We start from the raw sequence: 57239 nt of genomic DNA, 5'->3' as shown, positions 1-57239 counted from the left end.
CTACAATCTCACTCGGGTGCTGAACATCCTGGGTATTCAGCCGCTGATGGCCGCCCTCAGGACTTAGGGGCGGGTTCTGCCCGCGTCATCACGCCTGTGACACGCCGGATCCTCGCTTCAGAGGCGATGGGAGCTTCATTCCATCGACGATAAGCCAATCCGCGCTCGCCCATGATGGTGAAGGGCCTTGGAGCGGGGAAAGCCGCAATCCGTCTTTTGCGAAAGCGTTTTGACACGACCAAGACCCGAAGCTGACATTCGCCGGTTCGGGACCGTATGCCTTGCGCGCAACACAGGCTCCATGACAGTCCTGGCGTTCAACGACAAAGCCTGTTCCCGACGCGGAGGCGGAAACCATTCCTCTGGCGGGGAGCGTCGGACCGCCCTAGATCAATCACGGATCCGATATCTCGCTGAGCCAAGCAATGCCAGAGAACACCAAGCTTCGATCTCCGATGGCCGTGCGGGAAGGAACTGGGTTTGTCCGCGTCCGCGGGGCTCGCGAGCACAATCTCAAGAACATCGATCTCGACATTCCTCGCGACGCCCTCGTGGTGTTTACAGGCGTGTCCGGTTCTGGAAAATCTTCGCTGGCCTTCGGAACCCTTTATGCCGAGGCACAACGGCGGTATCTCGAGTCAGTATCACCCTATGCGAGGCGGCTGTTCCATCAGATGCCGGTTCCCGATGTGGACGACATCGATGGTCTGCCGCCCGCCGTCGCGCTTCAGCAGCAGCGCGGTTCGCCGACCACGCGCTCCTCGGTGGGCAGCGTCACAACGTTGTCCAACCTGCTGCGCATGCTTTACTCCCGGGCCGGCGACTATCCGCGCGGCCAATCGATCCTCTATGCGGAATCGTTCTCACCAAATACCCCCGAGGGAGCCTGTCCCCGATGCCATGGCCTGGGCCGGGTCTATGAGGTCACCGAGCAATCGATGGTACCTGACAACTCGCTGACCATCCGCGAGCGGGCGATTGCCGCTTGGCCGACCGCCTGGCATGGCCAGAACCTGCGCGACATCGCGACCACGCTCGGCTTCGACGTGGATCGTCCGTGGCGGGATCTGCCCAAGAAGGATCGCAACTGGCTGCTTTTCACCGATGAGCAACCGACCGTTCCCGTCTATCCCGGATATACGCAGCCGGAGGTTCGGCGCGCGCTCAAGCGCAAGGAGGAACCGGCCTATCAGGGTACGTTCACGAGCGCCAAGCGCCATGTGCTGCACACCTTCGCCAATACGCAGAGCCCGCTGATGAAGCGGCGGGTGTCACAATACATGGTGAGCACGGAATGCCCGCTCTGCCACGGGAAGCGCCTGCGCCCCGAGTCCCTATCCGTCAAGTTTGCAGGACTGGACATCGCCGACATCTCCAGTCTGCCGCTCATCCGTCTTGCCGACATCTTCCGCCCCTACGCGGACTCGACGGCCCCGCGGATGGCAAAGATCGAGGCGGAGCATCCGGAAAAGGCGGTGGTCGCGCAGCGCATCGCGCAGGATCTCGTCGCCCGGCTGAGCGTCATGCTCGATCTCGGGCTCGGCTATCTTGCCGTCGATCGCAGCACCCCGACGCTTTCGCCCGGCGAGCTCCAACGGCTGCGGCTTGCCACGCAGGTGCGCTCCAATCTCTTCGGCGTGGTCTATGTGCTCGACGAGCCGTCGGCCGGGCTTCATCCGGCGGATACGGAGGCGCTGCTGAAGGCGCTCGGGCAACTGAAGGCGTCCGGGAATTCTCAGTTCGTGGTCGAGCACAATCTCGATGTCATCCGTCATGCCGACTGGATCGTCGATGTTGGCCCTGGCGCGGGGGAGCACGGAGGCTTCGTGATCTATAGCGGTCCGCCGGACGGGCTCAGGCAGGTCGAAGCCTCGCAGACCCGGCGCTTCCTGTTTGGCGAAAGCTCCCTCCCATCTCGGGAAGCGCGTCCACCGAATGGCTGGCTGCGCCTTTCCGGGGTTACACGCAACAACCTGGACGGGCTCGACGTCGCATTTCCCTTGGGCGTGTTCACGACCGTGACAGGCGTATCCGGCTCGGGCAAGTCGAGCTTGGTCAGCCAGGCGCTGGTCGAATTGGTAGCGGAGCATCTGGGGCACGATATCCCTGCGCAGGAGGAAGAGGGCGAGGAGCTTGAGCGGGCAGAGGCAATGACCAGCGAAGGCCGGATCATCAGTGGCATGGAAGGGATCAAGCGCTTGGTGCGCGTTGATCAGAAGCCGATCGGGCGCACGCCGCGTTCGAACCTTGCAACCTATACCGGCCTTTTCGATCATGTCCGCAAGCTGTTTGCCGCAACCAAACAGGCCCGCGCCCGCCGCTACGATGCGGGACGCTTTTCCTTTAACGTCGCCAAGGGCCGCTGCCCGCATTGCGAGGGCGAAGGCTTCGTGATGGTCGAGCTGCTGTTCCTGCCGAGCGTCTATGCACCCTGCCCGACCTGTCATGGAGCGCGGTACAATGCCGACACGCTGAAGATCAAGTACCGCGACAAATCCATCGCCGACGTGCTCGCAATGACAGTCGATGCGGCCTGGGAGTTTTTCGCCGACGAGCCGCCTTTGCATCGGTCCCTCACGATCGTGCGCGAGGTGGGTCTGGGCTATCTGCGGCTGGGCCAACCTGCGACCGAGTTATCCGGAGGGGAGGCGCAGAGGATCAAGCTTGCGACCGAGCTGCAACGGATCCAGCGCGGCGATACGCTCTACGTCCTCGACGAACCGACGACCGGATTGCATCCCGCCGATGTGGAAAGGCTCATCTCCCAGCTCGATGGGCTCGTCGAAGCCGGCAACACTGTCATCGTGGTCGAGCACGATATGCGTGTAGCGGCGAGAAGCGACTGGGTCATCGATCTCGGTCCGGGAGCTGGCGACGAGGGTGGGCAGGTGGTTGTATCGGGGTCGCCAGTCGAAGTGGCAAGAACATCGGGCAGCCGCACGGCGCCCTATTTGGCGTATGCACTTGCGTGATCCGGAGCTGCCTTTAGCAGATCTGAGGGTGTTGTCACATTAACTCGGGAGCGAGGGCAAGGTGTGTAGATGGGATGGCGTGATCGAGCCCATCAGCTACCAACGCCACCGATTCCCATTCCAGATCATTGCCCATGCGCTCTGGCCCACCGCCAGATCATGCAGGCGGTCGAGCATCGCTCGCATAAAGGGCGGCAGGCGCTGCTGCTTTACCAGCTAGGCAACTCCATATACCTGAATGCACCCGGCGTTAGTTGACGTGACAACACCCCTGTGGAGCCGCGCCGTTGTAGACTAGGAAAGGCTGCGAATGGTACATTGGTCTGCATCAGTCTGATCGCGGAAAGCCGTGATCGGCAATGTGTTTTCCGGGACCTGCGCGTGATGTGGCCAGCCTGACTTGGTTCAGGGCGTCCGGCGTTAAGCGAGCCTATCGATCACGGGCGGACCTGTCGCAGCAATTGCCCGCCGTTACTGTAGATTGCACCGCCTCTTGCTCGCACGGAAACTGCATGAGAGGGACGAAGACCATGCCGCTTTATGGATATCTCTGTGACGCATGCGGACCGTTCACGGTATTGCGGCCGATGGCGGAATTCAGCGACTCGTCCCTGTGTCCGATCTGCGGCGCTGCGGCGCCGCGCGCGATCCTGAAAGCACCGACGATCGCCGGCACCGCTTCCGTCCGGAATCGCACCTTCGTCGCGGACGACCCTGGACGCAGCCTAATGCGCCATCCCGCAGGCTGCGCGTGCTGCTTCGGACGGTAGCAGTTGCAGTCCAGCAGCCGAAAAATGGGCCCACTCAACAATGGGCCCATTTATTGGATGCATCGGTCGCGACTCTGACACACAGAGTACTGCCGCTATGAAGCTTTCGGCACGCTGCCGTGCGGATCGATGACGTACTTCACGGGCGCGCCCTGATCGAACTGCTGATAAGCCTCGACTGCCTCATCGAGGGAGATGAACTGGGTGTTCAGGAGCGGGGTCAGGTATGGCATCCGGTCATTCAGGATCGCCATCATCAGTTCGCGATGATAGTGCATCACAGGGCACTGGCCGGCCGTCAGGTGAGGCGACTTGATCCACGCTTGTCCGAACGCGATGGGATATTTGCCCTGCTTCTCCTCCTCATTCCGGGCTTGGGAGTCGCCATACGTATAGATGCCCGGAATGCCCATGGCGCCGTTGGCGCGCACTACTTGGAAGAGGGTGTTGAGAACCGCGGTCGGGTCCTCGGGAGCATCGGGGCCGTAGCCGTGGCATTCCCAGCCCACCGCATCGACGCCGGCATCAACCTCCCGCTCCCCGAGAATCGCTTCGATCTGGTCCGCTACGGGTTCGGGTTTCGACGTGTCGACGGTCTCGTAGCCGGCGTTCTTCACCAGCGCGAGGCGCTCCTTGTTGTTGTCGCCGACAATGATCACTGCCGCCCCGAGCAGCTGGGCTGAAGCAGCAGCGCAGCGGCCGACCGGGCCCGCACCGGCGATATAGACTGTGTGCCCTGGCCTGACGCCCGCCGTGAAGCAGCCGTGAAAGCCGGTCGGCAGGATGTCGGAGAGGAGCGTCAGATCCCTGATCTTCTCCATCGCCTGGTCCTTGTCGGGGAACGCCAGGAGCTGGAAGTCGGCCCAAGGGACCATCATGAAATCGGCCTGGCCGCCCTGCCAGCCGCCGAGATTGAAGCCATAGGCTCCGCAGTCCACCTCGTCGTTCGCATTCATGCAGGTGTCGGTGTGGCCGTTCTTGCAGTTGCGGCACTTCCCGCACGCGACATTGAACGGGACCGATACGATGTCGCCCTTCTTGATGAACTCCACATGAGAGCCGACCTCGACGACTTCGCCGGTGTTCTCGTGCCCGAGGATCATGCCGCTGGGAGCCGGGAAACGCCCGCGATAGATGTGGAGATCGCTGCCGCAGATGTTGGTCGTGATGAGCTTGACAATGACGCCGTGCTCGCACTTCTGCCCCTTGGGGCCGACCAGCTTCGGATAATCGTAGCTTTTCACCTCAAGCTTGCGAGGCGCGATATATGTGACCGCTCGATTGCCTGCCATTACATGATCTCCTCTCATGTGATCCCGTCGCCAAAGGTAATCCCCGCACGCAATACTGCTCTTGGTGCCAGTCCGATCGGATTGGGTCGGCTTCAGACCTATTGCCGGGCTCGGCCACTGCGGCCTCCTACTCGGCAGCCGTGCGTCCCCCGTTGCCCGTTCCGCGCTGTGCTTTCCGCTCGACTTCGACGGCGCTGCGAGGCTCGTCCTTCGTGCCGCCCCGAGCCGGCTCCGCAGCTTGCGTTTCTGCGGGTTGCGGCTCCAGCACTACCTTCTGCTGGTTTCCGTCCCAGCGCGCGAGCACCCGGTCACCCTCCTGAACCTCGTTTGCCAGCATCGCGCGGGCAAGCTGGGTCTCCAGCTCGGAGCGAATGAGGCGCCGCAGTTCGCGGGCTCCGAACTCCGGCCGGAAGCCGGCGGCCGCCAAGTGGTCGACAAGGCTGCCGTCGATGTCAAGCTCGACGCCTTGGCCATGGGCGGTGCGTTTCACCCGCTCCAGCTGGAGGTCGACGATGGAGCGGATCTCGCTGCGGGCAAGGGCGTGGAAGACGATGATCTCGTCGATGCGGTTGATGAATTCCGGCCTGAAATGGCCGCGCAACACGTCCATCAGCTCGCGCTTGAGACGGGCCTGGTCGTCTTCGGCCGTGCCGCGCAGGTTGAGGTGGCGCTGGATGATGTCTGAGCCCAGGTTCGACGTGGCGATCAGGATTGTGTTGGTGAAGTCCACAACGCGACCCTTGCCGTCGGTGAGCCGCCCGTCGTCGAACACCTGCAGCAGCACGTTGTAGACATCCGGGTGGGCCTTTTCGATCTCATCCAGCAGCACGACGGAGTAGGGGCGCCGGCGTACGCGCTCGGTAAGCTGTCCGCCTTCCTCATAGCCGACATAGCCGGGAGGCGCGCCGATAAGGCGGGCGACCGCGTGGCGCTCCATGTACTCCGACATGTCGAGGCGGATCATCGCGTCCTCCTCGCCGAAGACTGTCTCGGCGAGAGCTTTCGCCAGCTCCGTCTTGCCGACGCCGGTGGGGCCGAGGAACAGGAAGGTCGCGATGGGACGGCGCCCCTCCCGCAGGCCAGCGCGCGCCAGACGCACGGCGTCGCTGACCGCGCTGACCGCCTCCTCCTGACCGATCACGCGCTTGTGCAGGCGCTCTTCCATCTTCACGAGGCGCTGGCGCTCCTCGGTCGTGAGTTCGTTGACCGGCACGCCGGTGAGCTTGGACACCACCTGTGCGATATGCTCCGTGCGCACTTCGGTCGAGGCCGAGCCGCGTTCACGCCGCCACCGTTCGTTTGCGCCCTGCAGATCCTTGTTGCGGGCATCGTGCCGGGCCTGGATTTCCGAGGCGCGGTCGAAGTGCTTGCGGGAGGAGGCGTAATCCTGCTCGCGCTTGAGCTGGCGCACCTCGGCTTCCATTTCCTGCACGTCCACGGGCCGGGCGGTGGCCGAGATCTTCACCCGGGCGGCGGCCTGGTCGATCAGATCAATGGCCTTGTCGGGCAGGAAGCGTCCGGTGATGTAGCGGTCGGACAGTTCCGCTGCCGCGATGACGGCCTCGTCCGTGATCGTGACCTTGTGGTGTGCCTCGAGGGTATCGCGCAGGCCGCGCAGGATCATGATGGTCTGGGCGACCGTCGGCTCGGGCACGAAGACCGGCTGGAAACGGCGCTCCAGGGCGGCATCCTTCTCGATATATTTCTGGTACTCGTTGAGCGTCGTCGCGCCGATCAGGTTGAGCTCGCCGCGGGCGAGCGCCGGCTTGAACACGTTGGCGATGTCGAGCCCGCCTTCGCCGCCGCCCTGGCCTGCGCCCACGATGGTGTGGATCTCGTCGATGAACAGGACCAGCTCATCCTCACGCTCGGTAACCTCCTTGAGGATCTGCTGGACGCGCTCCTCGAACTCGCCCCGATACTTGGAGCCGGCCACCATGGAGTTGATCGAGAGTTCAACGAGGCGCTTGTCGCGCAGGCTCTCCGGCACCTCGCCCCCAACGATGCGCTGGGCGAGGCCTTCGACGATGGCGGTCTTGCCGACACCCGGCTCGCCGATGAGGACCGGGTTGTTCTTCTTGCGTCGGGCCAGCACCTCGATGGTGGTCTCGATCTCCTTGGCGCGGCCGATCACCGGATCGAGCTTGCCCTCGCGGGCGAGCTTGGTGAGATCGCGTGAATATTTGTCGAGATTGGGAGTGTTGGTGGGCGTGTCGACCCGCCCTTCCTCGGCCCCGCGGCCGACCACCTTGGTGACCTGTTGGCGGATGGCCTGAGGGGTGAGGCCATAGCGGTTCAGGACATCGGGTGCGATGCCTTCCCCCTCCTCGGCCAAGCCGATGAGCAGGTGCTCGGGGCCGACATAGGAGTGGCCGAACTCGCCGGAGACCGCGAAGGCGCGCGAGAGGGCGCTCTTCACCCGGGGCGAGACGCCGATTTCACCGCCTTCCTCCGGATTGAAATCGCCCCGGGGGCTTTCCTGGACGATCTGGTTGCGCAGGTCATCGAGCGAGACCTTGAACTGGTCGAGGATGGTGCGGACGACGTCACTTTCGGTCAGAGCGAGCAGGAGATGTTCGGTGTCAACCTCGCGGCGGCCGAATTCGCCGGCACGCCGGGCGGCCGATTGAAGGATCTCCTCAGCATGCTCGCTCAGACGGTCCGCCACGCCTGCTGCCGCGCCGCGGCCGCGGGTGCGTCCACGCCCGGACCTGATTGGGACTGACGAGGATTTATCTCTAATGTCAGGAGCCGCCTCAGACTCATTGCGCGTGTCTGCCAATGGGTTGCCGCCGAAGAAATCATCGGAGAAAAAGTCATCGAACAGGCCGCCCCGTCCACCGAAGAGGGACTCCAGCGGTGAGCTTGACCGCTGCTGCCGCGCCAAACGCCGGTAATCGACGTCGCAGAGCTCCATGGTCTGGCGCTGGCCGTTGCTGACCACCTGCGCTCGAACGGTCGCAGGCCGGACACCACAAATGTCACACAATCCGTCTGCCATGGCATGCCTCCATGCTGGCTATCCCGCGCCCTGGACGGGCGTTCTGTCATTTCAGCAGACGCTCGCCGCAGCACATTGCTACAGCGCGATTCATGGAGGGTAGCAGTTGCGAGGGCTTATACGCATACCGGTCGATTCCTGAGGAAAGGTACGTGGCTTCGAACCAAACGCGCGGGCCGACCTCCATCAGCCCACCCTTACATCACAGAGCAGGTGTGGGCAGGATTGGCCGGGAAAGACGCGTAGCCGCAGTCCCGTTTGGCAAGCCGCCCTAACAACCGTAAAGTTCTGTCGGAAGGCCCCTCATGATGTGTTTCCAAGAGGAATGAAATGAGCACGGCGGAAGGCTTTCCCAACGGCGGCATCATGAGTGAATGCGTGCGGACCCACGACTGGGCTGCCACGCCCCTCGGATCAGCAGAGACTTGGCCGCAGTCGCTCCGCACCGCCTTGAGCATCATGCTGAGCTCCGCCTTCCCCACCTACTTGGCCTGGGGACCGGAACTGACGAGCTTCTACAATGACGCCTACATTCCGATCATGGGTGACAAACCGAACGGCCTCGGGCAGCCGTTCCCCGAGGTCTGGTCGGAGGTATGGGACACCATCGGTCCGATCACCAAGCGGGCCATGCAAGGCCAGGCCAGCTACTTCGAGGACCTGCCGCTGACGCTTATGCGCCGCGGCTATCCCGAGGCAACATGGTTCTCGTTCTCCTACAGCCCCATTCGTGATGAGACGGGCGGGGTTGGCGGGGTGCTGTGTACGATCCACGAGACCACCGAGCGCGTCCGGGTCGAGTCAGCCCTGCGCGAAAGCGAGAACAAGCTTGCAGCCATTCTGGAGCAATTGCCGGTTGGTGTGGGTCTCGTCGACCCGGAGGGAAACATCGTCCTGAGCAACCAGATCCTCAAGCAGTACGCCCTTGATAAAATCCCCTCCAGAGATCCCCTGCAAGGCGAGCGCTGGCGGGGCTACACCCCTGAGGGCCAGCGTCTCAGCCCCTCCGACTATCCGAGCGCGCGGGCGCTGCGGGGTGAGACCGTTGTTCCAGGTGTCGACTTCCTCGTCACACTCCCCAATGGTCAGGAGATCTGGACGCGGGTGAGCGCTGCGCCCTTCCGCAAGACCGCTCAGGAGAGTCTGGGCGCAGTCTTCGTGGTGCAGGTCGTCGAGCGGGAGAAGCGGACGGAGCAGGCGTTGCGCGAAAGCCAGGCGCTGATCCAGGCTGCCATCGAGCTTGTCGGCCTGTCGCCATACACCTGGAATCCGGTCACGGGAGCACTGAACTGGGATGCCCGGCTCAAGGCGATGTGGGGGCTGCCGCCTGATGCTCATGTCGACGAGGAGGTATTTCTATCCGGCATGCATCCCGAGGATCGCGCTCAGGTTGAAGTCGCGCTCGCCCATTGCGTCGATCCCACAGGTGATGGTGTCTACCACATCGACTATCGCGTCATCGGGATCGGGGATGGGGTCGAGCGCTGGGTTTCCACCCAGGGCCGAACCACTTTCGAGAATGGCTGTCCCGTTGCGTTCATTGGAGCCGCCCTGGACATCACGGAACGCAAGCGGGCCGAAACCGCTCTGCGTGAGAGCGAAGAGCGCTTCCGGCAGTTCGCCGAGAACTCGAGCAACACACTTTGGATCCTGAACTTCGAGACGATGAACCTCGAATACCTGAGCCCCGCTTTCGAAGCCGTTTGGGGCGAGCCGCAGGAGGGAGTGCTCGGCGATCCCAGCCGTTGGAGCCGCTTCCTCCATCCGGATGACCGAGAACGCGCGCGAGGCGCGCTTGAACGCGTCAGACTGGGCGAAATCGGCACCGAGGAGTTTCGCATCATCCGGCAGGATGGGGTCGTGCGTTGGATGCGCAACACCTTTTTCCCCATTCGCGACGCGCAGGGCCAGATCCGCCGAGCCGGCGGCATTGCACAGGACATCACGCGCCATGATGGGCGTTTTGTGTATGTTGTCGATGCCGAAGAGACCACCCACCGAGGTCTGTCCCATTTACTTCGCGACGCCGGCTACAGGGTCAGAGTGTTTTCGTCTGGCAAATCCTTCCTGGAGGCGGCCCCGGCTCTCGCAGCCGGGTGCGTGGTTCTCGACATTTGCCGGTCTGGCGCTGGTGGTCTGGTTATTCCGAGGGAGCTCAAGGCCCGGCGCATCGGTCTGCCGGTCATTGTTCTGGGCGACGCCAAAGGCGACGTGACCTTTGGGGTGCAGGTGATGAAAGCTGGAGCCGTGGACTTCCTGCCGGTCCCGTATGACTCGAACCAGCTTCTGGCCGCAGTGGCGTCGGCCGCAGCCAGCACCCATGAGGAGGATGAGCAAAACCAGGAGGCAGGCCGGGCGCGGCTTCGGGTTGCCGAGATGTCGGAACGGGAGCGCGAAGTCCTGGCAGGTTTATTGGCCGGCAAGACCAACAAGGAAATTGGACGGGACATCGGTCTCAGCCCTCGAACGGTAGAGACACATCGGGCCCATGTTATGCAGCGGCTTGGCGCACAGACCCTGTCACAAGCCGTGCTGGTCGCAACCTCCGCGGGGTTCCAGTCGCCCAGCCCAGGGCTGAAGATGCCTCAGGGGTCAGACACGCACGAAACCTAATCGCCCAGCAGGAATATCCCGCTCAATTGCTGTTCTGGCTATAGGTCGGCAGAGCGGACTACCGCGCTGCATCAAAATAAAGCGGAATGTCCCTCAGGATTTATCCGCAGCACTTTCCGAAAGCGCAGACGTTCAAAAGCCACGAGCCCTGACGACCATCCCCGCAGAGATCTGCCCCCTGCCATAACGATTTCCGGACGCAGGAGCCTCTGCATCTTCGTTGGACAAGAGGAGGAGGAAGGCATGCGAGCCCTCGTTTGGCACGGCAAGGAAGACATCCGGTGCGATACCGTCACTGACCCCGAACTCGAGCAGCCGCGCGACGCCATTATTAAGGTGACGAGCTGCGCTATCTGTGGCTCGGATCTTCATCTGTTCCATAATTTCATTCCAGCCATGCTGCCCGGCGATGTCATGGGGCACGAGATGATGGGAGAGGTCGTTGAGGTCGGGCCCGAAGCGAGGAGCAAGCTCAAAAAGGGGGACCGCATCGTTGTCCCGTTCACGATCATCTGCGGCGAGTGCGATCAGTGCAAACGCGGCAATTTCTCGGTGTGCCAGACCACCAACCGCAAGAAGGATCTCGCTGACAAGGTATTCGGTCACGCGACCGCAGGTTTGTTCGGCTACACGCATCTGACCGGCGGCTATCCTGGCGGTCAGGCCGAATATCTCCGCGTTCCCTTTGCCGATGCGACCCACATCAAGGTGCCGGATGGTATCCCCGACGAGAAGGTTCTCTTCCTCGGTGACATCTTCCCGACCGGCTGGCAGGCCGCCGTCCAGTGCGACATCCAGCCGACGGACACGGTGGCGATCTGGGGCTGCGGTCCCGTCGGTCAGATGGCGATCCGCAGCGCCGTCCTCCTCGGCGCCAAGCAGGTGATCGCCATCGATCATTTGCCGGAGCGCCTGGAAATGGCGGAAGCCGGCGGTGCCATCACCATCAACTTCGACGAGGAGAGCGTGGTCGAGCGTCTGAACGAGCTCACCGGCGGCGAGGGCCCGGAGAAGTGCATCGACGCCGTCGGGTTGGAATCCCATGTCTCGCCCTCCATGCCGGATACGGTCTACGACCGCGCCAAGCAGATGCTGGGAGCCGAAAGCGACCGGCCGCACATCCTCCGCGAGATGATCTACGTCTGCCGCCCGGCCGGGGTGATTTCGATCCCGGGTGTCTATGGCGGGTTGGTCGACAAGATCCCGATGGGTCAGCTGATGAATAAGGGTCTGACCATCCGGGCGGGCCAGACGCATGTCAACCGTTGGACCGATGACCTTCTGCGCCGCATCGAGGAGGGGCAGATCGACCCATCGTTTGTCATCACCCACACGGTCAGCCTCGATGAGGGGCCCGAGATGTACAAGGTGTTCCGCGACAAGCAGGACAGCTGCATCAAGGTGGTTTTGAAGCCCTAAAGACCTGGGAGAGAAAACATGACTTACTACATCTCGAACATCGCCCGGTCCAAGGGCGACCCGAAGGTTCTCCACTCCGGTCCCAGCTCGCTGGGGGCCGCTGACCGCATGGCCAAAGCGTTGGGTTGGTACAGCATCGGTCTGGGCGTAGCGGAGCTGGTCGCGCCGGAGCGCTTCACCCGGGCGCTTGGCATGGAGGGCAAGGAAGCCCTTGTGCGGGCCTATGGCGTCCGCGAACTCGGGCACGGCATCGTCTCGCTCTCCCCCGACAAGCACCTTGGATTGTGGAGCCGGGTGGCTGGAGACGGGCTCGACATCGCCACCCTGATGACGGCCATGCGGCATGACAATCCGAAGCGCGACAATGTTGGGATTGCTCTTGCGGTGGTGCTGGGGGTGACGTTGCTCGACATCATTGGTGCGCAGGGGGTCACGGCCCGCCACAGCCGCCCCCGTGGCCGGCCACGCTCCTACAGGAATCGGGCAGGCTTCCCGCAGGGTGTCCAGGCGGCGCGAGGCGCTGCCAAGGACTTCCAGGTGCCGCCGGACATGCGGGCCGCACCTGCCCTTGCAGCGGTGTCCGATCGTGCACCGCAAGAGAGGGCACGTCCTCACTGACTGAGCGACGATACGGCTGCGCTCGAGCGGCGTTCACGCTGTGAAGGGCAGCCGTATCCCACACGATCATTACTATGCGATGGAGGTGAACATGCTCAGGCGCACAACAGTGACCCTGCTTTTCGGAACGCTCCTGGCCACCACATCCATGGCACAGCAGAGTGCAGCACCATCGCAGGGTACAGCGCAACTGCAGCAGGTCGCCAGTTTTGAACACCAAGTGACCGGAGTGACCGTTTCGAAGGATGGACGCGTCTTCGTCAACTTCCCGCGGTGGACGGAGGATGCACCGATCTCGGTTGCCGAGGTGACGCGCGACGGCCAGATCAAACCTTACCCGGATGACGAGTGGAATTCCTGGCGCAATGCCAGGAAGAACCAGATGTCAGCCGGGGATCACTTCGTGTGCGTCCAGAGCGTTGTGGCCGATGCGCATGGCAATCTCTGGGTCGTCGATCCGGCCGCGCCAGCCACGGCACCCGTTGTGCAGGGTGGGCCCAAGCTCGTCAGGATCGACCTGAAGGCGAACAAAGTCGTGCAGGTGATCCGCTTCGACGAGACGGTCGCACCTCAGGGCAGCTACCTGAACGATGTACGGTTTTCGCCGGATGGGCGACATGCCTACCTGACCGATGCCGGGGCCAAGGGTGCTCTCGTTGTTGTGGATCTACAGAACGGCAAGGCTCGACGCGTCCTTGACGGCCACCCGAGCACCCAGCCGGAAAAGGATGTGGTGGTGAAGACGGACGGGCAGGAGTTGCGCCGGCCCGACGGGCGCGGGGTCGAATTTGCCGCCGACAGCATTGCGCTCTCTCCCGATGGGCGCACGCTCTATTGGAAAGCCCTGACCGGCCGGACCCTCTATCGCATCGCGACGGATGCCTTGGAGAACCCGCGTTTGTCTCAGAAGGACCTCGAAGCTCGTGTGGAGCGTGTCGCCGAAGCCGAGCCGACGGACGGTCTTTGGATCGACGGGCGCGGGCGGCTTTATCTGAGCGCGATTGAGCAGGATGCAGTGAAGGTCCGTGAGGGGGATCGCATCACCACCCTCGTACAGGACAAGCGGCTGCGCTGGCCCGATACATTCTCGGAGGGACCCGACGGAACCATCTACGTCACCAGTTCCCGCATCCAGGACATGAGCTGGTTCAAGCCTGAGAGCGGCCCGCGCCTTGAGACGCAGCTGTGGCGCATCGAGCCTGGACAGAACGGGGAGGCAACCGGCTCGGCCGGGCAGCCCCAACGACCCTGACGGATCAGCTTGGATGACAGGAGACTGCCATGATGGGGCGACTGGAGCAGGGCCTTGGAATACTGCTGATCCTGATCATCTTGCTCGATATCTTTCTGACCGTGCTCTACGCCCGGATCGGCACAAGCATCATCGGATCCAGGGTCGGGCGGCTGGTCTGGGCCTCCTTCGTCACAGCCTCAAAGGTTCTTGGCACCAGACAAGGCGCCGTTCTGTCCTTCTGCGGTCCGGTCATCCTCGTGCTGCTGGTTGGGGTCTGGGCTCTCGGGCTGACGCTCGGGGCAGCTTTGATCATGCACTCGGAACTCGGCACGTCCATCCGCGCCACCAATGGCGAGACGCCCACTGACTTCGTCACCGCGATGTATGCCGGGGGGACCAGCATGGCGATTGTCGGGGCGAGCGACTTCACCCCGCACACGAGCCCCACGCGGCTGCTCTTCCTGTTCAACTCGCTGATCGGCATGTCGGTGATGTCGCTGACGCTGACCTACCTGATGCAGGTCTATACAGCGCTCCAGCGGCGCAACGTGCTGGCCATGAATATCCATTTCCTTTCAGGGTGCACAGGCGATGCCGCCGAATTGCTGGCACGTCTCGGACCTGAGGGGCAGTTCAGTGGCGGCTACACGAACCTGTCGGAACTTGGCGTTGAGATGACCCAGGCCAAGGAAGCACACCATTTCTATCCAGTGCTGTTCTATTTCCGCTTCAGCGATCCATACCACTCGGTATCCCGATCCACGCTGGTCGCGTTGGACACGGTGAGCCTGATCAAGAGCGCCCTGGATGATCAGAAGTACCGCTGGCTGAAGGAGGCAGGAGCCGTCACACAGCTATGGGAAGCGTCAATGATGCTGGTCACTACCCTGGAGAACACCTTTCTCCCCCATGGCGCGTCGGACCGGGAGACCCAACCGGACCTGCAGACCCGAGACCGCTGGCGAGCACGCTACCGCGCTGCCCTGCTTCGGCTTCGGCAGGCGGGGATCGAGATCACGGCTGACGGGCAGGCCGGTGCCGAGGCCTACATCTCCTGCCGAATGCAATGGGACCATCACATCACGAACCTTGCACCCTCCATGGCCTACAGCATGGAGGAGATCGATGCTGCAATGAGCGGTTTAGGATCGAAGAACAGCCCGAACGATCCCCGGTCCCGCCTACACGTGGCCGAATAGCAGGAGCTGATCCGACGGAGGCGAGAATGCAGCTCAGCGAGATGGCCTGCGAGATCCTCAAGTTCTTTCGTGAGACACACCGAAAACCCGGCGCTCGCATAACAATGGCAACATTGGATGCGCACTTCGGCACGGATCCTGCTGTCGCCGTGGCTGTGTCCGAATTGACCCATCTCGGGTATGTGACCACGCCCGACGCGTCGACGATCGAACTGACCGACCTTGGCTTCGACGCAATCCATCGTGGCGTTGCATGAACGTCTTCAGTCCTGCTTCGAGCGTCTGCGGAACTCACTTGGGAGAATACCATAGGCTGCCTTGAAGCGGCGGCTGAAATGGGTCATGTCCACGAAGCCCCACGCGGACGCGATCTCGCTGACACTGCGATGAAACTGGAGCGGGTCGTTTAGGGCCCTGTGGCAGCGGTCCAGCCGCCGCGACTGGATGAGCCGGACAATCGAGGTTCCTTCCTGCGCCAGCAGCACGTTCGCGTAACGCACGCTCACCCCGGCGGCGGCGGCAATAGCGTCCGCGTCAAGCGCAGGATCGTTGAGACGAGCTTCGATTGCGGCCTGTACGTGCAACAGAGCGCATGTTCGAGCCGACGAAAGATACGGCCTTGGCCCCTCACGCGTCTTCGCCAGTGAAACGGCCACGAGATCGAGTGTCTGTGTTTTGACCATCTCGGCAGCCGCTCTGCCCAATTGACCTGTATGAGCCGGCAGCATCCCCAGAAATCCCGAGGCGAGGCTATGTTCTGCCTCGGTTGGTTTCATGGAGCGCATGATCATGTCAGCCGTCTTACCAACACGGGCCTCCAGCGCATGCCGATGCACCTTGAGAACCAGCAACTTCGTGCCCCCTGAGAACTTCCCTTCATAGGGTAAATGCGGATCGAGAAGTGTCATGTCGCCTGCTTCCATGACAACCTCGCGGCCAGCCTGCTCCAAGACGAGTTGTCCTGAGATCGAGCGGCAGACAAACAGGTCATCACTCCGCATCTGCGCACAGTGATGCTGTGTGTGAGAAACCCTCATGGGTGAGTTCTCGAACAGAACGAGGCCAAGATCTGCCAGAGCACCGGATTGTATCTCCGCCTGGAATGTGTGCCGGCACTCAGGCTCGGAGGCATGAGCAATCAGATTCTTACATGCAACACTATGCCAGTAATCGAACCGGTCGCGCGGGTGAACCTTGCTCGTCGAGAAAAGCGTTTCCATCGTCTCGATCTCCGCCCCGTGTCGAAATAGCCGAGAACCAGTACCGTCTCAGCCGATCCGTGATAGGTTCCCATAGGTATAGTATCAGGATTATTTCTGCTTTGCGCCGAGGGAAAATTCGGCCAAGCTATTCAGAGTTGTAGCCCATGCGCGTTCTGGATGACCTTGCAAGACTGAAGCCAAGCAAGCCGTTCAAATGCTCCGCAGATTCGGTCGATCTGGCGGGCGATTGCTCCGAGCGAGGCCCGTGTAAATCGGCATGGGCCACCGCAGCACGTCTGGGCTTATAGATCCGTTTGATGTGCTCTCGCTACTACTTCAATCTCACCGATGGAGACCGGATCATCCGTGACCAGGATGGTCTTGAGCTGGCGGACATCGACACAGCCATAATCTATGCCAACAAGGCTATCGAGGAACTGAGGGCTGAGGCCTCGGTATTCTCGGATGAGTGGCAAGGCTGGAGGATGGAAATACACAACTGCTTTGGTGACGTGGTTTCGGTGATCCCATTAGTCGATTTTTCCTTGAGAAAGAAATTCCTGCAATAGTGGAGCGTAATGACCAAGGAAGTTGCAGATCACGGCATTCCTCAGCACTTTTTGAAATTTCTGGAAGCCGCGACGGATTGCGTCCTCATCGTCGACCGGCAGTGGCGGTTCTCCTTTCTAAACAAGCGTGCCGTTGCCGAAATTGCCTGCGGACGCAATCTCTTAGGTGCCAAACTTTGGGAAGTCTTCCCAGAGACCGCGGACTCGGCGCTCGGAACCCATTGTCGTCAAGTCATGAGCGAGGGTTTTCCAGCGACCATCGAAACCTACTATCCACCCCTGTCGACGTGGTGCGAGATTCATGCAGTCCCGGTTGAAAACGGATTGGCTATCTGCTTTTGCAACATCAAGAACCGAAAGCTGGCCGAAGAGAGAGCCTATGAGGGTCATAAGCTCCTGCAAACGGTGATCGACAGCGTCGAGGACTTGGTCTTCGTCACGGACCGTGAGGGCCGCTTCGTCTTCATCAATCAGCATATTGCCGGCGGCACTTCGCTCCTGGGCAAGCGCGTTGAAGACCTCTACTCCCCTGATTTGGCCGAGGGCTACAAGCATGCGGACGAATTTGTCCTCACGACTGGCGAAACGTCCCGAGTTGAGGAGACAATCCTGATCTGCGGGGAGCCTCGCCGGTTCCAGACAGTAAAGGTGCCTTGGCGCAGGGGTGGCGAAATCATTGGCATCATCGGTGTCTCACGCGATCTGACGGAACGGATCCAAGCGGAAGAATCGTTGCACGAAAGCAGGCGCAAGCTCACAGCCCTCATCAACAGTTTGCCCGGTCTCGTCTATGTGGCTCACCCGGATGCGCCTTGGCCCACAACATTGCTCAGTAAGGGCACCGAAGCCCTGACCGGATACCGTATCGCTGATTTCGATGGCGGAACTCTTGATTGGGCTGATATTGTCCATCCGGATGACCTTGAAGAGTTCGAAAGGGTCATATCTCAAGCACGTAAGGACCGAGGCCTCTTCTCAGCAGTGTACCGGATTGTTACACGATCGGGCGATATCCGTTGGGTGCTGGACCGGGGTCAATTCGTCTACAACGAGGCTGGTGAGGCCATTTCCTTGGAGGGGTTCGTTGGCGATCTAACCGAACAGAAGCAGGCGGAGGAACGCTTCCGCTGGGTGGCTCACCACGATGCTCTGACTCAGTTACCCAATAGAGCGCTGTTCAACGAACGGTTTGACGATGCGATTGGGCAGAACGCCAATTCAGGCCGGAATGTTGGCTTGCTGTTCCTCGATGTCGATCACCTCAAGCGTGTGAACGACACACTCGGGCATGGTGCCGGCGACGCTCTCATCGTGGAGATGGCGCGAAGGCTTCAGATATCGGTTCGTAGCGGGGACACGGTCTCTCGCATTGCTGGGGACGAGTTCGCCGTTATTTTGCCCGAGATCGACGGTGAACAGGAACTAAACCGTATCGCCGAAGGCATCATCAGCTGTCTTGAAAAGCCATTTTCCTATGCCGGAAGTATCCTCGATTGTCGCGCTAGTATCGGAGCCAGCCTCTGGCCCGGTCATGGAAGTGCAGCGACTGACCTCTTGAAGCAGGCTGACATGGCGCTCTACGCGGCCAAGTCCGCCGGTCGCGGCAAGGCTATGTTGTTCAAGGCCGAAATGCGCGCTGACGCTCAGCGCAGAGCCTCCATGCTGAACCATGCGCGTATAGCAACCGAGGAGCGCCGGATCGAACCCTTCTACCAGCCCAAGGTGATGCTGGGCACAGGGCAGCTTGCAGGGCTCGAAGCTCTGCTCCGGTGGCGCAACCCTCGCGGTGGTCTAGAACTGCCATCAATGATTCAAGCCGCGTTCGATGATCCACGCTTGGCCATCGTCATGGGTCAGCATATGCAGGAGAGCATCATCAGCGATATGCGCCAGTGGCTGGACGCAGGGCTCGAGTTCGGTCATGTGGCAGTCAATGTCTCGGCAGCCGAATTCCGCAGCGGTCATTTTGCAGAGCACTTGCTAGAGCGGCTCAGATTGGCAGGCATTCCGACTCGCTATCTTGAAGTGGAGGTCACCGAGACGGTGTTTCTGGGCCGGGGAGCTGAATACGTCGAGCAGGCGTTGCGAACGCTCACTACAGAGGGCATCAGGATCGCCTTGGATGACTTCGGCACCGGATACGCCTCCCTTTCACATCTGAAGCAGTTTCCGGTGAACACCATCAAGATAGATCGTTCCTTTGTCCAAGATCTCGCTTCTAGTCCAGCGAACACGGCGATCATATCGTCTGTTCTTACTCTCGGCAGGAACCTTGGTCTTACAACTGTTGCTGAAGGGGTTGAAACGACGGCTCAAGCCCGTTTCTTAGAGGCACACGGGTGTGACCAAGGCCAAGGCCATCTCTTCGGCAGGCCAAATCCGAGTGGCTTTGTTTCCAGTCAGATAGCGTCATGGAAACCCGGAGGTCAGTGCAAGAGGAATTCCCAGTGACACGGTAAAGTAGTACGTAGTGAGAACGCGGGTCACCATGATACCCAAGGAGCGATCCTGAAGCAGAATATGGCGCTGTTTTGGGAAGATGCGGCCAGGCTTCACCGATAAGAGCCTACCAAATCCGCACGTTTGCTGCCAGCGATCAAGACTTGTCATTGCCCGTTACCGGTGTCGACTTCCTGAAGCGGAAAACCAGCTACGGTCACACTGATTGTGGTTCCCGGTCCGGCAACCCTGGACCCCGGCCACTCTCTTGCGGAACCTTGCGCCAGTTGGACACGGCCGCGGCAGAACCCGCCAGGATCAGGCCGGTACATGGAAAGCCGACCAGCTCAACCAGCCTATGGGTTAGAAAGGCCGGCTCAAGGTCACCATCATAGGCGAAGTGGTAAAGATTGTGAGCAAGAGCAAGGAGGATGCCAAGCTTGGCACCAGTGTAGGCAGCCGTGGGAATATCCCACGCCCGTATCTTGCGACCTCTCAAGTGGAGCGACGGTATCCAATCAGTTCTCGGCATTCAGTGACCATTAAGCAGAGTTTCTTCCTAGTTCGACTTTAATGGCTTCGGGTTGAAATGGTTTCGGTGTCGTCTCGACCCCCTGTTCTGGATTCCACAACGCTCTGCGCGATTGCAGCAGCGCCGATGCAATGACGCCTAGATGAGCAGAATGGACACTATGCACGACACCCTCGGATCGAACACGAAGCGCAACTTCCTCGCAGGCGGCGGGAGATGGGCGTCCGCATCCGCGCTCACGACTGGGCCACGACGCCACTCGGCCAACCTGAGGGGTGGTCGCAGGCCCTCAAGACCCTTGTCAGCGTGATGCTCGGCTCCATCCAGCCCATGTTTATCGTCTGGGGACCGGAGCGCATCCTGCTCTACAACAATGGCTATGCCGAGATCCAAGCCCGCCAAGGCGCGCTACTATGCGCGCTGACAAGCGAACCGACACCCGGTATGATTTGCAAGTGCGCTTACTTTGCTTCCTGGGATCATTCCCTGAGGCGCGAGAACGCCCTATGGCACACCGTCCAGCCCTCCTGTCGCTCGCGACCGCCGTTCCGCCCCATATCCTGACCCAGAAGGATATCGCAACGGCTGCGCGCCAGGTTTTCGGCGATCAGTTCGGCGATTTTGATAAGGTCGAGCAGGTTTTTCAAACGGCCGGGGTCGTTCAGCGATATGCCGCGCGACCGCTCGAATGGTACCTGGAGCCGCATGGCTGGCCCGATCGAACGGAGGTCTACCTGCAGTGCGCGGCCGATCTGTTCGAGGAGGCAGCCCGTAAGGCCCTGGCCGCCGCCGGATTGGACGGCTCCGATGTCGATATGGTCATCACCGCCTCCTCCACCGGGATCGCGACGCCCAGCCTCGACGCGTATCTGCTGGATCGCCTCGGCTTTCGTGAGGATGTGGCGCGCATTCCTCTCTTCGGTCTCGGCTGCGCCGGAGGCGTGACCGGGCTGGCGCTCGCCACGCGCCTCGCAGCAGCGTCTCCCGGAGCCATCGTTTTGTTCGTGACGGTCGAGTTGTCGACCCTGGCCGTCAGGCCCGACAAGCTGACTGCCGCCAACGTGGTGTCTACGGCCCTGTTCGCCGATGGCGCGGCAGCCCTCGTCATCCGGGCAGGAGACGGCGGCTTCGCCACGGCACAAGGCTCCGGCGAGCATACCTGGCACGATACGCTCGACATCATGGGGTGGGACATCGACCCGGACGGGTTCGGCGTTGTCCTTGCGCGGGCGCTGCCGCCCTTTGCCGAGATCCATCTCGGACCTGCCGTTGCGGGAATTCTGGACCGGCTCGGGATTCCGCCATCGTCCATCGACCGGTTCGTGTGCCATCCCGGAGGGCCGAAAATCATTGCGGCGCTCGAACATGTGCTCCATCTCGACCAGGGCACCCTCGACCATGAGCGGGATGTCCTCGCCACGCATGGCAACATGTCCGCCCCGACGGTCCTGTTTGTGCTGGAGAGGGTTCTCCGCGCGGGTCTGCCCCAGCGCTGCCTCCTGATCGCCATGGGGCCGGGCTTCACCGCATCCTGTCTTGCCCTAGAACGTCGCTCATGAGCGCCGGCCTCGCTCTCCTGATCCTGGTCACGCTGCAAAGGATTGGCGAGCTGGCCTGGGCGCGGCGCAACACGCGACGGCTCAAAGCGCGTGGGGCCATCGAGATCGCGGCGGGACACTATGGGCTGATCGTCCTCGTGCACGCAGCTTGGCTCCTCGGCCTCTGGGGCCTCGCCTGGGACCGGCCCCYGGCGCTCGGATGGGCCGCGGCGTACGTCGTCCTTCAGGCGGCCCGTCTCTGGGTCCTGGCATCCCTTGGGGAGCGCTGGACGACGCGCATCATCGTCTTGCCAAAGGCGCCGCTGGTCCGCACCGGCCCCTATCGGTTCATGAATCATCCCAACTATATCGTCGTCGCCGCAGAGGTCGCCGTTCTGCCCCTTGCCTTCGGGCTGGCCTGGTATGCCCTTCTATTTTCCGTCCTGAACGCCACCGTGCTGACGATCCGAATTCGTGCTGAGTCGCGGGCGCTCCAGGAATTCTGTCAGCCTCAGATCGTATAGAGCGATGACGGCATTGAGCGAGCCGAACGAACGCGTTTCCCTCCGAGCCTGGGTCGGTTTCTGCGCCATGGGTCTCGGCATGTTCATGGCGATCCTCGACATCCAGGTGGTAGCCACGTCCCTGCCGGAAATTCGGTCCGCCCTCGGCATTCCGCCAGATCAAATGAGCTGGGTTCAGACTGCCTATCTCATTGCCGAGGTGATCTCGATCCCCCTGACAGGCTGGCTGACCCGGATGCTCACGATGCGCGGCTTGTTCACGACCGCCATCGCCGTCTTCACGATGTCTTCGATCGGTTGCGCCGCCAGCACGGGCTTTGCTTCGCTGACCCTGTGGCGGGTGCTGCAGGGCTTCGCGGGCGGAACCTTAATCCCTTCGGTGTTCGCAGCGGTCTTCCTGCTCTTTCCGAAGAAGGACGAGCAGGTGGCGATCACCATTGCGGGCGTGCTCGCCGTTCTCGCGCCGACATTGGGGCCCATCGTCGGCGGCTGGATCACCCAGACCTATTCCTGGCATTGGCTCTTCCTGATCAACGTCGTTCCGGGGCTCGCCGCTGGCATCGCCGGATTCTTTTTCCTGCCGCGGGAGCACTCAAATCTCAGCTTGGCGCGGGCATTCGATTGGACCGCCCTGCTCTGTGTCGGCCTGTCTCTTGCCACCTTGGAAATTGGATTGAAGGAAGCTCCCCAGCGGGGTTGGCTGTCGCCAGGGATCCTCACGATCTTCGTCCTGTGCGTTGCTTCGGGGAGCCTGTTCGTCCGTCGCACGTTGCGAGCACTAACACCCATCGTGGACCTCGCGGCTCTAAGCGATCGGCGCCTTGCCGTCGGATGCATATTGAGTTTCCTCACCGGTATCGGACTATACGGTTCGGTCTATCTCATGCCGGTCTTTCTCTCCTTCGTACGCGGCCACGGGTCGCTGCGGATCGGAGAGATCATGCTGGTCACTGGCGTCGCGCAGCTCTTGAGTGCTCCGCTCGTTATCCGGGCGGAGCGCAGGATCGATGCGGTCACTCTCACGGTTGTCGGGTTCGTCCTCTTCGGACTTGGCCTCGGCCTGAGCGCCTCCCAGCCTCGCGACGCCGATTTCCACGAGATGTTCTGGCCACAGGCGATCCGCGGCGTCGCGATCATGCTCTGCCTTCTCCCCCCGACCCGCGTGGCGCTGGGCCACCTTCCGCCTGAGCGCGTGCACGATGCGAGCAGCCTGTTCAATCTCATGCGTAACCTTGGCGGCGCTGTCGGTCTTGCCTTGATCGACACGGTGATCTGGACCCGAGCCCCCGAACATTCTCAGATGTTGCTCGCCCGCCTAATGGCAGGCGACCTTGATGCCGCCCGCACCATAGGCATACCCGAATCCTTTCTATCCGGGTCATTGCCGTCTCCCGACAACCCCTTGGTCCGGTCCTATGTCCAGCCTTTGCTCGAGAGGGCGGGCCTCGCCGCGGCAACGAACGAAGCCTGGGCGATGGTCGCCTCCCTGGTTCTTCTGGGCCCAATCTTTCTTATTCTCTCAGGTCTCGGCAGACGCCCTGCCACTACCGATAGACCATAGCTCGGCGTGCGCAGACAATGTGTTTCGCTCCGGAAGAACGAGCTTGCTGCTCGGAATCTCATCTGACCGGGAGCCCGTCTGGGTCAGGCCATTACAGAGGACGTACAATATCTGCTCTATAGGAATGCCCCTCCGTATCGCTTGATGGCCCGTCAGACCGATCGGTGCTATAATTCGCTGAAGGGGCTCAAGGACCTCACCATCCGGGAGATTGGYGCGTGTGCCTGGAACGTCTGATGCGAATGCTGGCGGCTGTCCTCGTGCTGACGGCCTGGGTCCCGGTGAGCGCTTCGGACACTCCCCCCAATACGGGCGCGGACCGGTACGTGACCTCAATCTCGGTCACCGGGGCCATTGGCCCTGCAACCGCCAAATACGTCAGGGACACCCTTCTCACTGCCAGTCCGCAAAAAGTCGAGGCCGTCGTCCTGCGCCTGAACACCCCAGGAGGATTGGCGACAAGCATGCGTGAGATCATCGCGGACGTGCTGGCCTCGCCGGTACCGGTCATAGGCTTCGTGGCACCCGCTGGAGCGCATGCGGCAAGCGCCGGCACCTACATTCTCTATGCCACCCATGTGGCCGCCATGGCGCCCGGCACCAATCTCGGAGCTGCGACGCCGGTGCAGATCGGCGGCCTACCCGGACTCCCCTCCCCGGAGCGGCCAAAGGACAAGGACGGTGCTGACCGCGCGGGCTCGGATACCAAGGATGCGATGACCGCGAAGATGACCAATGATGCGGTCGCTTTCATTCGCAGCCTCGCCGAGCTTCGGCACCGGAATGCAGACTGGGCGGAAGAGGCTGTGCGAGAGGCGGCCAGCCTCTCGTCTCAGGCGGCATTGGACAAGGGCGTGATCGACCTTGTGGCCCAGACACCCGAAGAACTCCTCGCCCGCATTGATGGCCGCGAGGTGCAGGTGCTGGGCAAGCGCCGGCATCTCGCCACCGCCGGCCTCCCGATCCGCCCGGAGGAACCAAGTTGGCTCATCCGGGTGCTTGCGACGATCACCGATCCGAATGTCGCCTTTCTCCTTATGATCGTCGGTCTGTACGGCCTGATCTTCGAATTCAGCAATCCCGGGACGGTCGCGCCCGGCGTCATCGGCGCCATATGCCTCGTCCTTGGCCTGTATGCCCTGAACATGTTGCCGGTCGATTATACCGGCCTTGCGCTGATGCTGCTCGGCCTTGCCTTCCTGGTCGCGGAGGCCTTCAACCCGACCATGGTTCTGGGGCTGGGCGGTCTTGTGGCTTTCCTGTTTGGGGCCATGATGCTGATCGACACCGATGCACCCGAGTTCCAACTCTCCTGGACAGTCATTGGGGGAGCACTTGCGACCAGCATCGGGCTCCTCACACTGACGCTCGGATATGTCTGGCGAGCGCGCCACCAACCCGTCCGCACCGGTACCCCCGCCATGCTCGGGCAACCTGCGGAGGTGCTCGACTGGACAGGCCAGGAGGGTCATGTGTTTGCCCTTGGAGAGCGCTGGCAGGCCCGAGCCTCCCAGCCTCTTACCCCGGGCGAGCATGTCCAGATCGCCGGGATCGAGGGTCTGATGCTCAAGGTGTGCCGCAGGCCGGAAGTGGCGATGGGTTCGGAGGGACAGCCATGATCTTCGATTATGTTGCCTATCTGGTCCTGGTCCTGCTCATCGTGGGCTTTCTGGCTGCGGCCATCCGCGTACTCCGGGAATACGAGCGTGGGGTTGTGTTCACCCTCGGCCGCTTCACAGGCGTGAAGGGTCCCGGGCTGATCGTCCTCGTTCCCTTCGTGCAGCAGATGGTACGTGTCGATCTGCGGGTCATTGTGCAAGACGTGCCGCCCCAAGACGTCATTTCGCGCGATAACGTCTCGGTGAAGGTCAATGCCGTGATTTACTTCCGGATCGTCGATCCCGAACGGGCCATCATCAAGGTCGAGAACTACATGGCCGCGACCAGCCAACTGGCGCAGACTACGCTGCGCTCCGTGCTGGGCAAACACGAGCTCGACGAGATGCTGGCCGAGCGCGACCGGCTCAATGCCGACATTCAGCAGATCCTCGACCAGCAGACGGATGCGTGGGGCATTAAGGTGGCAAATGTCGAGATCAAGCATATCGACCTCAACGAGAATATGATCCGCGCCATTGCCAAGCAGGCTGAAGCGGAGCGTCTGCGGCGCGCGAAGGTGATCAATGCTGAGGGCGAGCAACAGGCGGCGGAGAAACTCGTGGAGGCGGGACACCTGCTCGCGGCCGAGCCGCGCGCCATGCAACTCCGTTATTTCGCGGCCCTGCACGATATCGCTAGCGAGCGCTCATCAACCATTGTCTTCCCCCTGCCCGTTGACCTTTTGTCTCAGCTTGGGAGCGTCCTCGGAACGCAGAGCACAGCCTCCTCCAACGCATCCGGTTCACAGGACAGCACTCGCGGATCGGAGGTGGCCAGCCTTGGGGCGAAGCGCAGTTGACGATTCCTGCTAGCGGACTCAACTCCCCGGCTAAACGTCAGCTCAGGGTCAGCAGTCGCTGATCAGGATTCGCCTGCCATTCTTACGCAATGGGGGGCTTCCATCAGCGATGGAATACCCAGCCCTTGAGTTGACGGTCAGTTTCCCCATCAGGCGTGCTGTCGGGACGCTGGAGATATCCACTGACAAGGAGCTCCGCCTGCTGCAGGCGTGCTGCTATCAAAGGTGTCCAAAAGCCGTAGCTTCTGTTGCGACGGGACAGAGCTTTCTGCCGCGCGAGCTTAGCTGATTTACGTTGGAGATTGGCCAGCGAATGGCCGAGGAGGGCAATAATCGTCAAGGAACGGACTCCTTCATGGAATTCTGAAGATCCTTGAGCGTTTCCTTCACCTCATATGGGCATTTGCTCTGGTTTTCGAAACAGTGAAGGCTGCATGCTTGGCATGCAGCCAGCACATATACGCATGAATTTTGGCGTGGTGCTCTTGCTTCACCAATCGTCGGGACGCTTACGGCGGTGTGATGGTTTGATGACGCGCCTGGGAATAAGAAGGGGATCGCAACTCTTTGGCTGCAATCCCCTCAACCTTACCGATACAATTTAAAGCATGGACAATGATGAGGCTCTAGGAGGCACGTGCCGGTGCCGTATAGAGATCGGAGAACCGCTCCCGCAGCACGTTCTTTTGTACCTTGCCCATGGTGTTGCGCGGTAGCTCATCGACGAAGACGACACGCTTCGGCAGCTTGAACTTCGCTAGGCGGCCTTCAAGTGCCGCCAGGATCGCCTTCTCGTCGACCATTGCTTCCTTGGAGCGGACCACGACTGCCGTCACTCCCTCACCGAAGTCTTTATGCTGGACGCCAATCACCGCGCTCTCGAACACCCCGGGAATGGCATCGATCTCGTCCTCGATCTCCTTCGGATAGACGTTGAAGCCTCCGGTGATCACCAGATCCTTGCCGCGCCCGAGAATGTGCACATAGCCGCGCTCGTCGATCTTGCCGAGGTCACCTGTGATGAAGAAGCCGTCGGGACGGAACTCGGTCGCGGTCTTCTCCGGCATGCGCCAGTAGCCTTTGAACACATTCGGCCCCTTCACCTCGATCATGCCGATCTCGTTCGTCGTCAACGCCTCGCCGGTATCCGGGTTGGTGATGCGGGCCGACACGCCGGGCAGCGGCAAGCCGACGGCGCCGGGCACCCGGTCACCGTCATAGGGGTTGGAGGTGTTCATGTTCGTCTCGGTCATGCCGTAACGCTCCAGAATGGCGTGTCCGGTGCGGGCGCTCCACTCGCGGTGGGTCTCAGCCAACAAAGGAGCAGAGCCCGACACGAACAGGCGCATGCCGGAGGTCGCCTCCTTGGTAAGACCTGGATGCTGCAACAGGCGCACGTAGAAGGTCGGCACCCCCATCAGAGCTGTAGCGCGCGACATCAGTCCGAGAATCTCGTCGGCATCAAACTTCGGCAGGAAGATCATGGATGCGCCGGAGAACAGGGTGACGTTGCTCGCCACGAAGAGCCCGTGGGTATGGTAGATCGGCAGGGCGTGGATCAGCACGTCGTCAGCCGTGAAGCGCCAGACTTCCTTCAAGGTCAGGGCGTTGGAGACGAGATTGTCGTGGGTCAGCATCGCTCCCTTCGAGCGGCCGGTCGTGCCTGACGTGTAGAGGATCGCTGCGAGGTCATCGCCTACCCTCTGCGCCGTCTCGAACGCATCAGGGGCATTGGCTGCTGCATCCACCAGCGTGCCCTGCCCTTTGGCATCGAGCGTTTCGACCGCGGCTCCGACCTTCGCAGCCAGCTGCTCAATCCCCTCGCGCTTGGCAGGATCGCAGACGATCAGGGAGGGCTCGGCATCGCCGATGAAATACTCCAGCTCCGCCAGCGTGTAGGCTGTGTTGAGCGGAAGGTAGACGCCGCCGGCCCGGACGGTGGCAAGATACAGGACGAGAGCCGGCACAGACTTCTCGACTTGGACAGCGACCCGGTCGCCGGGCTTGACCCCGCGGGTGGTGAGCACATTGGCCAAGCGGCCTGACAGGGCGATCAGGTCGACATAGCTGATCGTCTCATTGGTTGGCGTGGTGATGGCTGTCTTGGTGAAAGCGGCGATCGAGCGTTCGAGCCGGTCGAACAGGTTCGCGTTCATGGCATGGGCTCCGAAGCGAGGGTCGATGATGGACCCGGTCAAAGTGTTTGGGAACGGTGCGGTCATGGAGTGGGCACCAGATCACGCGAGGGCAAATCAGTCCGCAAGGCTTTGCGGACTCCAGGCGAGGCGGCAACCACGCCCTTCTCGGCGAAGGCCTCATGGTTCTTCTCGATCTCGTCGAGAGCGTAGAGGTAGTTGACCATGAGACCATGGGACTGCTTCAGGCCCTTGGCGGAGACATCGCCGAGGAAGTTCAAGCGTTCGAGCCGAGCTCCGTTGCCGAGATGGAACCGGGCCACCGGATCCATGGGACGACCTTTAGGATCCTTGGCCTTCAGGAAGTAGTAGGCTGCAGCCGACAGAAGGACATCGCGAACCTTCTCCGCCTTCTCCGGGTCACTGCTCCAAGATGGTTCATCGAGGACTGTCAACATCTCCTTGGCTTCGGCATCCAGGCAGGCGGATTCTTCCGTCTTGCGCTCGCGTTCCAGCCAGCGAGCAAAGCCTGGGACCGGCGAGAGGGTCACGAAGGTCTTCAGGTTCGGCAGTTCACGCTTGAGGTTCTCCACCACCTGCTTGATCAGGAAGTTGCCGAAGGAGACGCCGCCCAGACCCTTCTGCGTGTTCGAGATCGAGTAGAACACGGCGGTCGTCGCCTCAGTTGCGGCAATCGGGGTGCGACCTAATTCAAGCAGCGGACCGATTGCGCCGGGGATTTCCTTGGTCAGCGCCACCTCGACGAAGATCAGCGGCTCGTCGACGAGTTGTGGGTGGAAGAAACCATAGCAGCGGCGGTCATCCGGCTGGAGGCGGTTGCGCAGGTCATCCCAGTTCTGGATTGCGTGTACCGCTTCGTAGCGGATGATCTTCTCCAGGATGTTGGCAGGCGTGGTCCAGTCGATCGGCCGCAGCACCAGAAACCCCCGATTGAACCAGGATGAGAACAGATGAGTGAAGTCCGCATCGACGCATTTCAGCTCTGGGTGCTTGGGCAGGTACTCGAGCAATTCCTCACGCATCTGCACCAAGGCGGAGGTTCCGCCGGGAGCCAGGTTCAGACGCCGGATCAGTTCCTGTCGTCGAGGTTCTGCTGCGGCATGCAGGCCCTCGAGTGCATCCGTACCCTGATCCTGGCGCACGGCTTCAATCGCAAGCTCGATCCGGCGACGATCGGGTCCGAAGCGATCGGCCAGCGCCTGGAGAAACGAAAGACGATCCGCACCTGGCGCTGCGCTGTAACTCGCCAGCAGAGTTTGCGCGAGCGCTACGCCAGACGCCTCGCCCCTGCGCGAGAGCAACATTTCGCCTACCGTAGGGAGAGCATCTTTTGCGACAATCTCCCGCCCTGCTTTCTGACCGAGCAGGGAGCGCCCCCGCTCGGTCAACGTGTCTATCAAATCGCTCAGGAAGGCAGGCGCCGCCTCCAACCCAGCCATTGATCGAGAGAGCTTCATGTTCATCTCCTTCATCCACACAAGACGATTAGCTTCAAAGCACGACGAACAGAGCCCAAACGACGATCGGTGCGACCACCGTAACGATAGCGCCATAGGCCATGAGCTTGCGGAAGAACGCCTCTCTGTCGACGCCCTGGGCATTGGCCAGGACCAAAGCGCCGTTGGTCGAGAAGGGGCTCACATCAACAATGGTCGACGCCACAGCCATGGCAGCGATGAAGCCAATCGGGCTGACGCCGGTTCCCGATTGCAGGAACGGAACGGCGAGCGGAATGAGAGATCCAAGGACCGCCGTCGAGGAGGCGAAGGCGGAGACGACGGCGCCGATGAAGCACAGAAGGAGTGCAGCCAACATCGGAGACGCTAGACCTGCCACGCTGTCGCCGACGAAGGAGATGGTGCCCATCTTCTCCAGCACGACGACGTATGTGCTGACGCCGGTAATGAGCATGATCTCAGGCCACGACACTTGACCCATGGCGCGCTTCTGGAGATTCGGCGCGATCAGTGAAAGGCCAAGGCCAATTGTGATCGCCACGAAACCGATGTCGAGATTGAAGGCCAGGGTAAGCACCGCCAGCAGAATGAGCCCGCCGAGAGTAAGAACCCGGTACCAGTGCGGACTTTCAGCCGATCTGTCGGTGCCTTCGGCGCCGCTGGCCAGCGGATCGTCGCGCCGGTCGCCCAACATCTTCTCTTCAGTGAGAGCTTCCGACTCGGCATCGCCGTATATCTGGGGACCAGCCTGCGGAACTGCTATGGCGACGTGTGGTACGGCAAAGGCCAGATTTCCAGCCGTGCCTGGAACGGCTGCAGGGGCCACAGACGCCTGTGCCGGCGCGGATGCCGTGGCGCTTGGACTGACCTGAGCCGTTGACACGTCAGCCCTGGCCTTAAGGAGCCTGCGCCCGCCGAGAGCAAAAAAGAGCAGCACGGCAACGGCTAGGTTGACGCCGAAGCTCGCCAGGAAGGTCGTGATCTCACTCAGCGGAAGCCCAGCCTTTGCAACGATCCGGTTGGTGATGCCGCCATAGATGCTGATGGGCGAAAAGCCGCCAGCCTGAGCGCCATGGACGACCATCAGGCCCATGAGCAACGGATTGATGCTGTATTTGAGAGCAAAGCCGAGTGCGATCGGGGCAATGATCGCGACCGCGCCCGGACTTACGGCGCCAACGGACGTCAAAACGGCAGAGATCCCGAACATGATCCAAGGGATCGCGACAATCCGGCCCCGCACGCCCCGGACCGCGAGTCGGACGAGCCAGTCGATGGTGCCGTTGTTCTGGGCAATGGCGAAGAGAAAGGTGATCCCGACCAGGGTCAGGAACAGGCCGCCGGGAAAGCCGGCGATGATGGCGCTGGTTGTTTGACCAGCGACTAGGGTTCCGACCAGGAAGGCACCCACGAAGGCCAGCACCCCCATGTTGATCGGCAGGATCGTGGCGACGACGAACATCGCAACGAGAGCGTATATCGAGATCAGCTGTGGTGACATTGCACCCGCTCCTCTGTTTCCTCCTCTGCGTCGCTTGACGGGCGGCTTTGAGCCGGCTCGTGGGGATTGCGCAGGCGGATCCCTCATTGTTCTTGCATCAAGACTGCCTGCGTTAGAATTACCTGTCAATGCTCTTGTATACAACAAATGGCTTGTAAGATTATACGCGCGTGCTCTAGGATGCTCGTTAGCAGGACATATGATATGAGACGCGCTCAAGCTTTACGGGACGCCCTCGAGCAAGACATTGTAACAGGCAGGTTTCGCCCGGGGGATCGGCTGGACGAGCAGAGCTTGGCTGCTCGCTTCGAGGTTTCACGGACTCCGATCAGGGAGGCCCTGATGCAACTTGCCTCCACCGGACTGGTGGAACTGCAGGCGCGGCGGGGCGCGTTCGTCGCCTCTCTGAGCTTCAAGGACGTCGTCGAGCGGTTCGAGATGATGGCTGCTCTTGAGGGCATGTGCGGAGCGTTGGCGGCCCGACGGATCACCGAGCCCATGCAACGGGAGCTCGAGAAGGCTCACGAGGATTGCGTTCGGGAGGCATCGCAGGAGAATGCCGATGCCTACTACTATGCAAACGAGCGCTTCCACCACGTTATCTACGAGGCCTGCCAGAACGCCTTTCTGGCGGAGCAGGCTCAACAACTTCATGCTCGCCTGAAGCCCTATCGGCGGCTCCAGCTGCGGGCTCGCAGCCGGGTGGCGAATTCACTGGCGGAGCACCAGAGCATTGTTGATGCGATCCGAGCCGGGGACAGCGAGCGGGCCGAGCGCCTCCTCCGGGAGCACATCCTCATACAAGGCGAACGCTTGGCCGACTTCATTGCGAGTTTCGATCGGGCGGCCTAGCCGTCTGATGGACGTTGAAGGATTCGGGCGGGGCCAGGCCACCGCGGAGTATCGCGCACGAAACTGACAAGGATGCGAAGGATGTCTCCTGACCTGCTCTCCCGCCGCACGATCCTCTTTGTCAACATTGCACATGCGCTCGATCACTTCGTGCTTCTGATCTATCCGACGGCCGTAATTGCAATCGCGGCAGAGCAGCTCCTGTCTTACGCCAGCCTCATCGGCCTTTCGACGGGCGCGTTCATCGCCTTTGGTCTCTTCTCACTGCCGATGGGTTGGCTTGCGGATCGCGTCGGACGCCGCAACTTGCTGGGGATCTTCTTCGGTGGGTGCGGGATTGCGTGTTTAGGGCTGTCAACCGCGAACTCTCCGATCATGTTCGGCATCTGGCTCTTCGTGCTCGGGGTGTTCTCCGCAATCTATCATCCGGTCGGCTCGACGATGCTGGTCACTCATACACGCCAACTCGGACGCGATCTCGGGATCAATGGGGTATGGGGTAATCTCGGCGCAGCCTTAGCTTCAGGGGTCACTGCTCTTTTGGCTGCAAGCCTCGGCTGGCGCGCTGCCTTCATTCTTCCCGGGATTGTCTGCCTCGTTGCCGGTAGCGCGTTTGTCAGCCTGGTGCCTGGTGATAGTGACAATCATGGCAAACCCGGCAGCGCTCATACGATCATTCCGGTGACACGTCCGATCACGCTCTTCCTGTTGTTTGCCACGGCGATCGTGGCGGGCGGCATGACCTTCAACATCACGACGATCGCACTTCCCAAGATCATCGACGAGCGTGCCGGTACTGCCTTGCCACTGGTCCTGATCGGATCGTTGGCCACGCTCGTGTTTGTCTTCGGGGCGCTGACGCAGCTGYTTATGGGACGCCTTGTCGACAAGTATACCCTGCCGAGGATCTTCGTCGGACTCTCGATCCTGCAGCCGCTCGGGCTTGGGCTCGCAGCCCTGACGAACGGGACCCCTATGCTTGCTGGCCTTGTACTGGCTATGGCGGGAATTTATGGGCAGGTTGTCGTGAATGATGCAATGGTCGCCCGTTATGTTCCAGCCGAGTATAGAGCCCGGGCATTCAGTGTCCGCTATTTCCTCGGGTTCACAACGAGCGGTCTGGCCGTGCCGCTTATCGCGCTTCTTCACGGGATGAGCGGGTTCACCCTTGTTCTGAGCGCGGCAGCTACTTTCGGGACAGTGATCTTTCTCTGCTCTCTTGGCTTTTTGCTTGCCGCGCAACCTTCATCGGAGCCATCCAGCCTGCCAGCTGAGTGAGACTGCCCCCTGAAACGCGATGAATGATCATCGTGCAAGCCCAGCAGCATGCGCCATGAGCGACCTTCTGGTCAGCGAAGCTAGGTCCCTAATCCTTGTGCAATCCGCGATAGAGCGCCGGTGCCACAGCGACGAGAAAGAGGAACCGGAAGACATGGCAGCAGACCACGAACGCAACTTCGATGCCCATGGCAAAAGCCACGATGGTCATTTCAGCGATCCCACCGAACGGCTTCGATCTCATCATCGACACCGTTCCTAACAAACACGACCTCACGCCGTATCTGCCATTACTGGACGTGGACGGCACGCTGGTGATCGTGGGCCAGAGACGCAGGAACTGCTCGACTTCTGTGCAAACAAAAACATCCTGCCCGAATGCGAGACGATCCGCATGGATGAGATCAATGAAGCCTTCGAGCGCATGGAGCGCAACGATGGTCGCTATCGCTTCTTGATCGACATGGCATCACTCTCTGAATGATCACGTAAAAGGCGATGCGCTGCTGAGCCCAGCAAGGAGAAGCAGCGCATCGGTGTGTCCCCTGCGTACATGAAAGGCCAGAAGAACGACCAACTCTGGCAGAGCGAGCGAGCGCGCTATCCTGTGCTAAGCGACTGCGCAGCGTATATGCTGTCACGAGCCATGACATGGCATGCCGCGAAATGTCCGGGTCGGAACTCCTGAACTTGCGGGATCTCGCGCCGGCACCGATCTTCGGCGAGCGCACATCTTGGATGGAAAGTGCAGCCGGAGGGAGGGGCGATCGGGCTTGGGACCTCGCCGCGCAGAGGCTCGATGGCCCGCCGCCGCCTTGGGTCAGGCAGGGGAATGGCCGCGAGCAAGGCTTGCGTATAGGGATGGACCGGAGCGCGGAAAATATCCGCCGTCTCTCCAATCTCGACGATGCGTCCAAGATACATGACGGCGACGCGGTGACTGATTTGCTGCACGACTGCGAGATCGTGAGCGATGAACACATAGGACAGCCCGTATTCCTGCTGCAGATGATCCAGAAGGTTGACGATCTGCGCTTGCACGGAAACGTCGAGGGCGGAGAGCGGCTCATCGCCGACGATGAGAGACGGCTCGACGGCCAGGGCGCGGGCAATGCCGAGGCGCTGCCGTTGCCCGCCGGAGAATTCATGCGGATAGCGGTGAAGATGGGCGCGGCTTAGTCCAACCTCTTCAAGAAGCGTTGCGATCCGGCTTTCCCGGTCGGCGCCACGGGCAATGCCGAAATTGCGGAGCGGTTCGCCGACGATCTCGCCTGCCGTCATGCGCGGGTTCAGGGAAGCGTAAGGATCCTGAAAGACCATCTGGATCTTGCGCCGATAAGGCTTGAGATGCCGCCGCGAGAGAGAAGCGATATCGATACCCTCGACACGAATTGAGCCTGAGCTGGGACGCACGAGCCGCATGATCGACCGGCCGACGGTGGTCTTCCCGCATCCACTTTCGCCGACGAGCGCAAGCGTTTCTCCGCGCCGAACCTTGAAGGACACGCCATTGACGGCATGCACGTGCTGCCGAGGTTTAAGCAGGCCCTTCTTGATAGGATAGCGCACGATCAGGTCGTCGACCTGCAGGAGAGGAGTCGATGATAAAGATTCAGACAATGGCCTGCTCCACTTCCTGTTCTGATGTCTCCTCCGTGACGGCCCAGCATGCCACCTTGTGGGTTGGGCTGATAGCCTTGGGCAAAGGAACCGATCGGCGGCACTCGTCTATCGCCAGCGTGCATCGTGGCGCAAAGGTGCAACCCGGTGGCCGTGCGCCCACAGGCGGAACGGACCCCGGAATGCCTTCCAGTCTCTGACGCTCACCTCCGGTGGAGAGCTTCGGGATGGAAGCAAGCAGTCCGCGCGTGTAAGGATGGCGCGGGTTTTCAAACAGCTCGAAGACGGAGGCGTCTTCCACGACACGTCCGGCATACATGACGACAACGCGGTCGGCGGTCTGAGCGACGACGGCCAGATCATGCGTGATTAGTAGGATGGCGGTTCCTATGCGGCGTTTGAGATCCACCATCAGGGCCAGAATCTGCGCCTGAATGGTCACATCGAGGGCGGTCGTCGGCTCATCAGCCACGAGAACCTTTGGCCCACATACAAGGGCCATGGCGATCATCGCACGTTGCCGCATGCCTCCGGAGAGTTGATGCGGATACTCGCGGGCACGCCGCTCAGGCTCCGGGATCTCAACCAGCCTTAACATGTCGACCGCACGCTCCCAGGCGGCGGAGCGGCTCAGCCGCTTATGCAGCATGAGAGGCTCGACGATCTGATGGCCGATCGTCAGGACCGGGTTCAAGGCAGTCATCGGCTCCTGAAAGATCATGGCGATGTCATTGCCGCGAATGCCCCGCATGTCCTCTTCGGGCAGTGTCAGGATATCGCGGCCGCTCAAGCGGATCGATCCGCCGATGATCCGTGCGGGTGGACTCGGCGCGAGACGCAGAAGCGACAGGGCGCCGATGGTCTTTCCGCATCCGCTCTCCCCGACGATAGCGAGAGTTTCTCCGGCGCTGAGCGTGTAAGAGAGGCCGTCCAAGACGGGCGCGACGCCATCGACGGTTTCGAACTGGACCTGAAGATCCCTTACTTCGAGGACTGTATCCGGCTGCGGCTCCGGCAAGGACCGTGTAGGAGCTGACGGATTCATGAGCGCGCTTTCATTTGGCGAGCGAGGCGCGGATCGAGCAGATCCCGCAATCCGTCTCCGAGAAGATTGACGGAGAGCACGGTGAGCCCGAGCAGGAGACCTGGATAGAGCAGGATCCAGAAGGCCAGACGAATGTAGTTGCGCGCTTCCGCGATGAGATTGCCCCAGCTTGGAATTTCCGGCGGGGTGCCTGCGCCCAGGAAGCTGAGATAGGCCTCGACGATGATGGCCGAGGCGCAGATGAAGGTTGCCTGCACCGTAAGCGGGGCAGCCGTGTTCGGTAGGATGTGGCGGATCAGGATGCGCCAAACCGGTGTCCCCGTAACGATGGCGGCATCCACATAGGGCTGCTCCCTGATCATGAGAACGATGGATCTGACCAGACGGGCTGTTCGCGGAACCTCCGGGATAACGATGGCGACGATGACGGTCGCGAGGCTCGCTTTTGAAAGCGTCGTCATGGCAATGGCAAGAAGGATGCCCGGTATCGACATCACACCGGTCATGATCAGCATCAGAACATTATCGACAGTGCGGAAATAGCCGCTCACCAAGCCGATCGCGAGGCCGACGAGCGTGGCAGAAATTGCCACGCTGAAACCGACCAGCAGCGAAGCCCGTCCGCCATAGAGGGTCCGGGTAAAAACGTCGCGACCCAGGGCGTCGGTTCCGAGAAGATGCTCACTTGAGGGCGGTTTCAACCGGTTCATGGGGTTCATCTGCAGCGGGTCATGCGATGTCAGCAAGGGAGCGAACAAGGTCAGGACAAGAATGATGCCGAAGAGCGCCGCTCCAAAGGCGATGCGGGGATGGCGCAGCAGCCACCGCCCTACCCTTTTCCGAGAGGAAACGGCCCTCGATGCCGGTGCCGTAATCGGGTCGCTCGTGATCAGGATTTTCGTGCTGCTCATCTTATCGCTTTCGTCCAAACCCATGAAGATGCATTGGCCGGGATCAGTATTTGATCCGCGGGTCGACAAGGCGATACGTGAGGTCGATGAGAAGATTGATGATCACGTAGACGAACGAGAAGAACAGAATAACGCCCTGAATGATGGGATAGTCGCGCCTCAGGATGGCATCGACGGTTAAGCGCCCGATGCCGGGAATCGCGAAGACACTCTCGACCACTACCACGCCGCTGATGAGCAGGATGATGCCGATGCCGATGGTCGTGATGATGGGCACCGCAGCGTTCTTCAAAGCATGAAGGAAGAGAACCTTGCTTGTGCCAAGCCCTTTGGCGCGGGCCGTGCGGATGTAGTCCTGATGCAGGACTTCCAACATGGCGGATCGGCTCATGCGGGCAAGAAGAGAGGCATAAACGAGGCCGAGACTGATAGCAGGCAGGATCATGTGGGAGAGAAAGGGTCCGACGCCGTCCGAGAGAGCGCGATAGCCTTGGACGGGCAGGAGCCGCCATTGGACCGAGAAATTGTAGATGAGAATATAGCCGGTGATAAAGATCGGCATCGAGAAGAACACGATCGCAAGAAACATCAAGGTCCAGTCGACCCAGGTTCCTTCCTTCCAGGCTGCGATGACGCCGGTCGGCACCGCGATGACGATGGCGATCGACAATGTCAGGACAGCGAGCGACACGGTCGGCCCGAGTCGTTGCGCGATCAGTTCTGTAACGGGCCGTCCCGAATATATCGAAGTCCCGAGATCGCCGCTGAGGATCTGGAGCAGCCAGGTGAGAAACTGCTTCGGCAGTGGCTGGTCGAGACCGAGAGACGTTCGAATCCGCTCGATTTCGGCAGCCGTCGCCTGTTCACCTGCAATGATCGTTGCAGGATCTCCCGGCGTCAGATGCAACAGGAGAAAGACGATCGTTGCCACGACGGCCATGACTGGAACAGCCGACAGAATACGGGTGATGGCATAGCCAAGCATGGAAGCATCCTGACCCTCTGGGCGACAGGGAGAGCAGACGCCCTCCCTGTCGCGTGAGCCTTACTCTTTGGCGATGGAGATTCCGTAGAACACACCGATCCCTGACGCCTGAACACCCTTGAGTTCATTGCGATACGCAGCAAGGACAGGCATCTGGCCGTAAGGCACATAAGGCAGGACCTTATAGGCAACCTCGTTCAGCTTATCGGCCAGACGCTTCTGTTCATCACGCGTGGCTGCCGCCTGGAACTGATCGATGAGGTCCTGCAGCTCCTTATTGCAGGGCCATCCCGCTGCCGTTCCCACCTCACAGGAGGATTGCAGATAGGTATGGGTCAGCGGCGAGCCGAACCCGCTTGTGAAGCCGGTCGTGAGGAAAAGGCTCCAACCTCCCTCTTCGGCGGGCCCCTTGTTGGTGCGGCGGGACGTCAGGGTGCCCCAATCCATAGCTTGCGCTTCGACATTGAGCCCGGCCGAACGAAGCGCCTGGACCAATGCTTCTGTGGGATTGCTCAGAACCGGAACATCGGTGGGCTGCAACACGACAATCTTCTCGCCCTTGTACCCGGCGCTCGCGAAGAGCTCCTTGGCTTCCGCCACGTTCTGCTTCTTGAAGGCCTCGGCGCCGCGTTCCGTCGAGAGAGGGGTGCCGCAACCGAGGAAGGAATAGCACGCGGTAAAGTAGTTCTGCGGAACACCCCCTGCCGCGCCAAGCATCGCCTGATCGACCAGCTTCGCCAGACCAAGGCGAGCCTTGGGATCATTGAAGGGTTTCTGCATATGGTTGGGGCGGATCATGCCGCTTTGCCCGAGCGGATCGATCCGAAGCACCGTCAGATCGGACTCCTTCTCGAGCATCGGAACGAGGTCCATCAACGGGTTGTCGAGGTAATGGATCTCCCCATTCTGAAGGGCCGCGATAGCCGTGTTCGGATCGGAGATCGTGATCCATTCGACCTTGTCGACCTTCGGAACCTTGGCACCGGCGAGACCGTCCTGCGGGTCGGAGCGTGGCACATAATTCGGGTTCTTGCGGAACACGACCTTGTTGCCCGGCCTCCATTCTTCATCGACGAATATGAAAGGACCGGATCCGACGACCTTCCCCTTAGCCTGCGAAGGCGCGGTCTCGGCAAAGGCTTTCTGATAGATGAAGGGCGTATAAGCCGAGGTCTTGGCGAAAGCCTCGAGGACTAGAGGGAACGGCTTGTTCAAAACAAGCTTGAACGTCTTCTGATCGACCGGTTCGAAGCTGGCCGCCACGCCCATGAGGGCCTTGCCCAGCGAGTCGACCTTGGCCCAGCGCTTGATCGAGGCGACCGCGTCCTCGGCGGTCACGGGAGATCCGTCATGCCATTTGAGACCGTCGCGCAAGGTGAAGGTCCAGGTGAGACCGTCGGCGCTCTTCTCATATTTGTCGACCATCTGCGGCTTGGGATCGCCCTTGCTGTCGAGGGCGAAGAGCGTGTCGTAGACCATGAAGCCGAAATTGCTCGTGATGGTCGATGCCGTGAAGGTGGGGTCGGTGATTGCAAGGTCGGTGAACATAACCGCCTTGAGGGTCGATTCCTCCGCGGCCAGGCCAGGCCCTGAGATGCCGAGCCCGATCCCCAATGTGGCGGCGATGATCGCCCGCCGAGAAAAGCCGAAATCCAATCGCTTGCTCATGTCGTCCCTCTGATATTGTTTGACTTTAGCTTAGTCCTTTGACGGCCCGGCTCTTTCTCGGTCGGGTTGGGTCTCTTGCTGTTCGGAGCAGTCCGCGCGATGCGCCCTGGGTCTTCAGCTTGCGTAGTCGGGTTCTTCGCGGTCGAGCACGCGGCGCCAGGCATCGAGATGAAGCCGCGAGTCGAGATAATCGCCAAAGGCGCCAGGCCAGTTCAGCTGCATATCGTCGGCCTGTTGCAGAAGCGGCTGCCCCGTCTGCATGGCGAGCATCTGATACATGCAGGTCCGCTCGGCCATATAGAGTTCGTCGAACGCATCGCTGATCCGGGGGCCGACGATCGTGACGCCGTGCCCGGACATGATGAGAATGCTCTTGCTTCCGAGAGCCTCGGCGATGCGTTGCCCCTCTTCCGAGCCGAAATGGATGCCATGATGACCGTCGTCATAGGCAATGCGGCCGTTCAGGAAGAGGTTGTTCTGATGCGCCAGGGCGAAACGTCCGCCCTTGATCAGGGAAAAGGCCGTGAGGTAGGGCGGATGGACATGCAGCACGCAGGCAGCCTGCGGATGCAGCTTGTGAATTTCCGCATGAATGTTGAATGCAATGCGCCGCACCTCACCCTTGCCGCGCACCTTGTTGCCCGCCAGATCGCAGACAATCAGGTCGCTCGCGCGAATTTCCCGATAGAGCATGCCGCGCGGGTTGATGAGGAACTGGCCGTCGGTTCCGGGAATCATCATGCTGTGATGATTCCCGATCTGCTCGTTCCAGCTATTGCGGGCAAAGATACGGAACGTCGCCGCCAGATCGCAGCGCAGTTCCCATTCCTCGGCTTCGCTCAGCGGCGCTGCGGTTGGGGAGGCAGGAGATAGGGAGTTCACGAAGGTATCTCCTCAAGAGAAGATGCTGCGGATGCGGGGCGCCCTTCAGGCACGCCGGGATGTGTATTGCAGACCACGACAAGAACCCACGCATCCTCGTCTCCAACCGAGATGTATGCGTGGCCCATCGTGCTATCGAGATAGACCGATGCTCCCTGAGGCATCAGGAACGGTTCATAGAATTCGCTATGAACCTCCACCGTGCCCGAGACCACGTAGACGAATTCCTCGCTTTGATGGCGGACAAGGGGGCCAAACTCCTCGATGCTGCGCGCCTTGATGCGGGAGATTGCAGGCGTCATCAGCTTCGAGCGCAGATCGGCGCAGAGATAATGGTCGACGTAATTGTCGCTTTCAAAAGCCCGGCCTTCGCCCGGCATCGTCAGGCTTCGCCGCCCGGTCGGCGCGAACGGCGCTGCCTCGCGCGCAGGCTGGGAGAACAGCTCGGCCACATCGACCTCGAGGCCATCGGCAAGGGTCATCAGCTTGTCGTAGCTCAAGGTCAGCTGATCATTCTCAACCTTGGACAGGGTGGAAACGGGCAGCCCCGACCGCTCGCTCACCTGTTGCAGCGTCCAGCCGCGCTGGCGGCGAAGGGAGCGCAGGATTTCATTCAGCTTAGGCCTTTGCTCTGACACTCATGAATTCCTTTCACGATCATGCTGGCACCAAATTTATTCTCTAACAAGAAAAAAGTTGCCAGACGGAAAATTAATGTCAAATTGGGAATTGCGGTGGCGAGGACGGCATACAATGAAAATCTTCGTTGCGACTTTGGGAACTGAAACCAACTCCTTCTCGCCTCTTCCCACGGGGTTGCGAGCCTTTGAGGAGACGGCGCTCTTTCTCGGAGATGTGCGAAGCGCGCCCGAAACCTTCATCAACATCGCCAACAAAACATGGCACGCCCTCGCAGAAGCCGAGGGTCACGAAATCATCCAAAGCCTGATCGCCTTTGCTCAGCCGGGCGGGCGCACGGTCCGGAGGGTCTATGAGGAGCTGCGCGGCGAGATCCTGCGCGACCTGAAGGCTGCCGGGCCGGTCGACCTCGTTCTGCTGTTTCTCCATGGGGCCATGATGGCGGACGGCTATGATGATTGCGAAAGCGATATCCTGGAGCGTGTTCGGGAGGCGGCAGGGCCCGAGGCGGTGATCGGAGCCGAGATCGATCTGCATTGCCACATGTCGGAGCGGCTGCTCTCGGCCGCCGATGCGATCGTCCTGTTCAAGGAATATCCGCATACGGATGTGGCTGAGCGGGCCAAGGAGCTTTACCGTATCTGCCGGGACACGAGGCGTGGTTTCCTCCGCCCCACCATGGCGCTCCATGATTGCAGGATGCTGGGTTTCTGGCGCACCAGCCTGCCGCCTGTCCGGCAACTCGTTCAGCACATGTTTGAGATGGAGCGGCGGCCGGGCGTGCTTTCCGTCTCCTTCGCGCATGGATTTCCTTACGGTGATACGGCCCGGGTCGGTGCAAAGACTCTGGTAATCACGGACGGCAACCCGATCCTCGCTCGAAACCTTGCGCAGGAAATGGGCCGGGCGGTCTGGGACATGCGCAATCGCATCGGGGAAGAGTATTGCAGTGTCGACGACGCGCTCGATCAAGCGCTGGCCGGCGCGGGCGGGCCCTACGTGCTCGCCGATGCCGCCGACAATGCGGGCGGCGGCGCGCCCAGCGACAGCACCTTCGTCCTACGACGTATCCTTGAACGCGGAATCACTAACGTGGCCGCCGGCTGTTATTGGGATATCGGTGCAGCCAGGATCTGTATGGATGCCGGCCCGGGAACGGTGCTTGATCTCCGCTTCGGGGGCAAATGCGGTCCCATGTCCGGCGATCCCATCGATTTGCGCGTTACCGTCCGAGCCTGCAATCCCGATCTCTGGCAGACGGGACTGGATGGGCTGCGCGCGCATGTGGGCCAAGCGGTTCGCGTCGAGGCCGAGGGTGGAATCGACATCGTGCTCAACACCGTCCGGACACAGGTCTATGGCCCGAACGTTTTCACCCAGCTCGGCATCGACGTTCTCGCAAAGAAGATCGTCCTGCTGAAGTCGACACAGCACTTTTATGCGGCCTTCGCGCCCATCGCCAAGGAGGTGCTTTACCTCGACGCGGAGGGAGCCTTGGAGCGCGACGTGCGGAAACTGCCTTTCAAGCACGTGACGCGGCCCCTCTGGCCTCTCGTGGAGAACCCCTTCGCTGAACCAGGTGATGCAAAAAAGACGACGGCCGCCTGAACTCCGTTGAGGCAGCGGAGCTCCCCACCTCCAATCCAAATGAACGAAGGATCGACCATGACGCCCCAGCCCGACAGCCTCCGAACCGAGCGCCTCGTTCTGCGCCGCTGGCGTGACGGCGACACCGAAGCGTTCCGCGCGATCAACACCGACCCAGACGTCGCACGCTACTTTCCGAAATGTCCGACACCGGAGGAAAGCGATGAGCTCGTTCAGAGATTGACGGATTTCACGCAGAGCGCGGGAATTGGCCCCTGGGCCATCGAGGTTCCGGGCGAGGCGTCGTTCATCGGTTTTGTCGGATGCTGGCCGACGAGACCGCAACTGCACTTCGCGCCGGCGATCGAAATCGGGTGGCGCATCGACAAGCGATTCTGGGGCCGGGGCTATGCACCGGAAGCGGCACGAGCGGCGATAGACGATGCATTCGAGCGTCTGGACGTTCCCGAGGTCGTGGCATACACGACCTTCGCCAATGAAGCCTCAAGGCGAGTCATGGACAAGATCGGCATGACGCAAAACCCCGCCGATGATTTCGACCATTTTCTGTTCCCCCAGGGCCACCCCCTGGTTCGCCATGTAGTCTATCGCATCAACAATCCACGATCCGTCTAACGAACGATCATTCACTGCCTAGCAACGTCACAAGTGAGCTAAGTCGTTGGCCCAGTGCCGCCTGCGATGAGTTTGCGGGTTTCAGCCACGCTGGCGCCGGATGCGGCGGCGAGGAGACGGACGTCGTTGGGAAGGGTCACCAGATCGAAACCCCAGCCGATCGCCTTCGCGGCATAAGCTGGTGCGCCGCAATGAAGCGCCGCACGGATGCCGGCTTGGTGAGCCTCGTCGAGAATCGTGCGGATCGCGCTCACCATCTCCGGCTCCTCCCGGTCGAAGCCGAACGGGAATTTCCGCCCCGTCAGTCCCAGGGTCAGATCGGATGGGCCGATATAGACGYCGTCCAAGCCGGGGGTCGAAACGATCTCCTTGAGATTCTGAAATCCTTCGGCGGTTTCAATCATGGCGAAGCAGAGAAGATTATTATCTGCCTCTGCGCCATAATTCGGACCGCCTGAGAAAACGGCTCGGGTCGGACCGAAGCTGCGGGTTCCTGCCGGCGGATAACGCATGTACGACACAAGCTCGGCTGCCTCTGCTCCCGTATTGATCATGGGGCAGATGACGCCATGTGCGCCGGCATCGAGCGCCTTCATGATGGCGGCGGGATCAAGCCATGGAACGCGGACAAGCGGCGCGACTTCACTGGCGCGCATGGCCTGCAACATGCCGACTGCGACCTGGAAGTCGATAAGACCATGCTGGAGATCGATGGTGATGGAATCGTATCCCTGCTCCGCCATGATCTCGGCGGTGAATGCATTGGGGATCGACAGCCAGCCGTTCAGCACCGGCTTCTTGTCCGCCCAAAGTGACTTGATCCGGTTCGCTTTCATCGTGCTTATACCCTCTCACCAGCGATAGTGTTTCTCGCCATGCCTACGTTCGTGCGATCAGCGCCCATTCGCTCTGCGCCAAGCTGCAAAGTCGATGTTAGTCTGCTCATCCGTCGCGGGATAGAGGCCGAGGATCGAACGCCCTTTCAAAACTTCTTCCGTCACGAAGTCTTCGAACGCGGTCATCTCTATGGTCTCGTCCGCGATCTCATCCGCCAGATGAGCCGGAATCACGACCACGCCTTCCGCATCGCCCACGATCACGTCACCCGGAAAGACGGGCGCATCGCCGCAGCCGATCGGCACATTGATGTCGATAGCCTGATGGAGCGTCAGGTTGGTGGGGGCAGAGGGACGGTTGTGATAGGCCGGAATGCCGAGACCCTCGATTTCAGGCGTGTCGCGGAAGCCGCCATCGGTCACGACGCCGGCGACGCCACGCACCATCAGGCGGGAGATCAGGATGGAGCCGGCGGATGCCGCACGCGGATTCTTGCGGCTATCCATGACGAGAACCGCGCCCGGTGGGCAGATCTCGACGGCCTTGCGTTGCGGGTGCTCGCGATCACGGAAAACGCTGAGCTGGTTCAGGTCCTCGCGCGCCGGCATATAGCGCAAAGTGAACGCTTCGCCAACCATCGGTCCTGCGTCGCGATTGATGCGGTGGACATCCTGGATCCATTGATTGCGCAGTCCACGCTTATAGAGCGCCGTCATGAGCGTCGGCGTCGCGACTTTCTTGAACTTCTCGCGGGTCTCGGGCTTCAGTCCGGTCATGGATGTGTCTCCTGGAATTAGAAAATATCGGGCTCGGCCACAGGCGCACCGTGACTCGTTTCGAGGAAGTCGAAGTCGCAGCCTTCATGGGCCTGGCGAATATGCTTGGTGAACATCCAGCCGTAGCCGCGCCCGAAGCGAGGCTTGGGCTCAGGCAATAGCGCGCGCCTCATTTCAAGTTCCTCGTCACCAACTTCGAGGGTGATGCGGCGGGCCGGGATATCGACGCTAATGATGTCGCCCGTGCGCACGAGAGCGAGTGGCCCACCTACATGCGCCTCCGGAGAAACGTGAAGGATGCATGCGCCATAGCTCGTGCCGCTCATGCGGGCATCTGACAGGCGCAGCATGTCGCGCACACCCTGCTTCACAAGCTTCTTCGGGATCGGCAACATGCCCCATTCCGGCATTCCGGGCCCACCCTGTGGGCCCGCATTGCGCAAGACAAGGATATGATCGGCGGTCACATCGAGATCTTCGTCGTCGATGGCGGCCTTCATGGAGGGATAATCGTCGAACACGAGCGCCGGGCCCGAGTGCCGGCGCAGGCGCGGCTCGCAAGCGCTAGGCTTCATCACGCAGCCATCCGGGGCGAGGTTGCCCTTGAGCACGGCAAGCGCGCCTTCCTCATAAATTGCGTTGTCCACGGTGCGGATGACATCATCGTTATAGACTTCCGCACGGGCGATGTTCTCTCCGAGGGTCTTACCGCTCACCGTGAGGCAATCGAGATGCAGCTGATCGCGGATGCGCGTCATGAGCGCCGGGAGCCCGCCCGCGAAATAGAAATCCTCCATCAGATATGCCGCCCCGCTCGGGCGCACATTGGCGATGACGGGAACCTTGCGGCTGGCGATCTCGAAATCATCGAGGCCGATATCGTGGCCGGCCCGCCGTGCCATAGCGATGAGATGGATCACGGCATTGGTGGAACAGCCCATGGCCATGGCAACCGCAATGGCATTCTCGAAAGCGGGACGCGTCTGGATCTTGTCGGGCGTCAGATCCTCCCACACCATCTCGACAATACGGCGGCCGGCCTCAGCGCACATACGGATATGATTGACGTCCGCCGCGGGGATCGAGGAAGCGCCCGGAAGCGTCATGCCGATGGATTCGGCGATGGCCGTCATGGTGCTGGCCGTGCCCATGGTCATGCAGTGTCCGTGACTACGGGCAATGCCGCCTTCCACCTCGACCCAATCTTCCTTGGTGATATTCCCCGCCCGGCGCTCATCCCAGTACTTCCAGGCATCCGAGCCTGAGCCGAGAGTTTTGCCCTTCCAGTTGCCGCGCAGCATGGGCCCGGCGGGAATGTAAACGGTCGGCAGATTTGCGCTTGTGGCACCGAGCAGCAGGCCAGGCGTTGTCTTGTCGCATCCGCCCATGAGGATCACGCCGTCGATGGGATGGGAGCGAATGAGCTCTTCCGTGTCCATGGCCAACATGTTGCGGTAGAGCATGGTTGTCGGCTTGACGAAGTTCTCCGACAGGGAGATCGCGGGCAGCTCGATCGGAAATCCGCCGGCTTGAAAGACGCCACGCTTCACATCCTCCACACGCTGCTTGAAATGCGCATGGCACGGATTGATGTCGGACCATGTATTGATGATGGCGATGGCGGGACGGCCCACCCAATCCTCAGGCGCGTAGCCCATCTGCATGATGCGCGAGCGATGGCCGAATCCGCGCAGATCGTCCGGTGCGAACCATCGGGCGCTTCGAAGGTCTTCCGGCTTTTTGTTTCTGTTCGTCATGGCACTAGCGTCGAACCTGTGGTGTCGGGAATTGATGAAAGAATGGGGAAGGCCTCAGCCCTCTTCCTGGAATGCCTCTTCGCGCTTCTGGCGTATAGCCGGAGCCAGAACGGTGACGAGCAGGATGAAGGCCAGGACGAGCATGCTTGCGCTGATCGGGCGGCTCAGAAAAACCATAGCGTCGCCCTTGGAGATCAGCATGGCCCGCCGAAGATGCTCCTCCATCATCGGTCCAAGAATGAAGCCGAGAAGCATCGGTGCCGGCTCGCAATCGAGCTTGCGGAAGATATATCCGAGAAGGCCGAAGATCGCCATCAGATAGACATCGAAGGTCGCGTTGTTGAGGCTGAACACCCCAATGGCACAGAAGACGAGGATGGCCGGGTAGAGGAAGTGATATGGCACCGAAATCATCCGAACCCACAATCCGATCAGCGGCAGATTGAGGACGAGCAGGAACAGGTTGCCGATCCACATGGAGACGATAAGCCCCCAAAACAGTACCGGCTGTTCCGTCATGACCGAAGGCCCCGGCTGGATGCCCTGCATGATCATGGCGCCGATCATGAGCGCCATCACGGGGTTCGATGGAATGCCGAGCGTGAGCATCGGGATGAACGAGGTCTGCGCGCCGGCATTGTTGGCAGATTCCGGACCTGCAACACCTTCGATAGCACCTTTGCCAAACTGCTCTGGATGTTTGGAGACCTTCTTCTCTAAGGTATAGGCCGCGAAGGATGCCAGCATCGCACCGCCACCCGGCAAAATGCCGAGCATCGAGCCCAGCACCGTTCCGCGCAGGACAGGCGCCGCAATCCGTTTCAGGTCCTCCCGTGTCGGCATGAGGCCCGTCACGGCTTTCACCATGGTCGTGCGAGTCGTCTCATTCTCGAGATTGACGATGATTTCCCCGAGGCCGAACACGCCCATGGCCACGACGACGAAACCGATCCCATCGGCAATCTGAGGAAAGTCGAAAGTGTAGCGGGTCGTCCCGGAATTCACGTCGGTGCCGATCAGGCCCAATAGGAGGCCGAGGATGATCATGCCGAAAGCGTGGAGCAGCGAGCCATGCGCCAGCACCACCGAAGCGACCAGGCCGAGAACCATCAGGGAGAAGTATTCCGCGGGGCCGAATTTCAAGGCAAGGTCAGCCAGGGGAGGCGCGAAGATTGCGAGAAGCACCGTCGCGACCGTACCGGCAAAGAAGGAGCCGATGGCAGCTGTTGCCAGTGCCTTCCCCGCTTTGCCCTGACGGGCCATCTGATAGCCATCCAAAGCCGTGACGACGCTCGACGATTCACCCGGCAGGTTGACCAAGATGGCTGTGGTCGAGCCGCCATATTGTGCGCCGTAGTAGATGCCGGCCAGCATGATCAACGCCGATACCGGTGGCAACCCGAAGGTGACGGGCAGCAGCATCGCGATGGTCGCGGTTGGCCCGAGGCCCGGCAACACGCCGATCGCAGTGCCGAGGAGCACGCCGATCATGCAATAGGTGAGGTTCCAGAAGGACAGGGCGGTTTCCAGGCCAAGCCACAGATTCGAGAGTGTTTCCATCGCTTAAGCTCCTATCCACCGAACCATGAGCCAAGGAGAGGCATCGGAACGCCGAGGGCCTTCACGAAGACGAGCGTGCAGAAAGCGACGAGAAGGATTAGGCCGGCAGCAGCCTTGAGATCGAAGCGGAAATGCTGGCTTGCGACGGCGCTTACCAGGATGAGAACGATCAGGGCGATCACAAGTCCCGCGGCAGGAAGCAGCAATCCGAATAGTGCGGTCGAACCGACGACCAGTGCCAGGGACTTCCAGGCGATGGTGCCGACGGCCTCGCCCTCTTGAGCGAAAGCACGTCCTGCGGAAATCAGCCCAATCGCCATGAGGATGGCGCTGAGGACGGTGGGGAAATAACCGGCCCCCATGCGCCCTGCCGTACCCATGGGATAGTCGCGGCCGATCCAGAAGGCCGCCGCGCCAAAGGCGATGTAGAGAACACCAGCCCAAAAATCTTTCTTCTGGAGCACGTGTGTTTTCACGAGCGTCCTCCCAGCAGACGAGATGAATATTGGCGCCGCCTTGGCGGCGCAATGATCCGCGCATGAATGACGGTAACGGCGGCGCTCACGACGATGCAAAATATAGGAATGGGGCAGTCCCATGGGCTGCCCCACCCGTTTCGTTTATTGATCGGCCGTGATCTTTCCCGTCTCGACGACGTTCTTCCAGCGGCTGATTTCCTGATTCAGAAACTCCGAGAACTGGCCGCTCGTGTTGGCGACAACCTCGAAACCGATATCGTTGAACTTGCCCTTTACATCCGGGGAATTCAGGGCGCTTGCCAGCGACTGCTCGAGCTTGGCCTTCACATCTGCCGGCAGCCCCTTCGGTGCGGCAACGGCCTGCCAGGAATAGACCTCGACACCGTCGACGCCGGCTTCCTTCATGGTCGGCGCATCGGGGAAGGTGGCATTGCGCTTGTCGCTCGTGATGGCGAGAAGCTTCAGCTTGCCGGCTTTGATGTGGTTGGAGACGGCGCCGAGATTTTGGAACGACACATCGGCATGGCCGCCGATCAGGTCGGTGATGGCGGGAGCGCCGCCCTTGTACGGCACGTGGACGCCACTCGTGCCGGTCTTCTGCCAGAACAAGGCCGCCGTGAGGTGATCGGACGAGCCTGCGCCGGAGGAAGCGAACGTGACCTTCTCAGGGTTCTTCTTTAAATAAGCAACCAACTCCTGAACGTTGTTCGCCGGGAAGTTGGGATTGGCAACAAGCGCATTCGGAGTGCGAACTGCGACCGTGAGCAGATCGAAATTCTTGGTCGGGTCATAGGGGAGGCTCTTATAGAGGACCGGGTTGATGGCATAGACGCCAATCGAACCGACCATCAGCGTATAGCCGTCCGGCTTTGCCTGTGCGATCTGTCCGGCGCCGAGAGAGCCGTTGGCGCCCGGCTTGTTCTCGACCACGATCGGTTGGCCAAGACCTTCCTGCATCTTCTGAGTCGTGACGCGCGCGGTCGTGTCGGAGGCTCCGCCTGCCGGGAACGGCACCACGACCGTGATTGGCTTTTCCGGATAACCGGCAGCGTAGGACGGGGAGTAGATCGCGACGCTCAGCACAGCGGCGGACAGCAGTTTCAGCGCCTTCATGCGCTTCCTCCTATGGTTCTATCGGTGGTTCTGATGCCCATCTGCGTGGGCTTGCTGCTGGATACCCCAGCGTCAACGGTTGGACACTAAAGCGCTAATGCATTAGTGTGTCAATCGCTTTTCTTGCAAGGGATGTTGCTGTAAGGCTGCCCCTGCAAGTGAACTGACCAAAGGAGGAGAGGATGGATGTCTTGCCTATGACGGCACCGCGAATTCGGGACCGTTCGCGCCATGCCGCTCCTCAAGTCTATGAGCACCTAAGAGACATGATCATGTCTCTTGCCTTGGTGCCCGGAACAGTTCTCAACCGTCTTACGCTTCAGCAGGAATTCGGTCTCAGCTCCACCCCGATCAGAGATGCTCTCCTGCGGCTCCAGGACGACGGCCTGGTTGAAATCTTCCCCCAGCACGCGACAGTGGTGAGCCCCATCGATCTCGCGCTTGCCCATCAGGCCCACTTCCTGCGGCGCTCCTTAGAACTCGAGATCGTGCGCACACTCGCACTCTCTCCCGAACCGCGCCTGATCGCCCGGCTTCAAGGCTTCATCGCGCAGCAACAGGCCTTGATGGATGCCGAGGATTTCGAAGCCTYTGCCATGGCCGACAGGGACTTTCATCAGCATCTCTACGAAGCGGCGCAGATGCAGGAGCTCTGGGCACTCGTGCGCAGCCGCAGTGGGCACATCGACCGCCTCCGCCGGCTTCATCTGCCCACGCCTGGCAAGGCGCAGGACATCGTGAAGCACCACAAGCTGATTGTGCAGGCCATTGCGGACGGCAAGCCGGAAGAAGCCCAGCAGCATCTTCGCGACCATCTCTCCGGCACCTTGTCTCACGTCGACGAGATCAAGGCGAAGTACCCTGGATACATCAGATCCTGAGCGTTGCTTTTTCTACCGCGTGTTGGAATCGCCTTCCTGGGAAGCCGGCGTTCCTCATCCGGTGAGAGACAAGCGCCACAGCAAAAGAATGATGGCCAAGGCGAGAATGCCCGAGACGCACTTCCAGAATACAATGGGATTGCGCTGAGCCAACGGCGGGCGAACTCCTTTCAGGAGGCCTGGGTTGGGATGGCGCAGATCGTAGGTGAACTCTGAGATCGCCTCGTATCGCTTTAAAAGATTTGGCTGCACAGCCTTGCGCAATGCTTGATCCATCCAATCGGGCACCTGCGGGCTGAACTCGGATGCCGGGATGTACCGCAACCGGTTTTGCTGCGCTCGGCTGCGTGTCTTCGGCACTGCGGCGCCATAAGGAAGCCGCCCGGTCAGCATCTGGTAGGCAAGCACGCCGAGCGAGAAGAGGTCGGAACGCCAGGTGCCCTCCTCTCCCAGAAAATACTCTGGAGCCGCATATTGAATCGTGCCGAGGATCTCGTCACGCGTCGCCTCCGGCACAGCCTCGATGACGCCGGCAACATGCGTAGAGCCGAAGTCGATGAGCTTCACCGTACCTGAGTGATCGATCATGATGTTTTGTGGCCGCAGGTCCTGATGCAGCATCTCAAGGCGATGAAATGCACGCAGGCCCTTGGCGATCTGCTCAACGATATCGCGGACGCTCTCCAGGTTCGGGTTCGGATGATCTATCATCCATTGGGCCAACGTTTGGCCTTCGATATACTCCGTAACACTATAGAGATGATTGCGCTTGCGGGATTGTGGATGAGCTTTGAGAACATGAGGGCTGTTCAACCGTCGAGCGATCCATTCCTCCATCATGAAGCGTTTCAGATGGTTGGCATCGGCACGAAGATCGATGGACGGCACCTTGAGCACAACATTTGTATCGGTCTGGACATCAAGCGCGAGAAAGACATGACTGCGGCTGCTGGAGTGAAGCTCTCGCAGGATTTTGTAGCCGTCCAGCAGGCCGCCCGGCTCCGGTATCGGCGGCGGAGTAAGCTCCGTGGCGCCAGCCATGATCTCGCCAGCTTCCGGATCGGGCACATCATCGATCCGCACAACCTGAACCGTCAGATTGTCCTGGCTGCCCGCCTGCAACGCCTCTTCCACGATCGTGCGAGCCGCAAGGTCGAGATCCTCAGCATTGGCCCGGATAACGGCCGAAATCGCTGTTTCGCTGACATGCTCGTGCACGCCATCACTTGAAAGAACAAAGACCTCGCCCGCGCGCAAGGGGACAGCGCGATAGTCGATTTCGATACTCGGCTTCACCCCAAGCGCACGCGAGAGATAACTCTGTTGGGACCAAACCATGACGCGGTGATCGTCCGTCAACGGCTCAAGAGAACGGCCAGACAATCGGCTCACACGGCAATCGCCAATATGAAAGATATGCGCGAGGCGCGATTTCAGGACCATGGCCGTGAAAGTGCAGACATAACCCCTGTCCATGTCGCTGGCCTGCAGGCTCCGCCGCGTTTCTGCATGGAGCCATGAATTCGTCGCGCTGATGACCCGTTGCGCCGCCGTTTTGACGGACCAGGCGTCAGAGGTGCAATAATAATCCGTGAGAAAGCTTTTGATCGCCGATTCCGCAGCAATGCGGCTAACGGAACTCGAGCTGATGCCGTCGGCAATTGCAACGGCAATGCCCTTAAGGGCGAGCGTTGGACCGTCCGGAATCAGAGCACCGTGAAAATCCTGATTGGTATCCTTAAGTCCCTTTTCGGAATGCTGCCCGATTGAGACCGTCAGTCTGCGCGTCATGGAGGCCTCGATAGCGGGAGCCCCGCTCAAGAGCGGGACTTCCATCTGTGTTGGATCACTCGGCCGGGAATGCGGCCATGCGTACTCCAAGATTGGCTTTGCGCTTGGCGCCAGTGCGCATATGGGTCGAGTAGAGGGTCAACCCGACAAAGGCGATGCCGCCGACAAGATTTCCGATCACGGTTGGGATCTCGTTCCAGATCAGATAATCCATGATCGAAAACTTGCCGCCGAGCATAAGGCCTGACGGGAAGAGAAACATGTTCACGATGGAATGCTCGAAACCCATGAAGAAGAACAGCATGATCGGCATCCACATGGCGATCACCTTTCCGGACACGGAAGTCGAGATCATCGCTCCGACGACGCCCATCGCAACCATCCAATTGCACAGCACCCCGCGAATGAAGAGCGTGAGCATGCCTGCTGCGCCATGGGACGCATATCCTACGGTTCGGCCTTCACCGATAACACCGATTTTCATGCCGACCGCATCAGGTGCTTGAGAGAAGCCGAACGTGAAGATGATTGCCATCATCACTGCCACCGTGAAGGCACCCGCGAAATTCCCGACGAAGACAAGGCCCCAGTTACGCATGATCCCGCTCATCGTCACGCCCGTACGCTTATCGATCAGCGCAAGAGGAGTGAGCATGAAGACGCCTGTGAGCAGATCGAAGCCCATCAGGTAGAGCATGCAGAAGCCCACCGGGAACAAGATGGCGCCTGCGAGTGGCTGGCCGGTCTGGACGGTGATGGTGACCGCGAAGGCTGCGGCCAGCGCCAGGATCGCGCCGGCCATGTAGGCACGGATGATCGTGTCTCGCGTCGACATGAAGATCTTAGCTTCGCCGGCGTCGACCATCTTGGTGACGAACTCGGCAGGTGCAAGGTAAGCCATCGAAGTTCCTTTCCTGAGTGCAGGCAGCCGAAGTCTTGTGAATGGCTGCGATGTTGGTTTCATCTGGGCTTTTTGGCGTTTCGTCAGGCCCACTCTTCGCGTGGGGCGTGTTTTCCTCCGATGGACACGGGCCCAAGTTCCCGCCCGTATTCGCCTGCGGACACAAGGCTCGCGATTCAGGCAATCCGCTTCTGCTAGGCTGCGCGCGTCATGAGGGCGGAGGCTGCGAGCAGGATACGCGCGCCCTCGATGCGCGCCGGAATCTTGTGGGCGCAGCCGTGATCCGCTCCCTGCGCCTCACCGGTTTCCAGGCTGATCACCCAGTTGTGCAATGGGCAGGTCACCGAATGGCCATGCACCATGCCTTGAGACAGGGGACCGCCCTTGTGCGGGCAACGGTCTCGAAGCGCGAAGAGAGTGCCGTCCGCCGCCTTGAAGACCGCGATGTCTCCGCCCGGCGCCTGAACGACGCGAGATCCTTGAACCGGCACATCGTCGATTGCGCCCACATCGATCCAGTCACTCATTCCGCTGCCTCCGCCAGTGTGAAATTGGCCATGGGGTTGAATTCATGGGCATCGTGCCCGGCAACACGCTCGGCCCACGGATCGATCTGCGCCTTGCGCTGCGAGAACTCGAAGCGTCCGAAGAGCGCGTGGCGCTTCTCGCGGTCATCGACGATGATCGCACGGATCGCCTCCACGCCGATCCGATCTGCCCATTTATACATGCGCTCGAGATAATGGCCCTGCTCACGGTAGAGCTGGGTCAGGGCTGCAATCACCTCGATGCACTCGCCTTCTTCTGCGACCTTGCAGAGCAGTTGCGTGCCCTTGATGTGCAGGCCGGCCGCACCTGCGAAGTGAATCTCGAATCCCGAATCCACGCAGATCACGCCCACGTCCTTGCAGGTCGCTTCCGCGCAATTTCGCGGACAACCTGAGACGCCCATCTTGACCTTGGCGGGCGTCCAGGAGCCCCACATGAACTTCTCGATCTTGACGCCGAGACCTGTCGAATCCTGAGTGCCAAAGCGGCACCACTCCGTTCCGACGCAGGTTTTCACCGTGCGCAGACCCTTGGCGTAAGCATGTCCCGAAACCATGCCGGCGTCATTGAGATCGGCCCAGACCGCGGGCAGGTCCTCCTTGCGCACGCCGAGCAGGTCGATGCGCTGACCGCCCGTGACCTTGACCGACGGAATATTGTATTTCTCGGCAACATCGGCGATGGCGCGGAGCTCCCGCGGATTTGTCACGCCGCCCCACATGCGCGGCACGACCGAATAGGTGCCGTCCTTCTGGATATTGGCGTGAACGCGCTCGTTGATGTAGCGGGAGCGACTGTCATCCTCGTACTCTTCCGGCCAATCGCATAGAAGGTAATAGTTCAAGGCCGGGCGACACTTGGCACAGCCGCAGGAACTCTTCCAATCCAGCTCCTGCATGACAGCCGGGATCGACTTCAACCCCGCTGCGCGAATGAGGTGGCGCACCTCGTCATGGCCGAGATCGGTGCAGCTGCACATCGGCTCCGTGGCGGCGCGGGAGAACTTGTCTCCGAGTGTCAGCGCCATCACCTGCTCGACCAATCCCGTACAGGTTCCGCAGGAAGCGGAGGCTTTGGTGTGCGCCCGGACATCGGCCAGATTGGACAGGCCTTTGTCGTTGATCGTCTGAACGATCTTGCCCTTGCATACGCCGTTGCAGCCGCAGATCTCCGCGTCGTCCGGCAAGGCGGCAACCGCCGCAGCCGGATCAACCGAGGCGCCTCCGACATAGGACTGGCCGAAGATCAACGTGTCGCGCAACTCCGACACATCTGTTTCCTTGCGCAGAAGATCGAAGAGCCAGGAGCCATCCGCAGTTTCGCCGTAGAGAACCGCGCCGACGATACGGTCATCCTTGAGAACGATACGCTTGTAGATACCGCGGGCGACATCGCGCAGAACGATATCCTGCCGGTCTTCGGCCTCGCTGAAGTCACCGGCCGAGAAGAGATCGATGCCTGTCACCTTCAGCTTCGTCGCGGTCACTGACCCCGTGTATACGGCTTGCCCGTCTCCTGCGAGTTGAGCTGCGATCACCTTGGCCATCTCGTAGAGCGGCGCCACAAGGCCATAGCAGGCGCCGCGATGCTCGACGCATTCGCCTACGGCGAACACATCGGGATCGCTCGTGCGCATGTCGTCACCGACGAGGACGCCACGGTTCGTCTGCAAGCCTGCCTCTTTGGCGAGAGCCGCGTTCGGTCGGATGCCGACGGCCATCACCACGATGTCGGCGTCAAGCTCTGTGCCGTCATCGAGCCTGACGCCGGTGACGTGGGTCTCCCCGAGAATGGCGTGAGTATTGGCCTTGCAGCGGACTGAAATGCCCCGTTCTTCCATCGCACGCTGCAGAAGATAGCTTGCCGATGGATCGAGTTGCCGCTCCATCAGAGTTGGCATGAGGTGGAGCACAGTGACGTCCATGCCTTGTGCCTGCAGGCCCGCCGCAGCTTCAAGGCCGAGCAAACCGCCGCCAATGATAACAGCCTTTCCGCCGCTTTGAGCCGCCGCGAGCATGGCATTGACGTCGTCGAGATCGCGGTACGTGACCACGCCTGGAAGGCTCGCGCCCGGAATCGGAACCACGAACGGCACGGAGCCGGTCGCGACCAGAAGTTTGTCGTAATCTACTGTCGTTCCGTCCGCAGCGGTAACGCGCTTTACACTGCGATCGATCTGCACGACCTGCTTGCCGAGATGCAGAGTGATGCCGTTGGTTTCGTACCACGTATCGTCGTGAATCAGGATGTCTTCGTAAGCTTTCTCACCCGACAACACGGGCGAGAGCATGATGCGGTTGTAGTTCACGCGCGGCTCGGCACCAAGAATAGTGACCTCGTAGGCTTCCGGAGCGCGTTCAAACAGCTCCTCCAGCACACGACCGGCGGCCATTCCGTTGCCGATGACGACCAGCTTATTGGGCATCCCAGTCTCCCTGAGAAGGTAAAGGTTCGAGGCGTCTAATTCTCGACACTGAAACGCAAGCACAAAACCGCCGCCTGAAGTGACCACGTGCTGCGTGCGCAGCATCCAAGCCATTCATGCGACGTCGTTGTCGGAGTAGTGCCAGATAAGAGGCAAAACGGTCTGATCTTCCTTGACCAGACGGTCGAGCGTGGTCTTTTGACTTCGTTGTCATGACCCGCGTTGTTTTTAAAAATTATCGAGTGCCCGATTTTTACTCAAGGAGATAATTTAAGCACGGTGGCTAACATGTGATCAGCTTTATGATCGTAAAACGATCACCGTGACCGTTCGCACAAAGACATCCGCAATCTTCATTCAACCGCACAAATCTGGATCGATTTGCATGGATCAGCAGTGCGTTCGATCTGATAGGAGAGGCGTTTGGACTTCCGGCGAGAACATCAATCAGGCATAGGGCGAACGCTGCCTGCCAATCTCTTGCTCAGGGCAAAGACCATTGGCTTGAGATGGAAGCTATCCTGCGGTATCGCCGCAACGGGCCAGCCTGCTTCCTCGACAGCCTGCGCAGTGACGGGACCGACGGCGGCAATCAGGGCCCGTTGCATGGCCGCATCGAGTTCCGATGTTTTACCAAACTGTCTTGCGACGTCCTGCAACCGACGTACCTGTGCAGTGCTGGTGAAAGCGATCAGTTCGATGTCGCCTGTAACAAGATCATCGATAAGACGGGAAACGCACTCGTCTTCTTCATCCGATGCATAGCGGTAGCACAGGATAGGATCGGCCTTGGCACCCGCCCCTTTAAGAACTTCCGTCAGCAAATCCTCGCCTCCGGGATAGAGTTGGACACCAACGCAACTGCCGCTGAGATCGAGCGCGGACAGGGTCGCGATCAAGCCGGCCGTGGTGGGCTCCTCTGCAATCACATCTGGATTCGATCCTATGCTGCGCAGAATCTTTGCAGGCTTCGGTCCCCGGACGATCTTACGCGTGCGTCCAAGGCTGGCGA

47 protein-coding genes are annotated in these 57239 nt (G+C 60.7%); 21 read left to right on the top strand and 26 right to left on the bottom strand.

The window, feature by feature from the left end; all coding sequences use genetic code 11:
- Positions 1-425: 425 nt before the first annotated feature.
- Together uvrA and ACXJKO_RS07750 are read left to right on the top strand one after the other, a co-directional pair.
- Positions 426-2972, top strand: coding sequence for an excinuclease ABC subunit UvrA (gene uvrA / locus ACXJKO_RS07755; RefSeq protein WP_457090509.1), 2547 nt, complete (start codon positions 426-428; stop codon positions 2970-2972).
- A gap of 512 nt (positions 2973-3484) precedes the next feature.
- Positions 3485-3742, top strand: a complete 258-nt coding sequence (locus ACXJKO_RS07750; RefSeq protein WP_457090508.1) for an FmdB family zinc ribbon protein — start codon at positions 3485-3487, stop codon at positions 3740-3742.
- A 95-nt stretch (positions 3743-3837) separates the two neighbouring features.
- Here ACXJKO_RS07750 and ACXJKO_RS07745 read toward each other — a convergent pair whose 3' ends face one another.
- Both ACXJKO_RS07745 and ACXJKO_RS07740 read right to left on the bottom strand, forming a co-directional pair.
- Entirely contained in the window at positions 3838-5034 is a 1197-nt protein-coding gene (locus ACXJKO_RS07745) for a glutathione-independent formaldehyde dehydrogenase (RefSeq protein WP_457090507.1), read from the bottom strand.
- A gap of 127 nt (positions 5035-5161) precedes the next feature.
- The gene (locus ACXJKO_RS07740) at positions 5162-8035 is read right to left on the bottom strand and encodes an AAA family ATPase (RefSeq protein ID WP_457090506.1); all 2874 of its coding nucleotides are present in this window, start codon (positions 8033-8035) and stop codon (positions 5162-5164) included.
- Positions 8036-8365: 330 nt separating this feature from the next.
- Here ACXJKO_RS07740 and ACXJKO_RS07735 point away from each other — a divergent pair, with 330 nt between their 5' ends.
- From ACXJKO_RS07735 to ACXJKO_RS07710, 6 genes are all read left to right on the top strand, one after another.
- A complete protein-coding gene (locus tag ACXJKO_RS07735) occupies positions 8366-10648 on the top strand; it encodes a PAS domain S-box protein (protein ID WP_457090505.1) in 2283 nt (760 codons plus the stop codon).
- Between the two features lie 243 nt (positions 10649-10891).
- Entirely contained in the window at positions 10892-12067 is a 1176-nt protein-coding gene (locus ACXJKO_RS07730) for a zinc-dependent alcohol dehydrogenase (RefSeq protein WP_457090504.1), read from the top strand.
- Positions 12068-12085: 18 nt separating this feature from the next.
- Positions 12086-12685 carry a hypothetical protein gene (locus ACXJKO_RS07725; protein WP_457090503.1) on the top strand — a complete coding sequence of 200 codons (600 nt, stop codon included), beginning with the start codon at positions 12086-12088 and terminating at the stop codon, positions 12683-12685.
- A 91-nt stretch (positions 12686-12776) separates the two neighbouring features.
- Positions 12777-13937 carry an SMP-30/gluconolactonase/LRE family protein gene (locus tag ACXJKO_RS07720; RefSeq protein WP_457090502.1) on the top strand — a complete coding sequence of 387 codons (1161 nt, stop codon included), beginning with the start codon at positions 12777-12779 and terminating at the stop codon, positions 13935-13937.
- 29 nt (positions 13938-13966) lie between these two features.
- Positions 13967-15118: a potassium channel family protein gene (locus ACXJKO_RS07715; protein ID WP_457090501.1), complete on the top strand. Its 1152-nt coding sequence runs from the start codon at positions 13967-13969 to the stop codon at positions 15116-15118.
- 26 nt (positions 15119-15144) lie between these two features.
- Positions 15145-15375: a hypothetical protein gene (locus tag ACXJKO_RS07710; protein ID WP_457090500.1), complete on the top strand. Its 231-nt coding sequence runs from the start codon at positions 15145-15147 to the stop codon at positions 15373-15375.
- Between the two features lie 6 nt (positions 15376-15381).
- On the opposite strand, the gene ACXJKO_RS07705 is transcribed toward ACXJKO_RS07710, so the two are convergent.
- The gene (locus ACXJKO_RS07705) at positions 15382-16338 is read right to left on the bottom strand and encodes a helix-turn-helix domain-containing protein (RefSeq protein WP_457090499.1); all 957 of its coding nucleotides are present in this window, start codon (positions 16336-16338) and stop codon (positions 15382-15384) included.
- Positions 16339-16637: 299 nt separating this feature from the next.
- Between ACXJKO_RS07705 and ACXJKO_RS07700 the strand changes: the two genes are divergently transcribed.
- The 8 genes from ACXJKO_RS07700 (at position 16638) to ACXJKO_RS07665 (ending at position 25941) form a co-directional block, all read left to right on the top strand.
- On the top strand, positions 16638-16889 hold the full coding sequence (locus tag ACXJKO_RS07700; RefSeq protein ID WP_457090498.1) for a DUF6894 family protein: 252 nt from the start codon (positions 16638-16640) through the stop codon (positions 16887-16889).
- Between the two features lie 9 nt (positions 16890-16898).
- Positions 16899-19340 (top strand): sensor domain-containing protein, encoded by a 2442-nt coding sequence (locus ACXJKO_RS07695; RefSeq protein WP_457090497.1) that lies wholly within the window; start codon positions 16899-16901, stop codon positions 19338-19340.
- 736 nt (positions 19341-20076) lie between these two features.
- The gene (locus ACXJKO_RS07690) at positions 20077-20424 is read left to right on the top strand and encodes a hypothetical protein (protein ID WP_457090496.1); all 348 of its coding nucleotides are present in this window, start codon (positions 20077-20079) and stop codon (positions 20422-20424) included.
- A complete protein-coding gene (locus ACXJKO_RS07685; protein WP_457090495.1) occupies positions 20367-21419 on the top strand; it encodes a type III polyketide synthase in 1053 nt (350 codons plus the stop codon). Before ACXJKO_RS07690 ends, ACXJKO_RS07685 begins: the two co-directional genes overlap by 58 nt.
- Positions 21416-21922, top strand: coding sequence for an isoprenylcysteine carboxyl methyltransferase family protein (locus ACXJKO_RS07680; RefSeq protein WP_457090494.1), 507 nt, complete (start codon positions 21416-21418; stop codon positions 21920-21922). Before ACXJKO_RS07685 ends, ACXJKO_RS07680 begins: the two co-directional genes overlap by 4 nt.
- Positions 21923-21926: 4 nt before the next feature.
- Complete coding sequence (locus ACXJKO_RS07675) at positions 21927-23483, top strand: DHA2 family efflux MFS transporter permease subunit (RefSeq protein ID WP_457090493.1); 1557 nt, start codon at positions 21927-21929, stop codon at positions 23481-23483.
- 218 nt (positions 23484-23701) lie between these two features.
- A complete protein-coding gene (locus tag ACXJKO_RS07670) occupies positions 23702-25102 on the top strand; it encodes an NfeD family protein (RefSeq protein WP_457090492.1) in 1401 nt (466 codons plus the stop codon).
- Positions 25099-25941 carry a slipin family protein gene (locus ACXJKO_RS07665; protein ID WP_457090491.1) on the top strand — a complete coding sequence of 281 codons (843 nt, stop codon included), beginning with the start codon at positions 25099-25101 and terminating at the stop codon, positions 25939-25941. Before ACXJKO_RS07670 ends, ACXJKO_RS07665 begins: the two co-directional genes overlap by 4 nt.
- 103 nt (positions 25942-26044) lie before the next feature.
- Here the strand turns inward: ACXJKO_RS07665 and ACXJKO_RS07660 are convergent, their stop codons facing one another.
- The 4 genes from ACXJKO_RS07660 to ACXJKO_RS07645 all read right to left on the bottom strand — a co-directional run bounded on the left by ACXJKO_RS07660 (position 26045) and on the right by ACXJKO_RS07645 (position 31055).
- Positions 26045-26281: a hypothetical protein gene (locus ACXJKO_RS07660; protein WP_457090490.1), complete on the bottom strand. Its 237-nt coding sequence runs from the start codon at positions 26279-26281 to the stop codon at positions 26045-26047.
- 286 nt (positions 26282-26567) lie between these two features.
- Positions 26568-28097: a malonate--CoA ligase gene (locus tag ACXJKO_RS07655; protein ID WP_457090511.1), complete on the bottom strand. Its 1530-nt coding sequence runs from the start codon at positions 28095-28097 to the stop codon at positions 26568-26570.
- A 62-nt stretch (positions 28098-28159) separates the two neighbouring features.
- A complete protein-coding gene (locus ACXJKO_RS07650; RefSeq protein ID WP_457090510.1) occupies positions 28160-29536 on the bottom strand; it encodes a malonyl-CoA decarboxylase in 1377 nt (458 codons plus the stop codon).
- A gap of 52 nt (positions 29537-29588) precedes the next feature.
- Positions 29589-31055, bottom strand: coding sequence for an SLC13 family permease (locus tag ACXJKO_RS07645; protein ID WP_457090489.1), 1467 nt, complete (start codon positions 31053-31055; stop codon positions 29589-29591).
- 147 nt (positions 31056-31202) lie between these two features.
- On the opposite strand from ACXJKO_RS07645, the gene ACXJKO_RS07640 reads away from it, so the two are divergent.
- On the top strand, positions 31203-31907 hold the full coding sequence (locus tag ACXJKO_RS07640) for a GntR family transcriptional regulator (protein WP_457090488.1): 705 nt from the start codon (positions 31203-31205) through the stop codon (positions 31905-31907).
- Positions 31908-31988: 81 nt separating this feature from the next.
- Complete coding sequence (locus ACXJKO_RS07635; RefSeq protein ID WP_457090487.1) at positions 31989-33185, top strand: MFS transporter; 1197 nt, start codon at positions 31989-31991, stop codon at positions 33183-33185.
- An 88-nt stretch (positions 33186-33273) separates the two neighbouring features.
- Here the strand turns inward: ACXJKO_RS07635 and ACXJKO_RS07630 are convergent, their stop codons facing one another.
- From ACXJKO_RS07630 to ACXJKO_RS07595, 8 genes are all read right to left on the bottom strand, one after another.
- On the bottom strand, positions 33274-33432 hold the full coding sequence (locus ACXJKO_RS07630) for an AbrB family transcriptional regulator (RefSeq protein ID WP_457090486.1): 159 nt from the start codon (positions 33430-33432) through the stop codon (positions 33274-33276).
- 353 nt (positions 33433-33785) lie between these two features.
- Positions 33786-34805 carry an ABC transporter ATP-binding protein gene (locus tag ACXJKO_RS07625; protein WP_457090485.1) on the bottom strand — a complete coding sequence of 340 codons (1020 nt, stop codon included), beginning with the start codon at positions 34803-34805 and terminating at the stop codon, positions 33786-33788.
- Complete coding sequence (locus ACXJKO_RS07620) at positions 34798-35850, bottom strand: ABC transporter ATP-binding protein (RefSeq protein WP_457090484.1); 1053 nt, start codon at positions 35848-35850, stop codon at positions 34798-34800. Before ACXJKO_RS07620 ends, ACXJKO_RS07625 begins: the two co-directional genes overlap by 8 nt.
- Complete coding sequence (locus tag ACXJKO_RS07615; RefSeq protein ID WP_457090483.1) at positions 35847-36761, bottom strand: ABC transporter permease; 915 nt, start codon at positions 36759-36761, stop codon at positions 35847-35849. The genes ACXJKO_RS07620 and ACXJKO_RS07615 overlap by 4 nt, the downstream gene beginning before the upstream one ends.
- A 43-nt stretch (positions 36762-36804) precedes the next feature.
- Positions 36805-37746, bottom strand: a complete 942-nt coding sequence (locus ACXJKO_RS07610) for an ABC transporter permease (protein ID WP_457090482.1) — start codon at positions 37744-37746, stop codon at positions 36805-36807.
- A 60-nt stretch (positions 37747-37806) separates the two neighbouring features.
- A complete protein-coding gene (locus ACXJKO_RS07605; RefSeq protein WP_457090481.1) occupies positions 37807-39414 on the bottom strand; it encodes an ABC transporter substrate-binding protein in 1608 nt (535 codons plus the stop codon).
- Positions 39415-39528: 114 nt separating this feature from the next.
- Positions 39529-40296, bottom strand: coding sequence for a class II aldolase/adducin family protein (locus ACXJKO_RS07600; protein WP_457090480.1), 768 nt, complete (start codon positions 40294-40296; stop codon positions 39529-39531).
- A complete protein-coding gene (locus ACXJKO_RS07595; protein ID WP_457090479.1) occupies positions 40293-40934 on the bottom strand; it encodes a helix-turn-helix domain-containing protein in 642 nt (213 codons plus the stop codon). Before ACXJKO_RS07595 ends, ACXJKO_RS07600 begins: the two co-directional genes overlap by 4 nt.
- 115 nt (positions 40935-41049) lie before the next feature.
- Between ACXJKO_RS07595 and ACXJKO_RS07590 the strand changes: the two genes are divergently transcribed.
- Positions 41050-42543, top strand: a complete 1494-nt coding sequence (locus tag ACXJKO_RS07590) for a M81 family metallopeptidase (RefSeq protein ID WP_457090478.1) — start codon at positions 41050-41052, stop codon at positions 42541-42543.
- A 57-nt stretch (positions 42544-42600) separates the two neighbouring features.
- A complete protein-coding gene (locus tag ACXJKO_RS07585; RefSeq protein ID WP_457090477.1) occupies positions 42601-43158 on the top strand; it encodes a GNAT family N-acetyltransferase in 558 nt (185 codons plus the stop codon).
- A gap of 38 nt (positions 43159-43196) precedes the next feature.
- Here the strand turns inward: ACXJKO_RS07585 and ACXJKO_RS07580 are convergent, their stop codons facing one another.
- From ACXJKO_RS07580 to ACXJKO_RS07555, 6 genes are all read right to left on the bottom strand, one after another.
- Positions 43197-43994, bottom strand: a complete 798-nt coding sequence (locus tag ACXJKO_RS07580) for an HpcH/HpaI aldolase family protein (protein WP_457090476.1) — start codon at positions 43992-43994, stop codon at positions 43197-43199.
- Between the two features lie 57 nt (positions 43995-44051).
- Positions 44052-44771 carry a ribonuclease activity regulator RraA gene (locus tag ACXJKO_RS07575; protein ID WP_457090475.1) on the bottom strand — a complete coding sequence of 240 codons (720 nt, stop codon included), beginning with the start codon at positions 44769-44771 and terminating at the stop codon, positions 44052-44054.
- A 17-nt stretch (positions 44772-44788) separates the two neighbouring features.
- The gene (araD, locus tag ACXJKO_RS07570) at positions 44789-46528 is read right to left on the bottom strand and encodes an L-arabinonate dehydratase (RefSeq protein ID WP_457090474.1); all 1740 of its coding nucleotides are present in this window, start codon (positions 46526-46528) and stop codon (positions 44789-44791) included.
- 54 nt (positions 46529-46582) lie between these two features.
- On the bottom strand, positions 46583-48088 hold the full coding sequence (locus tag ACXJKO_RS07565) for a tripartite tricarboxylate transporter permease (protein WP_457090473.1): 1506 nt from the start codon (positions 48086-48088) through the stop codon (positions 46583-46585).
- Positions 48089-48099: 11 nt separating this feature from the next.
- Entirely contained in the window at positions 48100-48564 is a 465-nt protein-coding gene (locus ACXJKO_RS07560) for a tripartite tricarboxylate transporter TctB family protein (protein ID WP_457090472.1), read from the bottom strand.
- A 144-nt stretch (positions 48565-48708) separates the two neighbouring features.
- Positions 48709-49680: a Bug family tripartite tricarboxylate transporter substrate binding protein gene (locus ACXJKO_RS07555; protein ID WP_457090471.1), complete on the bottom strand. Its 972-nt coding sequence runs from the start codon at positions 49678-49680 to the stop codon at positions 48709-48711.
- 182 nt (positions 49681-49862) lie between these two features.
- Here ACXJKO_RS07555 and ACXJKO_RS07550 point away from each other — a divergent pair, with 182 nt between their 5' ends.
- Complete coding sequence (locus ACXJKO_RS07550; protein ID WP_457090470.1) at positions 49863-50561, top strand: GntR family transcriptional regulator; 699 nt, start codon at positions 49863-49865, stop codon at positions 50559-50561.
- Between the two features lie 54 nt (positions 50562-50615).
- On the opposite strand, the gene ACXJKO_RS07545 is transcribed toward ACXJKO_RS07550, so the two are convergent.
- The 5 genes from ACXJKO_RS07545 to ACXJKO_RS07525 form a co-directional block, all read right to left on the bottom strand.
- Positions 50616-52352 (bottom strand): protein kinase domain-containing protein, encoded by a 1737-nt coding sequence (locus ACXJKO_RS07545; RefSeq protein WP_457090469.1) that lies wholly within the window; start codon positions 52350-52352, stop codon positions 50616-50618.
- Positions 52353-52407: 55 nt separating this feature from the next.
- On the bottom strand, positions 52408-53253 hold the full coding sequence (locus ACXJKO_RS07540) for a formate/nitrite transporter family protein (protein ID WP_457090468.1): 846 nt from the start codon (positions 53251-53253) through the stop codon (positions 52408-52410).
- 194 nt (positions 53254-53447) lie between these two features.
- A complete protein-coding gene (gene nirD / locus ACXJKO_RS07535; protein ID WP_457090467.1) occupies positions 53448-53780 on the bottom strand; it encodes a nitrite reductase small subunit NirD in 333 nt (110 codons plus the stop codon).
- Positions 53777-56227: a nitrite reductase large subunit NirB gene (gene nirB, locus ACXJKO_RS07530; RefSeq protein ID WP_457090466.1), complete on the bottom strand. Its 2451-nt coding sequence runs from the start codon at positions 56225-56227 to the stop codon at positions 53777-53779. The genes nirD and nirB overlap by 4 nt, the downstream gene beginning before the upstream one ends.
- A gap of 443 nt (positions 56228-56670) precedes the next feature.
- Positions 56671-57239, bottom strand: a 569-nt coding sequence (locus ACXJKO_RS07525) for a uroporphyrinogen-III synthase (RefSeq protein WP_457090465.1), incomplete at its 5' end; no start/stop codon positions are given.

The organism is Microvirga sp. P5_D2 (assembly GCF_054049475.1).
This window is presented reverse-complemented; position numbering and strand designations above follow the sequence as displayed.

Excerpts from the sequence above, each read along its gene's own strand:
- ACXJKO_RS07650 (WP_457090510.1), bottom strand. The coding sequence starts at position 29,536 with ATGGCTGGGTTGGAGGCGGCGCCTGCCTTCCTGAGCGATTTGATAGAC.
- ACXJKO_RS07675 (WP_457090493.1), top strand. The coding sequence starts at position 21,927 with ATGACGGCATTGAGCGAGCCGAACGAACGCGTTTCCCTCCGAGCCTGG.
- ACXJKO_RS07555 (WP_457090471.1), bottom strand. The coding sequence starts at position 49,680 with ATGAAGGCGCTGAAACTGCTGTCCGCCGCTGTGCTGAGCGTCGCGATC.
- araD (WP_457090474.1), bottom strand. The coding sequence starts at position 46,528 with ATGACGAACAGAAACAAAAAGCCGGAAGACCTTCGAAGCGCCCGATGG.
- ACXJKO_RS07695 (WP_457090497.1), top strand. The coding sequence starts at position 16,899 with ATGACCAAGGAAGTTGCAGATCACGGCATTCCTCAGCACTTTTTGAAA.
- ACXJKO_RS07725 (WP_457090503.1), top strand. The coding sequence starts at position 12,086 with ATGACTTACTACATCTCGAACATCGCCCGGTCCAAGGGCGACCCGAAG.
- ACXJKO_RS07715 (WP_457090501.1), top strand. The coding sequence starts at position 13,967 with ATGATGGGGCGACTGGAGCAGGGCCTTGGAATACTGCTGATCCTGATC.
- ACXJKO_RS07610 (WP_457090482.1), bottom strand. The coding sequence starts at position 37,746 with ATGCTTGGCTATGCCATCACCCGTATTCTGTCGGCTGTTCCAGTCATG.
- ACXJKO_RS07665 (WP_457090491.1), top strand. The coding sequence starts at position 25,099 with ATGATCTTCGATTATGTTGCCTATCTGGTCCTGGTCCTGCTCATCGTG.
- ACXJKO_RS07710 (WP_457090500.1), top strand. The coding sequence starts at position 15,145 with ATGCAGCTCAGCGAGATGGCCTGCGAGATCCTCAAGTTCTTTCGTGAG.
- ACXJKO_RS07750 (WP_457090508.1), top strand. The coding sequence starts at position 3,485 with ATGAGAGGGACGAAGACCATGCCGCTTTATGGATATCTCTGTGACGCA.
- ACXJKO_RS07685 (WP_457090495.1), top strand. The coding sequence starts at position 20,367 with ATGGCACACCGTCCAGCCCTCCTGTCGCTCGCGACCGCCGTTCCGCCC.
- ACXJKO_RS07640 (WP_457090488.1), top strand. The coding sequence starts at position 31,203 with ATGGCTTGTAAGATTATACGCGCGTGCTCTAGGATGCTCGTTAGCAGG.
- ACXJKO_RS07605 (WP_457090481.1), bottom strand. The coding sequence starts at position 39,414 with ATGAGCAAGCGATTGGATTTCGGCTTTTCTCGGCGGGCGATCATCGCC.
- ACXJKO_RS07620 (WP_457090484.1), bottom strand. The coding sequence starts at position 35,850 with ATGAATCCGTCAGCTCCTACACGGTCCTTGCCGGAGCCGCAGCCGGAT.
- ACXJKO_RS07700 (WP_457090498.1), top strand. The coding sequence starts at position 16,638 with ATGTGCTCTCGCTACTACTTCAATCTCACCGATGGAGACCGGATCATC.
- ACXJKO_RS07615 (WP_457090483.1), bottom strand. The coding sequence starts at position 36,761 with ATGAGCAGCACGAAAATCCTGATCACGAGCGACCCGATTACGGCACCG.
- ACXJKO_RS07590 (WP_457090478.1), top strand. The coding sequence starts at position 41,050 with ATGAAAATCTTCGTTGCGACTTTGGGAACTGAAACCAACTCCTTCTCG.
- ACXJKO_RS07705 (WP_457090499.1), bottom strand. The coding sequence starts at position 16,338 with ATGGAAACGCTTTTCTCGACGAGCAAGGTTCACCCGCGCGACCGGTTC.
- ACXJKO_RS07745 (WP_457090507.1), bottom strand. The coding sequence starts at position 5,034 with ATGGCAGGCAATCGAGCGGTCACATATATCGCGCCTCGCAAGCTTGAG.
- ACXJKO_RS07740 (WP_457090506.1), bottom strand. The coding sequence starts at position 8,035 with ATGGCAGACGGATTGTGTGACATTTGTGGTGTCCGGCCTGCGACCGTT.
- ACXJKO_RS07540 (WP_457090468.1), bottom strand. The coding sequence starts at position 53,253 with ATGGCTTACCTTGCACCTGCCGAGTTCGTCACCAAGATGGTCGACGCC.
- nirB (WP_457090466.1), bottom strand. The coding sequence starts at position 56,227 with ATGCCCAATAAGCTGGTCGTCATCGGCAACGGAATGGCCGCCGGTCGT.
- ACXJKO_RS07720 (WP_457090502.1), top strand. The coding sequence starts at position 12,777 with ATGCTCAGGCGCACAACAGTGACCCTGCTTTTCGGAACGCTCCTGGCC.
- uvrA (WP_457090509.1), top strand. The coding sequence starts at position 426 with ATGCCAGAGAACACCAAGCTTCGATCTCCGATGGCCGTGCGGGAAGGA.
- ACXJKO_RS07585 (WP_457090477.1), top strand. The coding sequence starts at position 42,601 with ATGACGCCCCAGCCCGACAGCCTCCGAACCGAGCGCCTCGTTCTGCGC.
- ACXJKO_RS07545 (WP_457090469.1), bottom strand. The coding sequence starts at position 52,352 with ATGACGCGCAGACTGACGGTCTCAATCGGGCAGCATTCCGAAAAGGGA.
- ACXJKO_RS07690 (WP_457090496.1), top strand. The coding sequence starts at position 20,077 with ATGGGCGTCCGCATCCGCGCTCACGACTGGGCCACGACGCCACTCGGC.
- ACXJKO_RS07630 (WP_457090486.1), bottom strand. The coding sequence starts at position 33,432 with ATGATGAGATCGAAGCCGTTCGGTGGGATCGCTGAAATGACCATCGTG.
- ACXJKO_RS07565 (WP_457090473.1), bottom strand. The coding sequence starts at position 48,088 with ATGGAAACACTCTCGAATCTGTGGCTTGGCCTGGAAACCGCCCTGTCC.
- ACXJKO_RS07645 (WP_457090489.1), bottom strand. The coding sequence starts at position 31,055 with ATGTCACCACAGCTGATCTCGATATACGCTCTCGTTGCGATGTTCGTC.
- ACXJKO_RS07735 (WP_457090505.1), top strand. The coding sequence starts at position 8,366 with ATGAGCACGGCGGAAGGCTTTCCCAACGGCGGCATCATGAGTGAATGC.
- nirD (WP_457090467.1), bottom strand. The coding sequence starts at position 53,780 with ATGAGTGACTGGATCGATGTGGGCGCAATCGACGATGTGCCGGTTCAA.
- ACXJKO_RS07655 (WP_457090511.1), bottom strand. The coding sequence starts at position 28,097 with ATGAACGCGAACCTGTTCGACCGGCTCGAACGCTCGATCGCCGCTTTC.
- ACXJKO_RS07730 (WP_457090504.1), top strand. The coding sequence starts at position 10,892 with ATGCGAGCCCTCGTTTGGCACGGCAAGGAAGACATCCGGTGCGATACC.
- ACXJKO_RS07575 (WP_457090475.1), bottom strand. The coding sequence starts at position 44,771 with ATGACCGGACTGAAGCCCGAGACCCGCGAGAAGTTCAAGAAAGTCGCG.